General features: G+C 67.1%; 48 protein-coding genes (1 of these 48 only partly in view). 14 read left to right on the plus strand and 34 right to left on the minus strand.

Annotated features, from left to right (window positions below; all coding sequences use genetic code 11):
* The first annotated feature begins 102 nt into the window (after positions 1-102).
* The 3 genes from ACSQ3D_RS04220 to ACSQ3D_RS04230 all read left to right on the plus strand — a co-directional run bounded on the left by ACSQ3D_RS04220 (position 103) and on the right by ACSQ3D_RS04230 (position 3,078).
* Positions 103-669 (plus strand): TRAP transporter small permease, encoded by a 567-nt coding sequence (locus ACSQ3D_RS04220; protein ID WP_056416581.1) that lies wholly within the window; start codon positions 103-105, stop codon positions 667-669.
* The gene (locus ACSQ3D_RS04225) at positions 666-1,964 is read left to right on the plus strand and encodes a TRAP transporter large permease (protein WP_056163919.1); all 1,299 of its coding nucleotides are present in this window, start codon (positions 666-668) and stop codon (positions 1,962-1,964) included. Before ACSQ3D_RS04220 ends, ACSQ3D_RS04225 begins: the two co-directional genes overlap by 4 nt.
* A 79-nt stretch (positions 1,965-2,043) precedes the next feature.
* A complete protein-coding gene (locus tag ACSQ3D_RS04230; protein ID WP_436126016.1) occupies positions 2,044-3,078 on the plus strand; it encodes a DctP family TRAP transporter solute-binding subunit in 1,035 nt (344 codons plus the stop codon).
* A 68-nt stretch (positions 3,079-3,146) separates the two neighbouring features.
* On the opposite strand, the gene ACSQ3D_RS04235 is transcribed toward ACSQ3D_RS04230, so the two are convergent.
* From ACSQ3D_RS04235 to ACSQ3D_RS04255, 5 genes are all read right to left on the minus strand, one after another.
* Positions 3,147-3,476 carry a nucleotide pyrophosphohydrolase gene (locus ACSQ3D_RS04235; protein WP_396503387.1) on the minus strand — a complete coding sequence of 110 codons (330 nt, stop codon included), beginning with the start codon at positions 3,474-3,476 and terminating at the stop codon, positions 3,147-3,149.
* A 79-nt stretch (positions 3,477-3,555) separates the two neighbouring features.
* Positions 3,556-4,071: a GNAT family N-acetyltransferase gene (locus ACSQ3D_RS04240; RefSeq protein ID WP_056163925.1), complete on the minus strand. Its 516-nt coding sequence runs from the start codon at positions 4,069-4,071 to the stop codon at positions 3,556-3,558.
* The gene (locus tag ACSQ3D_RS04245; protein ID WP_056163928.1) at positions 4,068-4,346 is read right to left on the minus strand and encodes a DUF1778 domain-containing protein; all 279 of its coding nucleotides are present in this window, start codon (positions 4,344-4,346) and stop codon (positions 4,068-4,070) included. The genes ACSQ3D_RS04240 and ACSQ3D_RS04245 overlap by 4 nt, the downstream gene beginning before the upstream one ends.
* A gap of 147 nt (positions 4,347-4,493) precedes the next feature.
* The gene (locus ACSQ3D_RS04250) at positions 4,494-5,426 is read right to left on the minus strand and encodes a 2-hydroxyacid dehydrogenase (protein WP_056416589.1); all 933 of its coding nucleotides are present in this window, start codon (positions 5,424-5,426) and stop codon (positions 4,494-4,496) included.
* A 188-nt stretch (positions 5,427-5,614) separates the two neighbouring features.
* A complete protein-coding gene (locus ACSQ3D_RS04255) occupies positions 5,615-7,447 on the minus strand; it encodes an ABCB family ABC transporter ATP-binding protein/permease (RefSeq protein ID WP_436126017.1) in 1,833 nt (610 codons plus the stop codon).
* A 45-nt stretch (positions 7,448-7,492) separates the two neighbouring features.
* Here ACSQ3D_RS04255 and ACSQ3D_RS04260 point away from each other — a divergent pair, with 45 nt between their 5' ends.
* On the plus strand, positions 7,493-7,936 hold the full coding sequence (locus tag ACSQ3D_RS04260) for an acyl-CoA thioesterase (protein ID WP_436126018.1): 444 nt from the start codon (positions 7,493-7,495) through the stop codon (positions 7,934-7,936).
* A 234-nt stretch (positions 7,937-8,170) separates the two neighbouring features.
* Here the strand turns inward: ACSQ3D_RS04260 and ACSQ3D_RS04265 are convergent, their stop codons facing one another.
* Together ACSQ3D_RS04265 and ACSQ3D_RS04270 are read right to left on the minus strand one after the other, a co-directional pair.
* Positions 8,171-8,749 (minus strand): bactofilin family protein, encoded by a 579-nt coding sequence (locus ACSQ3D_RS04265; RefSeq protein ID WP_056416598.1) that lies wholly within the window; start codon positions 8,747-8,749, stop codon positions 8,171-8,173.
* 223 nt (positions 8,750-8,972) lie between these two features.
* Positions 8,973-9,473 carry a thioesterase family protein gene (locus ACSQ3D_RS04270; protein WP_436126019.1) on the minus strand — a complete coding sequence of 167 codons (501 nt, stop codon included), beginning with the start codon at positions 9,471-9,473 and terminating at the stop codon, positions 8,973-8,975.
* Between the two features lie 653 nt (positions 9,474-10,126).
* Between ACSQ3D_RS04270 and ACSQ3D_RS04275 the strand changes: the two genes are divergently transcribed.
* The 7 genes from ACSQ3D_RS04275 to ACSQ3D_RS04305 all read left to right on the plus strand — a co-directional run bounded on the left by ACSQ3D_RS04275 (position 10,127) and on the right by ACSQ3D_RS04305 (position 18,289).
* Complete coding sequence (locus ACSQ3D_RS04275; RefSeq protein WP_436126020.1) at positions 10,127-11,002, plus strand: branched-chain amino acid ABC transporter permease; 876 nt, start codon at positions 10,127-10,129, stop codon at positions 11,000-11,002.
* A gap of 4 nt (positions 11,003-11,006) precedes the next feature.
* Entirely contained in the window at positions 11,007-12,083 is a 1,077-nt protein-coding gene (locus ACSQ3D_RS04280; RefSeq protein ID WP_436126021.1) for a branched-chain amino acid ABC transporter permease, read from the plus strand.
* Positions 12,080-12,919: an ABC transporter ATP-binding protein gene (locus ACSQ3D_RS04285; RefSeq protein ID WP_436126022.1), complete on the plus strand. Its 840-nt coding sequence runs from the start codon at positions 12,080-12,082 to the stop codon at positions 12,917-12,919. The genes ACSQ3D_RS04280 and ACSQ3D_RS04285 overlap by 4 nt, the downstream gene beginning before the upstream one ends.
* Positions 12,916-13,737: an ABC transporter ATP-binding protein gene (locus tag ACSQ3D_RS04290; protein WP_056163951.1), complete on the plus strand. Its 822-nt coding sequence runs from the start codon at positions 12,916-12,918 to the stop codon at positions 13,735-13,737. The genes ACSQ3D_RS04285 and ACSQ3D_RS04290 overlap by 4 nt, the downstream gene beginning before the upstream one ends.
* Positions 13,738-13,743: 6 nt before the next feature.
* Positions 13,744-15,600, plus strand: a complete 1,857-nt coding sequence (locus tag ACSQ3D_RS04295; protein WP_436126023.1) for an AMP-dependent synthetase/ligase — start codon at positions 13,744-13,746, stop codon at positions 15,598-15,600.
* A gap of 237 nt (positions 15,601-15,837) precedes the next feature.
* Positions 15,838-17,001, plus strand: coding sequence for an ABC transporter substrate-binding protein (locus ACSQ3D_RS04300; RefSeq protein WP_056416613.1), 1,164 nt, complete (start codon positions 15,838-15,840; stop codon positions 16,999-17,001).
* A 124-nt stretch (positions 17,002-17,125) separates the two neighbouring features.
* On the plus strand, positions 17,126-18,289 hold the full coding sequence (locus ACSQ3D_RS04305; protein ID WP_436126024.1) for an acyl-CoA dehydrogenase family protein: 1,164 nt from the start codon (positions 17,126-17,128) through the stop codon (positions 18,287-18,289).
* Positions 18,290-18,471: 182 nt separating this feature from the next.
* Here ACSQ3D_RS04305 and ACSQ3D_RS04310 read toward each other — a convergent pair whose 3' ends face one another.
* Positions 18,472-18,774, minus strand: coding sequence for a hypothetical protein (locus ACSQ3D_RS04310; RefSeq protein ID WP_235504013.1), 303 nt, complete (start codon positions 18,772-18,774; stop codon positions 18,472-18,474).
* A gap of 188 nt (positions 18,775-18,962) precedes the next feature.
* Between ACSQ3D_RS04310 and ACSQ3D_RS04315 the strand changes: the two genes are divergently transcribed.
* Positions 18,963-20,168, plus strand: coding sequence for an acetyl-CoA C-acetyltransferase (locus ACSQ3D_RS04315; protein WP_436126025.1), 1,206 nt, complete (start codon positions 18,963-18,965; stop codon positions 20,166-20,168).
* 25 nt (positions 20,169-20,193) lie between these two features.
* Entirely contained in the window at positions 20,194-22,365 is a 2,172-nt protein-coding gene (locus ACSQ3D_RS04320) for a 3-hydroxyacyl-CoA dehydrogenase NAD-binding domain-containing protein (RefSeq protein ID WP_436126026.1), read from the plus strand.
* A gap of 191 nt (positions 22,366-22,556) precedes the next feature.
* On the opposite strand, the gene ACSQ3D_RS04325 is transcribed toward ACSQ3D_RS04320, so the two are convergent.
* From ACSQ3D_RS04325 to ACSQ3D_RS04450, 26 genes are all read right to left on the minus strand, one after another.
* The gene (locus ACSQ3D_RS04325; RefSeq protein WP_056416660.1) at positions 22,557-23,198 is read right to left on the minus strand and encodes a LysE family translocator; all 642 of its coding nucleotides are present in this window, start codon (positions 23,196-23,198) and stop codon (positions 22,557-22,559) included.
* A 349-nt stretch (positions 23,199-23,547) separates the two neighbouring features.
* Complete coding sequence (locus ACSQ3D_RS04330) at positions 23,548-26,403, minus strand: midcut-by-XrtH protein (RefSeq protein ID WP_436126178.1); 2,856 nt, start codon at positions 26,401-26,403, stop codon at positions 23,548-23,550.
* 250 nt (positions 26,404-26,653) lie between these two features.
* Positions 26,654-27,541 carry a 3-keto-5-aminohexanoate cleavage protein gene (locus ACSQ3D_RS04335; protein WP_436126027.1) on the minus strand — a complete coding sequence of 296 codons (888 nt, stop codon included), beginning with the start codon at positions 27,539-27,541 and terminating at the stop codon, positions 26,654-26,656.
* Positions 27,542-27,780: 239 nt separating this feature from the next.
* Complete coding sequence (locus ACSQ3D_RS04340; protein ID WP_436126028.1) at positions 27,781-29,040, minus strand: acyl-CoA dehydrogenase family protein; 1,260 nt, start codon at positions 29,038-29,040, stop codon at positions 27,781-27,783.
* Positions 29,037-31,163 carry an acetyl/propionyl/methylcrotonyl-CoA carboxylase subunit alpha gene (locus ACSQ3D_RS04345; RefSeq protein ID WP_436126029.1) on the minus strand — a complete coding sequence of 709 codons (2,127 nt, stop codon included), beginning with the start codon at positions 31,161-31,163 and terminating at the stop codon, positions 29,037-29,039. The genes ACSQ3D_RS04340 and ACSQ3D_RS04345 overlap by 4 nt, the downstream gene beginning before the upstream one ends.
* A complete protein-coding gene (locus ACSQ3D_RS04350; protein ID WP_436126030.1) occupies positions 31,160-31,969 on the minus strand; it encodes an enoyl-CoA hydratase/isomerase family protein in 810 nt (269 codons plus the stop codon). Before ACSQ3D_RS04350 ends, ACSQ3D_RS04345 begins: the two co-directional genes overlap by 4 nt.
* Position 31,970: 1 nt before the next feature.
* The gene (locus ACSQ3D_RS04355) at positions 31,971-33,167 is read right to left on the minus strand and encodes an acyl-CoA dehydrogenase family protein (RefSeq protein ID WP_056416643.1); all 1,197 of its coding nucleotides are present in this window, start codon (positions 33,165-33,167) and stop codon (positions 31,971-31,973) included.
* A gap of 53 nt (positions 33,168-33,220) precedes the next feature.
* Positions 33,221-34,351 carry a DNA alkylation repair protein gene (locus ACSQ3D_RS04360; RefSeq protein ID WP_436126031.1) on the minus strand — a complete coding sequence of 377 codons (1,131 nt, stop codon included), beginning with the start codon at positions 34,349-34,351 and terminating at the stop codon, positions 33,221-33,223.
* Between the two features lie 32 nt (positions 34,352-34,383).
* Positions 34,384-35,997, minus strand: a complete 1,614-nt coding sequence (locus tag ACSQ3D_RS04365) for an acyl-CoA carboxylase subunit beta (RefSeq protein ID WP_436126032.1) — start codon at positions 35,995-35,997, stop codon at positions 34,384-34,386.
* Complete coding sequence (locus ACSQ3D_RS04370; RefSeq protein ID WP_436126033.1) at positions 35,994-36,956, minus strand: SDR family oxidoreductase; 963 nt, start codon at positions 36,954-36,956, stop codon at positions 35,994-35,996. The genes ACSQ3D_RS04365 and ACSQ3D_RS04370 overlap by 4 nt, the downstream gene beginning before the upstream one ends.
* Positions 36,957-36,982: 26 nt before the next feature.
* Entirely contained in the window at positions 36,983-37,714 is a 732-nt protein-coding gene (locus ACSQ3D_RS04375) for a TetR/AcrR family transcriptional regulator (protein WP_436126034.1), read from the minus strand.
* A gap of 1,156 nt (positions 37,715-38,870) precedes the next feature.
* Entirely contained in the window at positions 38,871-39,647 is a 777-nt protein-coding gene (locus ACSQ3D_RS04380; protein WP_436126035.1) for an enoyl-CoA hydratase, read from the minus strand.
* A gap of 7 nt (positions 39,648-39,654) precedes the next feature.
* Positions 39,655-40,584 carry an acyl-CoA thioesterase gene (locus ACSQ3D_RS04385; RefSeq protein ID WP_436126036.1) on the minus strand — a complete coding sequence of 310 codons (930 nt, stop codon included), beginning with the start codon at positions 40,582-40,584 and terminating at the stop codon, positions 39,655-39,657.
* A 27-nt stretch (positions 40,585-40,611) separates the two neighbouring features.
* Complete coding sequence (locus ACSQ3D_RS04390; RefSeq protein ID WP_436126179.1) at positions 40,612-41,535, minus strand: alpha/beta hydrolase family protein; 924 nt, start codon at positions 41,533-41,535, stop codon at positions 40,612-40,614.
* A 414-nt stretch (positions 41,536-41,949) separates the two neighbouring features.
* A complete protein-coding gene (locus ACSQ3D_RS04395; RefSeq protein WP_056413886.1) occupies positions 41,950-43,149 on the minus strand; it encodes an acetyl-CoA C-acyltransferase in 1,200 nt (399 codons plus the stop codon).
* A gap of 15 nt (positions 43,150-43,164) precedes the next feature.
* Positions 43,165-43,674 carry a DUF4442 domain-containing protein gene (locus tag ACSQ3D_RS04400; RefSeq protein ID WP_436126037.1) on the minus strand — a complete coding sequence of 170 codons (510 nt, stop codon included), beginning with the start codon at positions 43,672-43,674 and terminating at the stop codon, positions 43,165-43,167.
* An 11-nt stretch (positions 43,675-43,685) separates the two neighbouring features.
* Positions 43,686-46,088: a 3-hydroxyacyl-CoA dehydrogenase NAD-binding domain-containing protein gene (locus tag ACSQ3D_RS04405; RefSeq protein WP_436126038.1), complete on the minus strand. Its 2,403-nt coding sequence runs from the start codon at positions 46,086-46,088 to the stop codon at positions 43,686-43,688.
* Positions 46,089-46,204: 116 nt separating this feature from the next.
* Entirely contained in the window at positions 46,205-46,642 is a 438-nt protein-coding gene (locus ACSQ3D_RS04410) for a DUF2147 domain-containing protein (protein WP_436126039.1), read from the minus strand.
* 59 nt (positions 46,643-46,701) lie between these two features.
* Positions 46,702-48,498, minus strand: coding sequence for an acyl-CoA dehydrogenase C-terminal domain-containing protein (locus tag ACSQ3D_RS04415; RefSeq protein ID WP_436126040.1), 1,797 nt, complete (start codon positions 48,496-48,498; stop codon positions 46,702-46,704).
* 5 nt (positions 48,499-48,503) lie between these two features.
* A complete protein-coding gene (locus ACSQ3D_RS04420) occupies positions 48,504-49,256 on the minus strand; it encodes a TetR/AcrR family transcriptional regulator (protein WP_436126041.1) in 753 nt (250 codons plus the stop codon).
* A gap of 284 nt (positions 49,257-49,540) precedes the next feature.
* Positions 49,541-50,203, minus strand: coding sequence for a nucleoid occlusion factor SlmA (gene slmA, locus ACSQ3D_RS04425; RefSeq protein ID WP_396506005.1), 663 nt, complete (start codon positions 50,201-50,203; stop codon positions 49,541-49,543).
* Positions 50,204-50,424: 221 nt separating this feature from the next.
* The gene (locus tag ACSQ3D_RS04430) at positions 50,425-51,876 is read right to left on the minus strand and encodes an ATP-binding protein (protein WP_436126180.1); all 1,452 of its coding nucleotides are present in this window, start codon (positions 51,874-51,876) and stop codon (positions 50,425-50,427) included.
* Between the two features lie 139 nt (positions 51,877-52,015).
* The gene (locus ACSQ3D_RS04435) at positions 52,016-52,708 is read right to left on the minus strand and encodes a response regulator transcription factor (RefSeq protein WP_056164036.1); all 693 of its coding nucleotides are present in this window, start codon (positions 52,706-52,708) and stop codon (positions 52,016-52,018) included.
* Between the two features lie 57 nt (positions 52,709-52,765).
* Positions 52,766-53,656, minus strand: a complete 891-nt coding sequence (argB, locus tag ACSQ3D_RS04440) for an acetylglutamate kinase (RefSeq protein ID WP_056164040.1) — start codon at positions 53,654-53,656, stop codon at positions 52,766-52,768.
* Positions 53,657-53,745: 89 nt separating this feature from the next.
* Entirely contained in the window at positions 53,746-54,849 is a 1,104-nt protein-coding gene (locus ACSQ3D_RS04445; protein ID WP_436126042.1) for an MraY family glycosyltransferase, read from the minus strand.
* The gene (locus ACSQ3D_RS04450) at positions 54,846-55,592 is read right to left on the minus strand and encodes a glycosyl transferase (protein WP_436126043.1); all 747 of its coding nucleotides are present in this window, start codon (positions 55,590-55,592) and stop codon (positions 54,846-54,848) included. Before ACSQ3D_RS04450 ends, ACSQ3D_RS04445 begins: the two co-directional genes overlap by 4 nt.
* 119 nt (positions 55,593-55,711) lie before the next feature.
* Between ACSQ3D_RS04450 and ACSQ3D_RS04455 the strand changes: the two genes are divergently transcribed.
* On the plus strand, positions 55,712-57,421 hold the beginning of the coding sequence (locus tag ACSQ3D_RS04455; protein WP_436126181.1) for a methyltransferase domain-containing protein. 2,085 nt of this gene lie beyond the right edge of the window; 1,710 of the gene's 3,795 nt are visible here — the first part of the coding sequence; the start codon lies at positions 55,712-55,714; its stop codon lies off the right edge, out of view.

Genomic DNA, 57,421 nt, shown 5'->3' on the forward strand with positions numbered 1-57,421 from the left:
CCCTCGGGGCATGCCGCCAGCCCCTGGTGCACAACACTGCCGGGCAGAGCCATCGACCAGCATTCGCCTGTTTGTTCTCCTCCACCCCTGCTCCCCGCTCCAATGTCCTCCTCTTTTCCTCCGGGGGCCAAGGCCCCCGACGCGGCACCCGTGGCTGCCGAGAGCCCCGAATCCGAGCCGCGCTCCCTGCGGCTGGAAGACTGGCTCACCGTCATCGTGATGGCGGCGCTGGCGCTCATCACCTTCGCCAACGTGCTGGTGCGCTACTTCACCAATTCGTCCTTTGCCTGGACGGAAGAGATCTCGGTCTTTCTGATGATCGTGCTGGCCCTGGTGGCCGGCTCGGCTGCCGTGGCGCGTGACCAGCACATCCGCATCGAGTACTTCGCAGAAGGCGGCTCGGCAATGCGCAGCAAGCGCCTGGCCCAGCTGGGCGCCATCTGCGTGGCCGTGCTGTTCGGGCTGATCGCGGTGCTGAGCGTGCGCGTGGTGTGGGACGACTACCGCTTTGGCGAGACCTCGCCCGGCATCGGCGTGCCGCAGTGGTGGTATTCCATCTGGCTGCCGGTGCTCTCCACGCTGATCGCGGCCCGCGCCGTGGGCCTGCTGGTGCGCCGCAACCGCGAAGCGCGCCGTTCCGACGCCGCCGCCCAGGACGCCCAGCCATGATCGCCACGCTCCTGTTCGTGGCCTTTCTGGGCCTGATGTTCGTGGGCGTGCCGATTGGCGCCGCCCTGGGCCTGGCCGGTGCCGCCGCCATCGCCCTGGCCAATGCCGACAGCCAGTGGTTCGGCCTGCTGGCCGTGCCGCAGAACTTCTACGCGGGCCTGGGCAAGTACCCGCTGCTGGCCATCCCGATGTTCGTGCTGGTGGGCTCCATCTTCGACCGCTCGGGCGTGGCGCTGCGCCTCGTGAACTTCGCCGTATCAATAGTCGGGCGCGGCCCGGGCATGCTGCCGCTGGTGGCCATTGCGGTGGCCATGTTCCTCGGGGGCATCTCGGGCTCGGGCCCGGCCAACGCCGCCGCCGTGGGCGGCGTGATGATCGCCGCCATGTCGCGCGCGGGCTACCCGCCCTCGTTCTCGGCCAGCGTGGTCGGCGCGGCAGCCGCCACCGACATCCTGATCCCGCCCTCGGTCGCGTTCATCATCTACTCGGTGCTGGTGCCGGGCGCCTCGGTGCCGGCGCTGTTCGCAGCCGGCATGATCCCCGGCATCCTGGCCGGTATCGCACTCATCGTGCCGGCCGTGTGGATGGCCCGCAAGCACAAGATGGGAGCGCTGGAGGCCACCATGCCCCGCCCCCCGTTCTGGAAGAGCCTGCGCGAGGCCACCTGGGGCCTGGCCGCACCGGTGCTGATCCTGGGCGGCATGCGCGCCGGCTGGTTCACGCCCACAGAAGCCGCCGTGGTGGCCGTGTTCTACGGCCTGTTCGTGGGCATGGTGATCCACCGCACGATCAAGGTGCGCGACCTGTTCCCCATCCTGCGCGAGTCGGGCGAGCTGTCGGCGGTGATCCTCATCGTGGTGTCGCTGGCGGGCATCTTTGCATATTCGCTGTCCACGCTGGGCGTGATCGACCCGGTGGCCAACGCCATCGTGAACTCGGGCCTGGGCGAGTACGGCGTGCTGGCGCTGCTCATCGTGCTGCTGATCACCGTGGGCATGTTCCTCGACGGCATTTCGATCTTCTTGATCTTCGTGCCGCTGCTCTTGCCCATCATGCAGTTCTACAAGTGGGACCCGGTCTGGTTCGGCGTGATCCTGACCCTGAAGGTGGCCCTGGGCCAGTTCACCCCGCCGCTGGCGGTGAACCTCATGGTCTCGTGCCGCATCGCGGGCGTGCGCATGGAGTCGACCGTGCGCTGGGTGGGCTGGATGCTGCTCGCCATGTTCCTCGTGATGGTGCTGGTGATCGCCTTCCCGCAGCTGGCGCTGTGGCTGCCCGCCAAGCTTGGCTACTGACCGACTGACCGCCGTACCGACGCATTGCATTGACTGACTGACGCATTGACCCATCGATTTCTACAAGGAGACTGACACCATGAAACTGCGCACCTTCCTGACCTCGGCCGTGGCCGCCGCAGCGGCCCTGGCCTTCACGGCCCCTGCCGCCATCGCACAGACCGCCTACAAGAGCGAGTACCGCATGTCGCTGGTGCTGGGCACCGCCTTCCCCTGGGGCAAGGGCGGCGAACTGTGGGCCAACAAGGTCCGCGAGCGCACCAGCGGCCGCATCAACATCAAGCTGTACCCCGGCGTCTCGCTGATCCAGGGCGACCAGACGCGCGAATTCTCCGCACTGCGCCAGGGCGTGATCGACATGGCCGTGGGCTCCACCATCAACTGGTCGCCCCAGGTCAAGCAACTGAACCTGTTCTCGCTGCCCTTCCTGTTCCCCGACTACGCGGCGGTGGACGCGGTGACGCAGGGCGACGTGGGCAAGCAGATCTTCGCGACGCTGGACAAGGCCGGCGTGGTGCCGCTCGCCTGGGGCGAGAACGGCTACCGCGAAATCTCCAACTCCAAGAAGGCCATCAAGACGCCCGAGGACCTCAAGGGCCTGAAGATCCGCGTGGTGGGCTCGCCCCTGTTCCTGGACACCTTCACCGCGCTGGGCGCCAACCCTACGCAAATGAGCTGGGCCGACGCACAGCCCGCCTTTGCCAGCGGCGCCGTGGACGGCCAGGAAAACCCCATCGCCGTCTACATGGCCGCCAAGCTGCACACCGTGGCGCAAAAGCACGTGACGATGTGGGGCTACGTGAACGACCCGCTGATCTTCGTGGTCAACAAGGACATCTGGGCCTCCTGGACCCCTGCCGACCGCGAAATCGTCAAGCAGGCCGCCATCGACGCCGGCAAGGAAGAGATCGCCATCGCACGCAAGGGCATGGTCGAGGCGGACAAGCCCCTGCTCAAGGACATCGCCGCCAACGGCGTGACCGTGACGCAACTGTCCCCCGCCGAGCGCGCCGCTTTCGTGAAGGCCACGCGCCCGGTGTACGACAAGTGGAAGGGCCAGATCGGTGCCGACCTGGTGACGGCTGCCGAGAAGGCGATTGCGGCGCGCAAGTAAGCTGACGCTATCAAAAAAGGAGCTGCTGGCTCTTGTCTATCAAGCGGTAGCAGCTCTTTTTTCTTGTGTCACAGGTTGGGGGCTTTGGGTGGAGGGTGTTTCACCGCGTTCTTCACCAGCTTGCGCTCCACCGCAGCGTGCAGGTCCACGCCCGCGTGGTCGGCGATCTGCAGCAGGTACAGCAGCACGTCGGCCACCTCGTCGGCGATGGGCTCCGTGAGCGCCGGGTCGTCGCGCGCGGCCAGGGACTGCTCTGGCGTCATCCACTGGAAGATCTCGGCCAGCTCGGCCGCCTCCACCATCAGCGCCATCGACAGGTTCTTGGGTGTGTGGAACGGCTGCCAGTTGCGCTCGGCAGCGAACTCTCGCAACCGGGTTTGCAGGGCTTTCAGGTCCATGGTGCTTCTCTCTTCCAGCTCATTGGCTGACTTTTCATCGCCATCAAGGCTGGCTGCATCTGCTGCTGATTGCTCGCCCTCATGCAGCACCATCCGCAGCCGCCACCGATGCCGCGATGTCCGCCATGGACCGAAACAGCACCAGCGGGTCGTCGCGTGAAGCGATGAAGCCCCGCCGCGTCCAGAATGCGGCGGCACCCTCATCCACAGCGTGAACGACCAGAGCACGGCCACCGATGAGCTGGGCCGCTGCCACGCTGCGCTGCAAGGCATGCTTGACCAAGCCTGTACCCACACCCTGCCCGGCCCAGCGGCTGTCGGTGGCCAGTTGCCCCAATAGCAGGCAGGGCACCGGATCGGGCGGCTGGCCGGTGCGGACGGAGCGCGGCAGTTGCACGGGCAGCACCGCCGTGGGCGACAGGCCGTAAAAACCCACCACGCGGCCCTGCACATGCACGACGACCACGGCCGTGAAGCCCTTTTGCTGGTTGGACAGCGCGCGGGTGTGCAGCCAGCGGTCGAGCGCGGGGTGGCCGCACGAGAACGACGACACCTCGTGCTGGGCCGTCAGGGCCTGCGGCCCTTCGATCTTCACGGGGTGCGTTCCCAGGGCGCGGTGCGCTGCAGCGTCTGCACCATCTCCGGCACGGGCGTACCGGGCTCGGCGAGCACGGACAGAAAGGCCTCGAAGCCCTCGGGACTCATGCGGATGGGCAGGGCTTCGAGCAACGCTTCTTCCGCAGCCCGCACGGCGGCATCGCGCATGAACTCGGTGCGCGACCGACCGCGCAGCGCGGCGGCGCGGTCGATGATGGCTAGGTCGCCGGTGGCCAGGCGCAACGACAGGGGATGAACGGTGAGGGCAGTCATGCGCACATTGTAGCCATGTAGCGCAAATAGCACTACAGAGCAACACCACGTCTACAACCCTGTTACCGCCACGCCAATTCACTAGCCGCTGGCACTTGTTGCCCAGGTGCGTAGTGAATCACGGCCAGATATCCATCTGGCCGTGATTCAGATCGGAGACACCGGCGCCTCGCCCGCTAGGTGCCGGCGCGCGTTCTCCAGGAAGCGGTCCACCGACGCCTGCACCGCCTCGGGCGACCAGCCGGCGACGTGGGGGGTGAGCACCACGGTGTCCAGGCCGGTCAGTTCGGCCGGCGGCGCAGGCTCGCTCTCGTACACGTCCAGGCCCGCGCCTGCGATGGTGCCATCGCGCAGCGCCTGAGCCAGCGCGGCGGTGTCGATGACGCTGCCGCGCGCGATGTTGACCACATGGCCGCCCGGGCCCAAAGCCCGCAGCACCTGCGCATCGACCAGATGCTGCGTGCCCGCGCCGCCGGGCGTGGCCACGATCAGAAAATCCGCCCACCCGGCGAGCGCCGCCACGTCGGCGAAGTAACGGTAGGCCACATCGCTGCGCGCACTGCGGTTGTGGTAGCCCACCTCCATCTCGAAGCCCAGCGCGCGCTGGGCGATCTTCTTGCCGATGGTGCCCAGGCCGATGATGCCCAGCCGCTTGTGCGACACGTTGGGCGGCAGCGGCAGCGCCGTGCGCCACACGCCCTGGCGCGTGAGGCCGTCCAGCCTGGGGATGCCACGCACGGTGGCGATCAGCAGCCCGAACGCATGGTCGGCCACGCAGTCGTCATTGGTGCCCGCGCCGTTGGCCACCACGATGCCACGCGCCTTGGCATGCGCCACCGCGATGTTCTCGTAGCCCGCGCCCAGCGCGCAGATCAGCGACACCTGCGGCAGCGCATCGATCTGCGCCGCGGACAGGCCCGTGGCGCCGATGGTCAGCACCACCGCGATGCGCGCGCCATGCCCGGCTATCGCCGCCGCAGCCTGCGCCGCGTCGGGCGCATAGATCACCTCGAACGACTGCGCCATCTGGGCGCGGTGTTCTTCGGACAGGAACATGAGGGCAAGCAGGACAGGTTTCATGGGAGCGGAAGGAACAGGATGAACGAGGAACCGAAAACAACGGAACAAAACAAGGGACGCCACAGAGGCAGGCAACGTCAGTCACCCCACCGACGCATGCAACAAGCACGGCCCCACCAGCGCCACCGTGGAACCGGCTCTGCCGGGCCACCGGTGGCGTCCCCCTCAGGGGGATAGCGCGAAGCGCTTCAGGGGGAGCTCTCATTCTGCAGCGCCCACATGCTCGAATACCGCCCCCGCTGCGCCAGCAGCTGCGCATGCGTGCCGCGCTCGATGATGCGGCCCGACTCCATGACCAGGATCTCGTGCGCGTCCACCACGGTGGACAGGCGGTGCGCGATCACCAGCGTGGTCTTGTTCTGCGCCACGCTCTGCAGCTCGGCCTGGATGGCGCGCTCGTTGGCCGAGTCCAGCGCCGAGGTGGCCTCGTCGAAGATGAGGATGGGCGGGTTCTTGAGCAGCGTGCGCGCGATGGCCACGCGCTGCTTTTCGCCACCCGACAGCTTGAGCCCGCGCTCGCCCACCATGGTGCCGTAGCCCTTGGGCGCGCTGGCGATGAAGTCGTGGATGCGCGCCGAGCGGGCCGCGGCCTCCACCTCGTCCTGCGTGGCGCCCGGGCGGCCGTAGGCGATGTTGTAGGCCACGGTGTCGTTGAAGAGCACGGTGTCCTGCGGCACGATGCCGATGGCCTGGCGCACGCTGGCCTGTGTCACGCCGCGGATCTCCTGTCCGGCGATGGTGATGCGGCCCTGCTGGATGTCATAGAAGCGGAACAGCAGCCGCGCCAGCGTGCTCTTGCCCGAGCCCGACGGCCCCACCACCGCCACCGTCTTGCCGGCCGGGATCTCGAAACTCACGCCGTGCAGGATGGTGCGGCCGCCCTGGGGGTCGTAGGCGAAGTGCACGTCCTCGAAGCGCACCGTGGGCTGGTCCAGCCCTGCCAGTGGCTGCGCGCCGGGGGCATCGGCCACCTCGCGCTCGCGGTCGAGCAAGGTGAACATCTTGTCCAGGTCGGTCAGGTTCTGCTTGATCTCGCGGTAGATCACGCCCAGGAAGTTGAGCGGGATGTACAGCTGGATCATGTAGGCGTTGACCATGACCAGGTCGCCCAGCGTCATGGTGCCCGCCGCCACGCCCTGCGTGGCACGCCACAGCATGGCCACCAGGCCCACCGCGATGATGAGCTGCTGGCCGGTGTTGAGCAGCGACAGCGTGAACTGCGCCTTGATGCGCGATCGGCGGTAGCGGTCCAGGCTCTCGTCGTAGCGCCGCGCCTCGAAGCCCTCGTTGTTGAAGTACTTGACCGTCTCGTAGTTCAGCAGCGAATCCACCGCCTTGGTGTGTGCGGCCGAATCGAGCTCGTTGGCCTCGCGCCGGTACTTGGTACGCCATTCGGTCACCGTCACGGTGAACAGGATGTACAGGCCCAGCGCGCACAGCGTGATCCACGCGAACCAGGCGTCGAACTTCACGGCCAGGATGGTGAGCACCAGCACCACCTCGATCAGCGTGGGCACGATGCTGTAGAGCGAGTACGAGATCAGCGACTCGATGCCCTTCACGCCGCGCTCGATGTCGCGCGTCATGCCACCGGTCTGCCGCTCCAGATGAAAGCGCAGGCTCAGCGCATGCAGGTGCTCGAACGTGGCCAGCGCAATGCTGCGCGTGGCGCCCTGCGTGGCGCGCGAGAACACCAGTTCGCGCAGCTCGGTGAACAGCGAGGTGGACAGGCGCAGCAGCCCGTAGGCCACCAGCAGGCCCACCGGCACCACCAGCACCGCCGTGGGGTCGCCGGGCTTGATGCTCATCGCATCGACCAGGTTCTTGAGCAACAGCGGCACGCTCACGTTGGCCACCTTGGCCCCCACCATGAACAGCAGGGCCGCGAGCACGCGCCACTTGTACTGCCACAGGTAGGGGAACAGGCGGGAGAGCGTGGACCAGTCGGACTGCGTGGAGGCCGCCGCGGCGGCGCCCGGGGGCGTGGGGAGGGGGGAGGTGGATTCGCCGGTGCGGCGCATGGGGGACAATTCCGGTTGTTTTTTTATCTACCCGGGATTTTGCCCATGTCTGCCATCTTCAGCCCACCACCCGCCGCATTGCCCACAGACAAGGAGCTGGTGCTCAAGGTCATCCCCATGCCCGCGGACTGCAACGCCAACGGCGACATCTTCGGCGGCTGGGTGATGGCGCAGGTGGATCTGGCGGGCTCCGTGCTGCCCGCGCGCTACGTGCAGGGCCGCATGGCCACGGTGGCGGTCAACGAATTCATCTTCAAGCAGCCCGTGCGGGTGGGCGACATCCTGTCGTTCTGCTCGGCCATCACGCGCGTGGGCAACACCTCGATCACGGTCGAGGTGGAGGTGTACGCCGAGCGTTTTGCCGAACAGGGCCGGTACGTGAAGGTGACCGAGGCCCGCCTGACCTACGTGGCCATCGACGAACAAGGCCGCCCGCGGTCTGTGCCCAAGCTCACGCAGCCTGCGCCCGCTGCCGCAGCAGACGAGTAAACGCTGGGGCCTGCACAAGCATTGGCCCGCGATTGGCCTGCGCTCAAGGCGCGAGTGCCACAACAGTCGCAGCAGGCGCAAACCTGGGCACGCAACGCGTCGGCCCCCAGAGCGCGGGAGCAGATGTGAACAGGCACCCGTTGCGACGGACATCAGCCAGGCGGCTGGGCCATCCCAGGTGCCCGGGTGGGTGGATGCCTTGCGGGGTGGAATGCCGCCAAGGCGGCGCGGCGATCAGGCCGCCATGGCAGTGGGCTCAGCCCGCAGGGGCGCGGATGCGGTGCGCTGCGCGCTCGACGACGATGATGCGCCGCTGGCAAAACCGGCTTCGATCTCGCCCGCCAGCTGGCCGCCCTCTTCCACCACGAGCTTGCCGTAGCGGATCTTGCCGTTGACCTTGCCCGTGCTGTAGATCACGAGCTTCTGGCGCACGGTGAGCGTGCCGTTGAACTCGCCATGGATCTCGGCGATGTCGATCTCGGCCGAGCCGCGAAAGGCGCCGTTCTCGGAGATCTGGATCACGCGCGAATCCATGGTGGCCTCGACCGTGCCTTCGACCACGAGCGTGTCGCAATCGGTGATCTCCACGCCCTTGAGCTTGATGTTGGGGCCCACCGTGAGCTTGCTGCCCGTGGTGTCGGTGGGCGACTTGGCCGCAGAGCCCGACAGCGCCTGCGCATTGAGCCCGCTGGTCGCCGCCGTGCCCGTCAGGCCGGCGGAGGTGGAGGGGGTCGGTGTGGAAGTGGTGGCGCTGTGGCGGGGTTGGAACGATTCGGGTTCACGCTTGCCAAAGAAGGGGTTTTGCACGGCCATCAGATCTCCTTGAAAAGAAGTCATCGTAGGGACCGTGTGTAGGGAAAGATGCCTTCGTTACGCAAGAACGGTAACCAAACGGTTCTCTCGTTGCATGCACTTGCAAGGCTTGCGGGATCACACATTCAGCGGTCAGCGCTGCGCCGAGTTGAACTGCAGACATTGCAGGGTGCTACCAGGCGCCTGAACGCGCTTTGCCCCCTGCTTACCAGCCCGCAACCCGCTACGACACGATGTACGCAGCCGCTCCCGCCGACATGATCTCGCCATCCGGCCCCAGGAATTCCATGCGGGTGCTGGCCACGCGCGAGCCCAGGCGCAGAACGTTGGCGCGCAGCTCGAAATGGCTGCCGATGCCCGGGCGCAGGTAGTCGATGCGCAGGTCGATGGTGCCCAGCTTGCCGAATCGGTGCAGGCGCTGCTCCGGCGGCTCATCCATGTGCTTGGCACCGATGGCAGCCATTACTGCCAGGCCGCCCATCGCGTCCAGGCCCGCACTGATCACGCCGCCGTGAATGCGGTTGTAAGCGTAGTGCCCCACCAGTTCGGGCTTCATGTCGATGCGGCCGGTCACGCCGTCGGGCCGCAGGCTCGTGACTTTCAGGCCCAGCACCTGGTTGAACACGATCTTCTCTTCGAAGATGGCCTTGAGCCCGGCGATGAACTCAGGCTCGAACGCCAACGGCTCGGCGGCAGAAGGCGTGGTGTGGGTGGTTTTGCTCATGCGGTTCCTGTTCGGTTCCTGTGCGGTGGCGCCAGCGCTTCGTGAAAAGGCCTGCACCGTAGATGCTACTATTTTTATAGCTTGCAGCGCTTGTTGATCAAGCGGTAGCGACTATTTTTCCTTAAAAAAACTCTCGGCGGTGCCCGCCCCTGCCGTGCAGCGATCGAGCACGACGGATCGCAAGGTTGCGCGCACCTGAGCGACGCCGCTTCATGTCACCCACGCGACACGGCGCTCCATGAGCGTGCGAGCGATCCAGAGGCCCACACCGGTGCGCCACCAAGCTACCCAAGCCTCTCCAGGGCGCCTGCAGCGCGCCCCGACGCGACCGACACCGCTGACACGCTTGATGCCTCCGTCGATGCCCACCCCGGCAACCCGAACCCGGCATAGGCCGCAACCCTTATTGCGCCGTGCCCCTGGCTGCGTCAATATGCGCCGCGGCCTCCTGCAATCCACGCCACTGGACGCGCCATCAGGGTTAGCCCCGAGTGCGGTGCGCCCACAGCACGTGCACCATTATTTATGCAAAGCAATCGCTTTGTATAAATATCTGCCAAGGCCCACGCAGACCAGGACGGACACACCGCATGTCCAAGGCCCTGCGCGTTGCCCCCGTCCGATCTGCGTCAGTCCTCTTCGGGAGAGCCCGTGTGCAATTCGTGCAACTGTTGATCAGTGGTGTCTCCCAGGGGTGCATCTACGGGCTGATCGCGCTGGGCTTCGTGCTGATCTACAAGGCCACCGAAACCGTGAGCTTCGCGCAGGGCGAACTCATGATGCTGGGCGCGTTCTGCGGACTGGCGCTCATGACGGTGCTGGGCTTTCCGTTCTGGGTGGCGGTGATCGCGAGCATCCTGGCCATGGGCCTTTTCGGCACCGTACTCGAGCGCGCCGTCATCCGCCCCATCCTCGGCCAGCCCGCGTTCTCCATCGTCATGCTCACCATCGGCATCGGCTATGTGCTGCGCGGCCTGGTGACGATGATCCCCAACATCGGCACCGAGACCCACACGCTGCCCGTGCCCTACAAGGACATGTCCCTGCGCTTGGGGGCGCTGGTGCTCAACGCCGAGCAACTGGTGGTGATCGGCGCCACCGCCGTGCTGTGCCTGCTGCTGTTCGCGATGTTCCGCTACAGCAAGCTGGGCATTGCGATGCAGGCCTCGTCGCAGAACCAGTTGGCGGCCTACTACATGGGCATCCCCGTGCAGCGGCTCAACGGGCTGGCCTGGGGCCTGGCCGCCGCCGTGGCCGCGGTGGCGGGGCTGCTGCTCGCGCCCATCACCTTCGTGCACGCCAACATGGGGATGATCGGCCTCAAGGCCTTTCCGGCGGCCGTGGTGGGCGGCTTCGGCAGCCTGCCGGGCGCCATCGTGGGCGGGCTGGTCATCGGTATCGTCGAATCGCTGTCGGGCTTCTACCTGCCCGACGGCTTCAAGGACACGGCCGCGTACATCGTGGTGCTGATCATGCTGATGGTCAAACCCAACGGTCTGTTCGGCGAAAAATTGAGAAAGAAAGTCTGACCCCATGCGCTTTCTTTTCAAGACCTCCTACGAACAAGACCTGCGCCTGGCAAAACATGGCGGGCATGTCTTCTGGTACAGCCTGCTGGCCATGGCGCTGGTCGCAGCTCCCTGGGTGGCCCCCGAGTACTGGCTGGCGCAGCTCACCTTCGTGCTGATCTACGCCATCGTGGGCCTGGGGCTCATGCTGCTGGCCGGCTTCACGGGGCTGTTCTCGCTGGGTCATGCGGCCTTCCTCGGCGTGGGGGCGTACACGCAGGCGGTGCTCACGGGCATGGGCTGGCCGTTCGCGCTGTCGCTGGCCTGCGCGGCGGGGCTGTCGGCCGCCGTGGGCGTGGTGGTGGGACTGCCCGCGCTGCGCGTCAAGGGCATCTACCTGGGCATGGCCACGCTGTCGTTCGGGTTCATCGTCGAAGAGGTGTTCGCGCGGTGGGAATCGGTGACCGGTGGCAACTCCGGCAAGCACCTGGTGCCACCCGAAATCTGGGGGTTCAAGTTCGAATCCACCGAATCGTTTTACTTCTTGTGCCTGGTGATTGCCGTGGTCAGCACGCTGGCCATCCTGAACCTGCTGCGGTCCTCCACGGGCCGGGCCTTCGTTGCGATCCGCGATTCGGAAATATCGGCGCAGAGCATGGGCATCCACCTCGCGCGCTACAAGACGCTGTCGTTCTCCATCTCGGCGGGCCTCGCCGGCATCGGCGGTGCGCTCTATGCGCACAAGCTGCAGTTCATCTCGCCCGACCAGTTCAACATCCTGCAGTCCATCGACCTGCTGCTGATGATCGTGATCGGTGGGCTCGGGTCGGTGCATGGCGCGTTCCTCGGGGCCATCTTCCTCATCACCATGCCCCAGATGATTTCGCTCACAAAGGACTGGCTGCCCGCCGCCATCGGCCAGGCGCCTGGGCTCCAGGCCGTGGTTTATGGCGCGGTGCTGATCGCGTTCGTGCTGTTCGAGCCCATGGGCCTGTACGGCCGCTGGCTCAAGGTGCGCACCTGGCTGCAGATGTTCCCGTTCTACCGCAGGGGGATGTTCAAGCGGCAGAAGTCCTTCCAAAAATCGGACAGGCTGAAATGAACGACGACATCCTGCTCACCGCCCAGAACCTCAGCGTGCGCTTTGGCGGCGTGCTGGCGGTCAACAACGTGAGCTTCGACGTGCGCCGGGGCGAGGTGTTCACCCTCATCGGCCCCAACGGTGCGGGCAAGACCACGGTGTTCAACCTCATCAGCCGCATCTATACGCCCACCACCGGCACCATCGCGTACGCGGGCCCGGGCGGTGCCATGCTGCCTTTGACTGACCAGCCGCCTCACAAGGTGGCGGGCCTGGGCATCGCCCGCACCTTCCAGAACATCGAGCTGTTCGAGCATGCGAGCGTGCTGCACAACCTGCTGATCGGCCGCCACACGCGCCGCGAGACCGGCCTGTGGGCAGAGATGTTCTTCACCCGCAAGGTGCGCGACGCCGAGGTGCGTGCCCGCGAGAAGGCGGAGCAGGTCATCGACTTTCTCGACCTGCAGCACTACCGCGACACGCTGGTGGCCGGCCTGCCGTACGGCGTGCGCAAGGTGGTGGAGCTGGCGCGCGCGCTGTGCACCGAGCCCCAGCTGCTGCTGCTCGACGAGCCCTCGTCGGGCCTGAACGTGGAGGAGACCGACGACATGGCTTTCTGGATCCAGGACATCCAGCACGAGCTCGGCATCACCGTGCTGATGGTGGAGCACGACATGTCGCTGGTCTCCAAGGTGTCCGACCGCGTGCTGGCCATGAACCAGGGCGAAGTGGTGGCCATGGGCACGCCGCGCGAGGTGCAGTCGCACCCCGGCGTCATCGAGGCCTACCTCGGCACCATCGACGACGTGAGCAACCTGCGCCGCCCGGCCGGTTCCAGCCAGGGGGTGCGGGCATGAGCGCCGTTCTCGCCGTCGACAACGCTGGCACCGCGGCCGTGGCCGACCCCCAACCCCTGCTGAAATTGCAGAACGTGGAGAGCGCCTACGGCCCCATCAAGGCCATCCGCGGCGTGAGCCTGCAGGTGCGGCGCGGGGAGATCGCGGCCGTGCTGGGCAGCAACGGCGCGGGCAAGACCACCATCTTGAAGACCATCAGCGGCATCATCGACCCGCGCAAGGGCACCATCGAGTTCCAGGGCCAGGACATCACCGCGCGCGACCCCGCGGCCATCGTGCGCCGGGGCCTCATGCATGTGCCCGAAGGGCGCGAGGTGTTTGCACTGCTGTCGGTGCGCGACAACCTGCTCATGGGCGCCTACACCCGCAGCGACACCGATGCCGTCGCGCGCGACATCGAAACGGTATACGGCTACTTCCCCATCCTCAAGGAGCGCGCTGCGCAGGACGCAGGCCTGCTGTCGGGCGGGCAGCAGCAGATGCTGGCCATCTCGCGCGCGCTGATGGCCAACCCCGAGCTCATCCTGCTCGACGAGCCCAGCCTGGGCCTGTCGCCCAAGCTCACCAAGGAAATCTTCGAGATCGTGGTGCGCATCAACCGCGAGCGCGGCACCACCATCTTGCTGGTGGAGCAGAACGCCAACATGGCGCTCAACGCCTCGGACTACGGCTACGTGCTGGAGAACGGCCGCATCGTGATGGAAGACAGCTGCGAGCGCCTGCGCGAGAAGGACGACATCAAGGAGTTCTACCTGGGCATGAAGGACGAAGGCGTGCGGGGCGAGCGGCGGTGGAAGAAGAAAAAAACCTGGAGATAAGTCCACATGTCGAATCTCTGGGACCTCGATCACATCCAGCCCGCCGGCACCGACGTGCTGGCCGGCAGCACCATCTCCGCCATGTTCTGGAACGCGGTGGCATTGCGCGGCCCGGCCGTGTGGATGCGGCAAAAAGAGCTGGGCATCTGGAAGAGCTGGACCTGGGACCAGACCGCCGAGGCCGTGCGCGAGATCGCGGGCGGGCTCATGGCGCTGGGCTTTGCGCGCGGCGACTGCGCGTCCATCCTGTCGAACACCAACATCGAATGGGTGCTGGCCGACCTGGCCGTGCTCAGCTGCGGCGGCGTCTCCAACGGCATCTACCCCACCGACGCCGCGGCGCAGGTGCACTATCTGAGCGAAGACTCCGCCACCACCGTGCTGTTTGTCGAAAACGACGAGCAGCTCGACAAGGCGCTGGAGGTGCGTGCGGGCCTGCCGCTGCTGCGCAGGATCATCGTGTTCGACATGGAAGGCCTGCGCGGGCTGCAGGACCCTGGCGTCATCAGCCTGCAGGCGCTGCGCGAACTGGGCCGCGCCTGGAACCAGCAGAACCCCGACGCGCTCATGCGCCGCGTGCAGGCCTGCCAGCCCGAGGACGTGGCCATCCTCGTCTACACCTCGGGCACCACCGGCAAGCCCAAGGGCGCCATGCACACGCACGCCGCGCTGGCCTACACCGTGCGCGGCTACAACACGCTGATCTCGCGCACCGACCAGGACGAGGCCATGTGCTTCCTGCCGCTGTGCCACATCGCCGAGCGCATGGGGGGCGAGTACTTCTCGCTGTACACCGGCTCGCGCCTGAACTTCGTCGAGAACCCCGACACCGTGCCCGAGAACGTGCGCGAGATCGCCCCCACCGTGTTCACCGCCGTGCCGCGGGTGTGGGAGAAGTTCTATTCGGGCGTGATGATCGCGCTCAAGGAGTCCACCGCGCTGCAGCAGGCGGCGTATGCGTGGTCCATCGGCGTGGGCACGCGGATCGCCGACCTGGTGCTGGCCGGCCAGCCCGTGGGCGGGCTGCTCAAGGCGCAGTTCCAGCTGGCGCGCTGGCTGGCGCTGAACAACGTGCGCAAGCTCATCGGCATCCACCGTGCGCGTTTTCTGGTCACGGGCGCGGCCCCCATCTCGCCCGAACTGGTGAAGTGGTACCTCGCCCTGGGCGTGCCCATGCTGGAGGTATGGGGCATGACGGAGACCTGCGGCGCGGCCACCGGCGTGCCGGCCAGCCGCATCAAGCCCGGCTCCATCGGCCCTGCGGCGGCCTACAACGAGGTGCGCATCGACCCCGCCACCGGCGAGATCCTGGTGCGCGGCCCCAACGTGTTCAAGGGTTATCTCAACCTGCCCGAGAAGACGGCCGAGACCATCGACGCCGACGGCTGGCTGCACACGGGCGACGTAGGCACCATCGATGCCGACGGCTACCTGCGCATCACCGACCGCATGAAGGACATCATCATCACGGCCGGCGGCAAGAACATCACGCCCAGCGAGCTGGAGAACGAGCTCAAGTTCAGCCCCTACGTGACGGACGCGGTGGTCATCGGCGACAAGCTGCCCTACCTCACGGTGATCATCATGATCGACCAGGAGAACGTGGAGAAGTTTGCGCAGGACAACGACGTGCCGTTCTCCAACTACGCCAGCCTGACCCGCGCGCGCGAGGTGCAGGACCTGATCCAGGCCGAGATCGACCGCGTGAACACGCAGTTCGCCCGCGTGGAGCAGATCAAGAAGTTCTTCCTGCTCGACACCCAGCTCACGGCCGAGGACGAAGAACTAACGCCCACCATGAAGCTCAAGCGCAAGCTGGTGCAGCAGAAATACGCGGCGCAGATCGAGGCGATGTACCGGTAGGGGCGGCCTTCGACAAGCTCAGGCTGAACGGGTGGGGGTTGGTGGGTTGGTGGATTGAGGGTTTGTGGATTGAACCCCAAAGCCGTGCAATCACCCCCTACCGTTCGGGCTGAGCCTGTCGAAGCCAGGGCGCACCGCCACCCAGGCCCGCCGCAGATAGGGAAAGTGCTGGTGCCCCACCCCGGGCATCGTTCTATAACGAGCGATCGTGTTCGATCCAACCGAAGGAGACGTGCCATGAAACTTCATCCCATCGCAGCCCTCGCTGCCATGGCCCTGGCTGCAGGCGCCGCGCATGCACAGGCCACCCAGGGCGTGAGCAAGGACACCATCACGCTGGGCTCCATCCAGGATCTGTCGGGGCCGCTGGCGGGCTTTGGCAAGCAGGTGCGGCTGGGCATGATGCTGCGCGTGGACGAGGCCAACGAGCAAGGCGGCGTGAACGGCCGCAAGCTCGACCTCAAGGTGGAGGACTCGGGCTACGACCCCAAGAAAGCCGTGCTGGCCGCGCAAAAGCTTGTCAACCAGGACAAGATCTTCATGATGATCGCGCACATCGGCACTGCGCAGAACCTGGCCGCCATGCCGGTGCAGTTCAGTAAGAACGTGATCAACTTCTTCCCGGTGACGGCCGCGCGCGAAATGTACGAGCCCTTCCACAAGCTCAAGTACTCGTTCGCCGCCACCTACTACGACCAGATCCGCCTGGCCGCGCCCAAGCTCATCAAGGAGAAAGACGCCAAGAAGGTCTGCACCATCTACCAGGACGATGAGTTCGGCCTAGAGGTGATGCGCGGCGGCGAGGCGGCGCTCAAGTCCATCGGCATGGAGTTCGCCGAGAAGACCTCGTACAAGCGCGGCGCCACCGACTTCTCGTCCCAGGTCGCCAAGATGAAGTCCTCGGGCTGCGACTTCGTGATCCTGGGCACCATCATCCGCGAGACCATCGGCACCATCGGCGAGTCGCGCAAGACGGGCTTCAACCCCACCTTCCTCGGATCGAGCGCCGCCTACACCGACCTCATCCACAAGCTGGGCGGCAAGCCCATGGACGGCCTGTACGCCACCATGACGGTGCAGCACCCCTACCTGGACGAAGCCAGCCAGCCCATCCGCTTCTGGGCCAACAAGTACAAGACCAAGTTCAACGAAGACCCCACCGTGTTCTCGGTGTATGGCTACGGCGCGGTGGACGCGTTCATCAAGGCCGCGCAAAAGGCAGGCACGGGCCTCACCACCGACAGCTTCATCAAGGCCATGGACACGATGGTCATCCCGCCCGACATGTTCGGCAGCGCCGAGGCCACCTACGGCCCGCAAAAGCGCCTGGGCAGCGACCTGTCGCGCCTGTCGCAGATCACCGACGGCAAGTGGAAAGTGGTGTCGGACTATGTGAAGTAGGCGCGCGCCGGCTCTGCCGCCCCAAAGCCGCCCCCCGGGCGGCTTTTTCATTCGGGGGTGCGCCAGGGCCTGGACAGTGGCAGAATTTAACCAAGCAGTAACTTTGCAAAAATAGGATCCCGCCATGATCGACCGCACCCTCTTCCAGAGCGACCACCTGGCGTTTGCCGACAGCTTCCGCCGCTTCATCGACAGGGAAGTGGCGCCCCACCACGCTGCCTGGGAAGACCAGGGCTACGTGGCGCGCGAGGTGTGGAGCCAGGCGGGCGCCAACGGCTTTCTGTGCATGAGCCTGCCCGAGGAATACGGCGGCGCCGGGGCCGACAAGCTCTATTCGGTGGCGCAAATGGAAGCGCTGGCGCGCGCCGGCACCACCGGCATCGGCTTCGGGCTGCACAGCGAGATCGTCGCGCCGTACATCCTGCACTACGGCACCGAAGCACAAAAGCGCCGCTACCTGCCGCCCATGGCCAGCGGCGCGGTGGTGGGCGCCATCGCCATGAGCGAGCCCGCCGCCGGCAGCGACCTGCAGGGCATCAAGACCACAGCCCTGAAGAGCGCCGATGGATCGCACTATGTGCTCAACGGCAGCAAGACCTTCATCACCAACGGCTGGCACGCCGACCTGGTGATCGTGGTCGCCAAGACCGACCCGGCGGCCGGGGCCAAGGGCACCAGCCTCTTCCTGGTGGAGCGCGGCATGCCCGGCTTTGAAAAAGGCCAGCGCCTCAAGAAGTTGGGCATGAAGGCGCAGGACACCTCCGAGCTGTTCTTCACCGACGTGAAGGTGCCTGCCGACAACCTGCTGGGCGGCCCCGCCATGGAAGGGCGTGGCTTCATCTGCCTGATGGAGCAGCTGCCGTGGGAGCGCCTGCAGATCGCCATCACCGCCGTGTCCGCCGCGCAGGCCGCCATCGACTGGACGGTGGACTATGTGAAGGACCGCAAGGTCTTCGGCCAGAGCGTGGCCTCATTCCAGAACACCCGCCACACCCTGGCCGAACTGCAGACTCAGGTGCAGGTGGCGCGCGTGTTCGTCGACAAATGCTGCGAGCTGATCACGCGCGACCAGCTCGACACCCAGACTGCCAGCATGGCCAAGTACTGGACCACCGACCTGCAGTGCAAAGTGATGGACGAATGCGTGCAGCTCTTCGGCGGCTACGGCTACATGTGGGAATACCCCATCACCCGCGCGTACGCCGATGCGCGCGTGCAGCGCATCTACGGCGGCACCAACGAGATCATGAAAGAGGTGATTGCGCGTGCCATGGGCCTGGGCAAGTGACACAACGCGCAAGACAACGTGAACCCGCCCCGCACCGCCCTTGGCGCCCTCGGCCTCGCGTTCAGCCATCCCATGCTGGTCAGGCTGAGCTTGTCGACGCCCCGCGCGGCGCTCCGACCAGCGCAGCGTGATCGGCTGCTTGGGCTGGAGGGCCAATGGGTATCCGCACGCGCCGAACGCTCCTACAGGTACCAGGCGGCGCGGGCTTCTTCAGGACTGAGCGGCGCACCGGGGCGGCGGTCGGTCACGTTCAGCCACGCACGGACGCCCTGGCTGCCGCTCAGCGCACGCATCAGCAGCAAGCCTGCGCCGATGCCCCGCACGGCGGCCGCAGTGCGCGACGGCGCCATGAAGGCCGACACCGCCAGCGCGCTGGATGCGGCCAGCGCCACGTGGTGCTCGAGCGCAAAGCCCTCGCGCGTGTCGTCGTACTCGATAGCGCCACGGACCATGCGCTGCAAGGCGGAGGATGGGTTTGATTTCATAGCCAGAAATTTAGATGACAACCCCACAAAGATAGTGCAAAAACCGCTGCACCCGCGTCAGAGAGCGTGCTGTCGTGGTGTGAGCGGCCCATGCGCCCCACGCCCCGGCGTGTGCAAGGTGCAGGCCACCAACACCCGCTGTCCCCCCGCAGCGATTCACCCATTGTGACGACCACCGGAGACCATTCATGACCGAAGCCTTTGTATTCGATGCGCTGCGCACCCCGCGCGGCAAGGGCAAGAAGGACGGCACCCTGCACGAGGTCAAGCCCATCGACCTGCTCACCGGCTTGCTGATCGAGCTGCAGGCACGCCACCGCTTCGACACGGCCGCGGTGGACGACGTGGTCATGGGCATCGTCTCGCCCATGGGCGAGCAGGGCTCGGTGCTGCCCAAGGTGGCCGCCCTCAAGGCTGGGTGGGACTTTCGCTGTGCGGGCGTGCAGGTCAACCGCTTTTGCGCATCGGGCCTCGAAGCCGTGAATATGGCCGCGCAAAAAGTGCGCAGCGGCTGGGAAGACCTGGTGGTGGCCGGCGGCGTGGAGAGCATGAGCCGCGTGCCCATCGGCTCCGACGGCGGCGCCTGGGCGCAAGACCCTGCCACCAATTCGGAAACGCTGTTCGTGCCCCAGGGCATCGGCGCCGACCTGATCGCCACGCTGGACGGCTACACCCGCGCCGACGTGGACGCCTTCGCGCTCGAATCGCAGCGCCGCGCCACCGCGGCGCGTGCCGCGGGTTACTTCAAGCATTCCGTCGTGCCCGTGCGCGACTTCATCGGCCAGACCATCCTGGCGGAAGACGAATTCATCAAGCCCAAGACAACCCTCGAAGGCCTGGGTGCGCTCAAGGCCTCGTTCGAGCAACTGGGCGGCATGGGCTTCGACGCCGTGGCGCTGCAGCGCTACCCGCAGGTGGAGCGCATCCACCATGTGCACCATGCGGGCAACTCGTCGGGCATCGTGGACGGCGCCGCCGCCGTGCTGATCGGCAACGAGGCCGCCGCCAAGGCCCACGGCCTCACGCCGCGCGCGCGCATCGTGGCCACGGCACTCAGCGGCGCCGACCCCACCATCATGCTCACCGGGCCGGTGCCCGCCGCCCGGAAGGCGCTGGCCCGTGCGGGCATGACCATCGACCAGATCGATTTGTTCGAAGTCAACGAGGCGTTTGCCGCCGTGCCCATGCGCTTCATGCGCGAGCTGGGCGTGCCGCACGACAAGGTCAACGTGAACGGCGGCGCCATCGCCATGGGCCACCCGCTGGGCGCCACGGGGGCGATGATCCTCGGCACCCTGATCGACGAGCTGCACCGCCGCGGCCAGCGCTACGGCCTGGCCACGCTGTGCGTGGGCGGCGGCATGGGCATTGCCACCATCGTTGAACGCATTTGATTGACGGGCAGGAGACAAGAACATCATGCAAACCATCCGCTACGAACTCATCGCCGGCCAGGGCACCGAAGGCCAGCTCGCCGTCATCACCTTTGACGAAGCCAACTCGCCCGTCAACACCATGTGCCGCCAGTGGCAGCAAGACCTGGGCGAGGTCACCGCCCAGGTGGTGGCAGACCGCGAGCGCCTGGGCGCCGCGCTCCAAGGCATCGTGCTCGCATCCGCCAAGACCAGCTTCTTTGCGGGCGCCGACCTGAAGGCCACGATGCGCCTGACACCCGCCGACGCGCCTGCCGCGTTCGGCGAGATCGAGCGCATGAAGGCGCACTTCCGCACGCTCGAAACCCTGGGCATCCCCGTGGTGGCCTGCCTCAACGGCGCGGCGCTGGGCGGTGGGTGGGAGGTGGCCCTGGTCGCCCACTACCGCATCGCCGTGGCCGACCCCAAGATCCAGTTCGGCCTGCCCGAGGTCACCCTGGGCCTGATGCCCGGCGCCACCGGCGTGACCAAGATGACGCGCCTGCTGGGCCTGATGGGCGCACAGCCCTACGTGCTGGAAGGCAAGCTCTTCAACCCCGCCGAGGCGCTGGACCTGCAACTGGTGCACGAACTGGTGGCCACGCGCGAGCAACTGCTGCCCGCCGCCCTGGCCCACATCGCCACCCACCCGCACGCAGTGCAGCCGTGGGACGACAAGAACTACAAGATGCCCGGCGGCACGCCCGCCAGCCCCAAGATCGCCAGCGCCCTGACGGTGGCGCCCGCCATGCTCAAGAAGACCACGCGCGGACGCTACCCTGCGCCCGAGGCAGCCCTCGCCGCCATGGTCGAAGGCGCGATGGTGGACTACGACACCGCCCTGCGCATCGAAAGCCGCTACCTCGCCCGCCTGATGACCGGCCCCGTGGCGCGCAACATGATCAACACGTTCTTCTTCGACATGAACGCGATCAAGAGCGGCAAGTCGCGCCCGGGCTCAGCCCTGCGCTACAAGCCGCAAAAGGTCGGCATCCTGGGTGCCGGCATGATGGGCGCCGGCATCGCCTGGGCCCAGGCCAGCCGGGGCATCGCCACCGTGCTCAAGGACGTGAGCGCGGAAAAGGCCGAGGCCGGCAAGGCCTACAGCGCCAAGCTCGCACAAGCCCGCGTGGACAAGGGCCGCATGACGGCCGAGGCGCAGCAGGCGCTGCTCTCGCGCATCACGCCCACCGCCAGCGCAGCCGACCTGGCGGGTTGCGACCTCATCATCGAAGCCGTGTTCGAAAGCCGCGACCTCAAGGCCCGGGTCACGCGCGAGGCCGAGCCGCAGCTGGCACCCGGCGGATTCTTTGCCAGCAATACCTCCACCCTGCCCATCAGCGGCCTGGCCACGGCCAGCAGTAACCCCGAGAAATTTGTCGGCATCCACTTCTTCAGCCCCGTGGACAAGATGAAGCTGGTGGAGATCATCCGCGGCAAACAGACGGACGACGAGACCGTGGCCCGCGCGTTCGACTACGTGCAGGCCCTGGGCAAGGTGCCCATCGTGGTCAACGACGCGCGCGGCTTCTACACCAGCCGCACCTTCGGCACCTACGTGATGGAAGGCGCCGCCATGCTGGGTGAAGGCATCCCCGCCGCCGCGATTGAAAACGCCGCCCTGCAGGCCGGCCTGCCCGTGGGCCCGCTGGCCGTGCTGGACGAAACCGCGCTCACCTTGAGCGTGCACGTGCTGGACCAGACGCGCGCCGACTACGCCGCTGAAGGCAAGACCTACACCGCCACGCCCGGCGAGCTGCTGGTGGAGCGCATGGTCAAAGAGTTGAAGCGCCCTGGCCGCGCGGGTGGCGGCGGTTTTTACGACTACCCCGCAGGCGGCAAGAAGCACCTGTGGCCGGAGCTGAAACCTCTGTTCGAAAAGCCCGGCGTGGCATGGAGCGTGCAGGAAATCCAGGACCGGCTGCTCTATCGCCAGGCCATCGAGACCGCGCGCTGCTTGGCCGAGGGGGTGCTGACCAGCGTGCATGACGCGAACATCGGGTCGATCTTTGGGATCGGGTTTCCGGCGTGGACGGGGGGTGCGATGCAGTTCGTTTACGGCACGGGAATGGAGGCGTTCCTGAAGCGGGCGGATGAACTGGCGGCGACGTACGGGGCGGGGTTCGCTGTGGAAGCAAAAGCCCGAGATGCCCTTCGAGACTTTCAGCCCACCTATTGATCGACTGTATTTCAGTCGAACCGGATAGATGAAGGAACTCGCTTCTGGCACACCAAGCGCATCACCAACCAACTGCCCTATCCGCTGGTTCGGTATTGTGGAGAACACCCACCACAGCTCTGCGCTGCGCTGCGCTGCGCAGTGCGGGAAGCACCAGGTCTTTCAGCGTGAAGCGTCCGCCGCCATGGCGCTTACCGCGCCACCATCCGCAACCCCAGCGCAATGAACACCGTGCCCGCCAGCCGGTCCAGCCATACACCCACCCGCGGCTTGCGGTGGATCCACCCACCGACCCTGCCTGAGAAGTAGCCCAGCAACCCGAACAGCACCGCCGCCTGGGCCGTGAACAGCAGCCCCAGCAAGCCCAGCTGCAGCTCCATGCCGCCGCGCGATGCATCCACGAACTGCGGCAGGAACGACAGGAAGAACAGCACGACCTTGGGGTTGATGGCGTTGGCTATCAGGCCCTTGGAGAAGGTGCGGCCGAGCGATTCAGCAGCGGTTTGGCTGCTGGAGCTGCCATGGGCGCCTTCGATGCGCACAGCGCCTGCGTGGCGCAGGGCCTGGGTGCCAAGCCAGATCAGGTAGGCACCACCCGCCCACTTGAGCGCCGTGAAGGCCACTGGCGATGCGGCCAGGATAGCGCCTACGCCAATGACGGCCAGCACGGTATGGCTGAGGCAACCCAATGCGCAACCCAGGCCAAACACGATGCCAGCGCGGCGGCCTTTGGACATGCCGACGCTGAGCACCATGAGGTTGTCAGGGCCGGGCGTGGCTGTGAGCATGACGGCGGTGAGAAGAAACGCGATGGCCTGGGCGGTGGTCAACATGGTGGTGGCTGCCTGGCTTTTTTTGGCTGGCCGCCCCTGGCTGGCCGGGGCAGACGGTGACAGTGATGGGGATGGTGGTGTGCTGAGGCTTGCCCTGAATATCCAAGGCATCGCAGCAAACCGAATACTATCCAATCAATAGCATTCATTCCTTTGCACAACAGCGGCAGAGGCCTGAAAAGATGGAAGCTGGGTCTGCCAACGCCCGCCGCTTGGGCTGCAGGTCCAGATGCCAGGCTGCGTCCAGGGTGCAGAAGGACCCGCAGCCCCGCCGACCACCACCCGTGGCTGTATCGGAGCCGGGCGGATGCCCCGTCCGGCAGATACGGGCCCGGCCAGCTCGCCGCCATCAATCCACGATGAGTTTGTTGTTGTTCAGCAGCTGGGTAATGATCTGCTGGTCGGTGGTGGCGCCGGAGTAGAGAGACTGCAGGTCGACCCCCGAAAGAACGATCTGCTGGGTTTCGGTGGCGCTGGTATAGGCGGCCCCCACGAAGTGGGAATCCGCAGCAAACCCACCCGTGTGGCTGATGTGGATGATGGTGTTGCCCCCCGAGATCTCGAAGTGCACATAGTCCGCCAAGTTGCCCGCGCCGTTGGATGGACCCACGTGCTCCCCCTGCAGCAGGTCGCGCAGGTCCAGCACGTCGCCCCCCGCGGTATTGCTGCCCGCTGCCGCCGTTTCGAAGTTCTGGATGGTGTCCACCGCAGGAGTCCCGGCAGCGCCCTGGTCGCCCAGGCTCCAGACAAACACGTCCACGAAGTTTTCACCGGCATCGCCGCCGATCAAGGTGTCGTTGCCGGGACCGCCCGAGATCACGTCGGCACCGCTGCCGGCGTTGATGGTGTCGTTGCCGCTGCCGCCGTAGAGCATGTCGGACCCGCTCCCGGCAGAGAGGTTGTCATCACCGTCACCACCGTGGACGATGTTGTTGCCATTGGCGGCATTGATGGTGTTGTCGCCATTTCCACCTTGGATGAATTCGTTGGCAGAGCTGCCGGTGTAGCTGCCACTCGCTGTCGTGGTGATGTCCACCGTTGTGTAGGCCGCCTTGAGCGTCACCACACTGCTCACGCTCGCAGTGACGCCACCGTTGGTTTCCGTGGATGTGACCTGTACGGTCAGGTGGGTTGCGTTGGTCGTGTAGCTGCCAGGAAGATTCAGCATCAGGTTGGGCAGGTCCGCCTCGGCAAGCTGCCACACGCCGCCACCCAGGTTGGCGCCCGCATTGAACGAGACACCCGTGGGCACGTTGCTCACCCTGATCGACAGGCTCTCGGAGCCATCCGTGTCCACCAGTATTGTGGTGATAGGGAACCTGGCGCTGGTTCCACCAGTGCCGTGCGCATTGACCACCAGGGACTTCAAAACCACCAACGAAGGCGTGGTGGCCGAGCCGACGGTCACATTGACCGTGGCCGTGCTGCTGGCGCGGGAGGGATCCTCTATGGTGTAGGTGAAGCTGGCGGCACCTTCGAAGCCGCTGGCTGGCGTAAAGATGACATTGTTGCCGATGCGGCTGACCGTGCCGTTCACTGCCGCCTGTACCGACACCAGGGTCAGCACGTCTCCATTGGCATCGGTGTCGTTGGCCAGCAACGTGGACACGGGAATGGAAATGGCCGTGTCCATGCGCGTGAGGGCCGTGTCGTTGGCAGCGACCGGCGCCTGATTCACGGTGGGATTCACAGTCACCGTGACGGTGCCGGTCGCCGTGTGGCCATGCCCATCGTCGACGGTGTAGGTGAAGGTGTCCGTACCGGTGAACCCGGCGTTGGGGGTGTAGATGGGGTTGCCTGTAACGGCATCGATCACCACCGAGCCATTGGCGCCCTGAGTCACGCCAACAACCGTGAGCGAATCGCCATCGGGGTCCGTGTCGTTGCCGCGCACGGCAATGACTACAGAGCTGTCTTCATCCACTGTCGCCACATCGTTGTTGGCGACGGGCGCGCCATTGGCCGGCGCATTGACCGTGACCGTGACGGTTGCGGTGGATGTGGCGCCCTTGCCGTCGCTGATGGTGTAGGTGAAGCTGTCACTGCCGGCAAACCCTGCGTTGGGTGTGTAGATGGGGTTGTTCGTGACGGCATCGATCACCACCGAGCCGTGAGCGCCCGGCGTCACACTGGCAACCGTGAGGGGGTCACCGTCGGCATCGGTGTCGTTGCCGCGCACAGAGACGGTCACAGGGGTGTTTGCATTGGTGGAGACTGCGTCGTTCACCGCCACGGGCGCACGGTTCACGGTGATGCTGAGCGTGCTCGATGCGCCTGTGTGCACGGTGTAGGTCACTACCAGCGGACTGGCGCCAGTGAACGGCGAGGCCGCCACAAAGGTGTAGTCGCCGTTGCTCTGCATGGTCAACGTGCCCAGCCCTGCCGCCGTGGCTGGCGTGCCGGCCGCGTACCGCGTGCCCTGGTAAGTGAAGCTGGCCAGCACCAGCGGGCCATCGGGGTCCAGGTCATTGAGCAGCACATTGCCCGTGGCCTGCGCTGCCGCCACCGCCGACACGGTATCGGCCAGCAAGGTGCTGGACTGATGGCCCTGCGCCGCGGTGGCCGCAGCAGCGCACAGTGCCGCCACATCGACCCAGCACGCGCCGCCCGCAGGCAATGCAGTGCCAACGGCACAGACGGTGCCCGGGCGGGCCGGGGTCACTGGCAGGGGCGACGGAATGCCCAGCGGAAAGCAGGTGCTCCAGGTCGGCTGCGTGATGCTGGTGATGCGCAAGCCGGACGCTGTCCGGTTGGTGTAGACCACCGGCAGGAATCCCGAAGGATCGCCACCGGGTGTGGTGCCCGTGGACTGCACGGGAATCGTGAGCGTTTCTCCACCCGCCTGGTGGAAGGCAGCCTGCAGCTCCTGCAACTGGGCCTGCACAGCGTCACCCCACACCACCAAGGCGCCCAGCACCATGGCCACGGCTCCCTGGGCCAGGCTGCGCAAGGTGGCGGAGGACACGAGGCCTTTCGTGCGCACCATCCAGCCCATGCAGGCCACCATGGCCACCGCCAGCAGCAGCAAGGCGCCAGGGTGGTCGACGGGTATCGCTGCGGCCGCGAGCGCGCCTGCCGTAATCGTCTGCGCCTGCGCCGCCGGCAATGCGGCCACCAGCAGCATTGCAGCCGCCAGGCGCCGCAATGCACTGCGTGCACCGAGAGGGTCAGCGAAAAATGGGGCGCAATACCAGGGGCGCAACATCGATAGTCCTTCGTTGTTGGAAGAATGAAAGCTCATGGGGGGTTGCCTGTCGGGCATGCCTGCACAAGGCCTGCGGCAGGCCGCCGGGAGGGATGGCGCCGGCACTCTACCCTGTAAAAGCAGGTAAGCCATCATAGAAAATTGCAACAGGCCCACGGAGCACAAGACTTACTCCAACGCCGTGGGGGAGGCGCAAGTACGCAAACTGCCTGCCAAAGCCGCGCAACAGGCGGGCAATGCGTGGCCTACGCTACGCGCCAGCCAACCCCAACATGCCCCGCGCCTCCTGCGGCGACGCCACCTCCCGCCCCGCATTGCGCGCGTACTGCGCCAGCCTCTCGATCAAAGGCCCATTCGAATCCGCCTTGGTGCCATCGGGCAGATAGAACGTGTCCTCCAGCCCCGTGCGCAAATGCCCGCCCAGCTCGGCCACGCGCTGGTGCACGGGCCATATCTCAGCGCGGCCGATGACGGTGGCCTGCCAGGGGGCGTGCTTGATTTTCAGCTTGAGCAAGATGGGCAGCAGGTCCGGGTCCGCGGGCATGCCGGACTCGACACCCATCACGAAGTTGTATTCGGGCAGCCGCGCGGTGTACATGCCGGTCTGCACATACATCTCCACGCAGCGCACGATGCCCACGTCGAAGCATTCGAACTCGGGCAGCGTGCCGGTTTCCAGCATCACGTCGATGAAGTCCTTGACCTTGGCGGGCTGGTTGTCGAACAGCATGGGCGGCCAGGCCCAGGTGCCGTTGCTGCGCACCTTCAGGTAGTTGAGCGAGCCGGCGTTGCACGCGGCCATCTCGGGGCGGGTGGCGCGCAGGCAGTCGAGCGGTCCCTGGTAGTGGGGGCCGACCACGCCGGTGGTCTGGTTGATGATCAAACCCGGGCAGGCCTCGCGCATGGCCTGCACGCAGTCGCGCGCGACCTGCGGGTCCCAGCTGGGCAGGTGGCCCTTGCCGGGCTCCTGGTTGCGAAAGTGCACGTGGACCACGGCGGCGCCTGCGTCGCAGGCGCGGCGGGCTTCCTTCGCCAGCTGCTCGGGCGTGACGGGCACATGGTGCTGGCCGGGGTCGGTCAGCACGCCGGTGATGGCGCAGGTGATGATGGCTTTGTGGCTGGTTGCATGACTGGTCATGTGCGTCTCCGAATGGCGTTACTGCTCTTGCTTCGCAACACCCCGACCGTTTGGCCTGAGCCTGTCGAAGGCGGGTGCCCTGGCTTCGGCAGGCTCAGCCCGAACGGTTGATGGTGGGCGTGCCATGGCTTCGACAGGCTCAGCCTGAACGGTCTGGGGCAGCGGAGACCTGGCTTCGACGGGCTCAGCCCGAACGGTGGGAACAAGGGTGGGCTTTTGGTCACGGGCAACGCTTCCATTCAAATACCCAACTGCTTCGCAGCCAGGTCTTTCATGATTTCTTCCGCACCGCCACCGATCATCATGACCTTGACCTCGCGGTAGATGCGTTCGCTGACGGTGCCGCGCATGAAGCCCATGCCGCCCAGGATCTGCACGGCCTGGTCGGCGCAGAACTGCAGCGTCTGGGTGGCGTGGTTCTTGAGCAGGCACACGTTCGCCACCCACTCGGTACCAGTGCGGCCCGCATCGGCCTGCGCAGCCACGGACTCGCACCATGCGGCCGTGGACTGGATGCGCATCTGCATGTCCACCAGCTTGTGGCGGATGACCTGGTGCTCCACCAGCGCGGCACCGAAGGTCTTGCGCTGGCGGGCCCAGGCCAGCGCTTCGTCGTAGCAGGCCTCGGCAAAGCCCAGGGCCGACACGGCCAGACCGAAGCGCTCGCCGTTGAAGTTGGACATGATGATCTGAAAACCCGCACCCTCTTCGCCCAGCAGGTAGCGCGCCGGCACGCGCACGTTGTCAAAGCGCAGGTGCGCGGTGTCGGAGCAGAGCCAGCCCATCTTGTCCAGGCGCGTGCGCGAAAGGCCCGCGCTGTGGCCGGGGATGAGCAGCATGGAGATGCCCGCGCTGCCCTTGCCGCCGCCGGGCCGCCCCAAGGCGGCAAGCGCCCCCTCGGGGGGCAGCGACCCCTGCAAAGCAGGGGAGCGTGGGGGCTCATGGTCTCTGCCGGCATCCCCGGTGCGCACGGCCACGGTGATCCAGTCTGCACGCATGCCCGACGTGATGAACACCTTCTCGCCATCGACGACGTAGTCATCCCCCTCGCGCCGCGCGGTGGTCCTGAGCTGTGCCACGTCCGACCCGCCACCGGGCTCGGTGATCGCCAGCGCGGCGATCTGCTCGCCCGCCAGCACGGGCGGGATGACCTCGGCGCGCACCGCGTCGCTGCCGTGGGCCAGCACGGGCGGCAGGCCGATGTTGTGCGACAGCAGGCTGGCCAGCACGCCGCCGCTGGCGCCGTGGCGGCTGAGCGCGCGCCACAGCGGCAGGCGCAAGGCGTAGCTGGCAGGCGTGCCGCCGTACTGCTCGGGGTAGCCCAGGCCCAGCAAGCCCAGGTCCGCTGCGCGGCGGTACAGCGTGCGCGGAAAATCACCGGCCGCGTCCCACGCGCCCACGTGCGGGGCGATCTCGGCGCGGGCAAAGCGGGTGACGGTGTCGGTGAGTGCGTTGCGGTCTTCGTCGCTCTCCGACGTCGTGTGCGTCGGGGCCGTCATGCGGGACCTCCTGGCAGGGCGGGAGCAAAGCGCACCAGCACCTGGCCGGGCGCCACCTGCTGGCCCGGCGCGACCAGCAACTCGGCCACGGTGGCGACCACGGGACAGGCCAGGCTGTGTTCGAGCTTCATGGACTCGATGACCACCACGGTATCGCCCGCCGCCAGCGCCTGGCCCGCGGCCACAGGCAGCGCGACCACCTTGCCGTTGAAGGGCGCGCGCAGCTCGGTGGCGCCACCGGCGGCGCCCGCGCGGGCTGCCGGCTCCCACGACGCGTCTTCGACCCAGCCGTCCACGACACCGGTCTGCCAGTGCCAGCGCAGCCGGCCCACGGGCACGGCGTGCACCGTGTGGTCGGCCACCGGCGCATCGCCGCCCTGGACGGTGGCACGCACCGCACCGCCGGGCTGCGGGGTCAGTTGGACCGTGGTGGTGGTCGTGATGGTTTCCATCGACCCTGGCGAGGTGCCGGTACGCTGGGCGCGCTCCACCTGCAGCCGCCCGGCCCCCAGCTCGCGCACCGACAGCGGCAGCACTGTGCCCTGGTGGCGCAGACGCAGCGGGCGCGCCAATGAGCACGGCAGGCTGGCGGAGGCTGGTGTGGGTGAATTTGAAGCAAAAATGGCCGCTACCGCGCAAGGGACCAGCGCCAACAGCTCCTCTTTTAATAGCAGATCCTGCAGACCCGCTGCATGCTCTGCCAGAAACGGCACCAGCGCCTGCCCGCCCCGGAACGCCGGGTGCTGCAGGCACGCCGCCAGGAATGCGCGGTTGGTGGGCAGGCCCAGCACGCGGGTGGCGTTGAGCGCGCGCACCAGCGCGTCGATGGCCTCGGCCCGCGTGGGCGCATGCATGATGAGCTTGCCCAGCATGGCGTCGTAGTGGGGCGAGACCTCGGCGCCCTCTTCCAGCGCATGGTCAAAACGCAACGCACCCTGCGCAGCGCGTTCAAAGGCCGCGGCCGCGGGCGCGCTGACGTGCAGCACGCTGCCGGTGTGCGGCCGAAAGTGCGCGTCTTCGGCACACAGGCGCACCTCGATGGCGTGGCCTTGCAGATCGACCTGCGACTGCGTGATGGGCAGCGGCTCGCCGCAGGCGATGCGGATTTGCCACTCCACCAGGTCCAGGCCGGTGAGGGCTTCGGTCACCGGGTGCTCCACCTGCAAGCGGGTGTTCATCTCCATCAAGAAGAATGGCGCCCCTGCGCTCCCCGGGGACGGGGCCCCGGCTGTTGCGGGGCGTGGGTCTTTCGCGGCTTGGGACGTTGCAGCGTCGTCCCCATCGTTGCCATCCAGCAAGAACTCCACCGTGCCCGCTCCCACATAGCCGGCACCCTGCGCCAGGGCCACGGCGCATGCGCCCATGCGCTCGCGCAGCGCGGCGCCTACCGCCGGGCTGGGAGACTCTTCGATGAGCTTCTGGTGGCGGCGCTGCACCGAGCAATCGCGCTCGCCCAGGTGGATGCACGCGCCGTGGGCATCGGCAAAAATTTGCACCTCCACATGGCGGGGCTGCAGCAACGCACGCTCGATCAGCAGGTCGCCACAGCCAAAGCCTGCGAGCGCTTCGGACCGGGCGCTGGCCAGTGCGGCGGGCAGTTGCGCTGCATCGATGACCAGCCGCATGCCGCGCCCTCCCCCACCCGCCACGGCCTTGACCATGGCGGGGTAGCCGATGCGCGCGGCCTCTTGCGCAAAACGTTCATCGCTCTGGTCGTCCCCCGCGTAGCCCGGCAGGCACGGCACCCCATGCACCGCCGCCAGCGCCTTGGCACCGGCCTTGCTGCCCAGCGCGCGGATGGCCGCGGCGGGCGGGCCGATCCAGATCAGGCCGGCATCGACCACGGCCTGGGCGACGTCGGCGTTCTCGCTGAGGAAGCCGTAGCCGGGGTGCACCGCATCGGCGCCGGTGGCACGCGCCGCGGCCAGCAGCTTGTCGGTGCGCAGGTAGGTGTCGGCACTGGATGCGCCGCCCAGCGCAATGGCCTGCGTGGCCTCGCGCACATGCAGGGCGTTGGCGTCGGGGTCGGAGTAGACGGCCACCGTTGCGATGCCCATGCGGTGGGCGGTGTGAATCACCCGGCGAGCGATCTCGCCGCGATTGGCGATGAGTATCTTTTTCATGGCTTCGCACTCCAAGGCGGCGTCTTGCGCGCGGCAAATGCAGCCAGCCCTTGCGGTGCCTCAGGCCCACGCAGCGCTTGCGCAAAAGCCAAGGCCGCGTCATCCAGCAGCGCGAGCAATGGCGTCTCGGGCTGGGCCAGCAACAAACGTTTGGTGGCGGCCACGGCCTGCGGCGCTGCGGCGGCGTGGCGTGCGATGGCAGCTTGCACAGCGGCCTCCATGTCACCAGCGACCACCTCATCCACCAGCCCCGCACGTCGAGCCGTCGCGGCATCCCAGCGCACGCCTGTCAACAAACACCCCCGCGCTCCCGCTGGGCCCAGGCGCCGCACCACAAACGGTGCGATCTGCGCAGGCACGATGCCCAGCGTGACCTCGGGCGTGGCGAACTGCGCGCCGCTGTGTGCCAGCACGCGGTCGGCACAGCACACAAGCCCAAAGCCGCCGCCCATCGCGGCGCCCTCCACCACCACGATGAACCACTGCGGCAACGCACACAGCGCCTGCAGCAGCGTGCCAAAGCGGCGGTTCAGCGGCACCAGCGGGTCAGCCTCGCCCGCAGCCAGGGGCTGTCCAATGGTCTTGGCAAAACCACCCAGGCTACCCCCCGCGCAGAAGTGCCCACCGGCACCCCGCAACACCACGCCGCGCAGGTCGGTATCGGCCGCAGCCCGCTCACAGGCGGCTATCAAACCATCAACCATCGCCTCCGACAGCGCATTGCGGCTGGCCGGGTCATTGAGCGTCCAGGTTTCCACACAGCCGCTAGCCAGCGGCGCGCGGTCGATCAACAGCGAATCGGCCATGTCAGTGCGCAGGCCGCTTGGCGATGCCCATGAGCTTGGCGAGGATGCCCAGCATCACCTCGTCCGCACCGCCGCCAATGGACGCCAGCCGCCCGTCGCGGTACATGCGCGAGACCTTGTTCTCCAGCGTGTAGCCCATGCCGCCCCAGAACTGCAGGCAGGTGTCGGGCACCTCGCGGTTCAGGCGGCCGGCCTTGAGCTTGGCCATGCTGGCCAGCTCCAGCACGTCCTGCCCGTTCACGTACAGGTCGCAGGCGCGGTAGGTCAGTGCGCGCAGCGCCTCGACCTCGGTCTTGAGTTCGGCCAGCTTGAATTGCACCCACTGCTGGTCGGCCAGCGTGCTGCCAAACAGCTTGCGCTCCTGTGCGTAGTCGATGGTCCACTGGATGCAGTGGTTCAGCGATTCGAGCGTGCTGGCGGCGCACCACAGGCGCTCTTCCTGGAACTGCTGCATCTGGTAGATGAAGCCCTGCCCTTCCGCGCCGATGCGGTAGCGCTGCGGTACGCGCACCTCGTCGAAGTAGATGAGCCCGGTGTCGCTGCTGTGCATGCCGATCTTGCGGATCTTCTGCGCCACCTCGACGCCCTGGGTCAACCGGCCGCCGGGGCCATCGCGCAGGGGCACCATGACCAGGCTCTTGTTCTTGTGAGGACTGCCGCCCGTCACGCTCTGGCCGTCGCCCGTGTTCACCAGCATGCACATCCAGTCGGCCTGCAGGCTGTTGGTGATCCACATCTTCTGCCCGGTGATCACGTAGTCGTCACCATCCTTGCGCGCCACGCTTTTGATGCCCGACACGTCGCTGCCCGCCGCCGGCTCGCTCACGCCGATGCAGCCCACCATGTCGCCCGCGATGGCCGGGGCCAGAAACTGGCGCTTGAGCTCTTCGCTGCCGTAGCGCGCGAGCGCCGGGGTGCACATGTCCGTCTGCACGCCAATGGCCATGGGCACGCCGCCGCAGTGGATATGGCCCAGCGTCTCGGCCATGGCCAGGCTGTACGAGTAGTCCAGGCCCGCACCGCCGTATTCCTCGGGCTTGCACAGGCCCAGCAGGCCCAGCCGTCCCATCTTCTTGAAGACCTCGTGCGCAGGGAAGATCTCGGCCGCCTCCCACTCGTCCACGTGGGGGTTGATCTCTTCGTCGATGAAGCGCTTCAAGGTCTTCTGGATCTCGCGGTGCTCGTGCGTGAACTGCATGGTGCCTGTCTCCTGCGGTTATGTGTTGTGCCTGCGAACCTCGACCCCGAACATCACGACAGATCGAACTGCCCCAGGGGCTGCGGCCGCCCGTTGAGCACCAGCTCCACCTGGTGCGCGCCGGGGTAGTGGGTGCGTGTGGTCATCTGCTGCAGCGACAGCGTCTTGCCCACGGCCACGGTCGCCCCTGCGGGGATGTCCAGCGTCTGCAGCTTGAACACCTTGGGCGCAGCGCCACCGTGGGCCTTGACGTAGTGCACCTTCAGGTCGGCCAGCACGCGCTGCGGCAGTGGCGTGGGGTTGTGCAGCTCGGCCTCGATGCGCACCTTGCCGCCGATGCGCGCACGGGCGGGCACCACGCGAGCGGCCCGCACATCCAGCGCCACGGCATGGCCCACGCCCAGGGCATCGAGCGCGCCAGCGTCGCCGCGCTTGATGAGAAAACGCAGGCCGTGGCGCACCAGGGCTTCGCGCGGGGCGGGTGCGCCCTGCAGCCAGGTACGGGCGGTGCCCACGGCCAGGTCGGGGTGGTCCTTGGCGATGTCGCCCAGGTGGTTGGCCACCGAGCGGCGCACATAAGACGATGGGTCGTCCTTGAGCGCATCGAGCAGCGGCAGGGCCAGCTGCGGGTCCTTCTGGAATGCGGGCAGGCGCGGCGCCCAGGGCAGGCGGGGCCGCGTGCCTTCGCTCACCAGGCGGCGCACGTGGGCGTTGCCGTCCTGCGCCCAGTCCCGCAGCCGCGCGAGCGTGGCCTGCTGGTGGTGCAGCAGATAGGGGCGGATGCAGAACTCGGCGGTAAAGCGCTGGGTCAGCGCATGCTGCGCGGCCATGGCCGCCTCGAAATGCGCCAAGCCCTGCGAGCCGATGTACAGGCTGTGCGGCAGGTACAGGAAGGCGCTGTAGGGGCGGTCGCCCGCATGGGGCTCGCCGGCGGCGTCCAGGCCCATGGGCGGGTCCATGGAATCGACCAGCACGGCCAGTGCGCGGGGTATGTCCTGGGGCAGGTGCGCCTGCAATGCCTGCGCAATGCGCTGGCCGCGCGCCATCAACTCCAGCGAGTCGTAGCCGGGCCCGACCTGCCGCAGAAAGGCGGCCGTGTCGAACTTGCGCCAGGCGCGCTGCACCATGGCGGCGATGCGCGGCGGCACGGTGTCGTTCAGCAAATATTTGAGAGGTTCGGCCACGGTGTGTGTCGGTGTGCTTGCACCCTCGTCGCCTACATCCGCGCCACGCCAAAGCTCAGGGGCCGCAGCGTGCGGCCCTGTGCCTCGGCGCAGGTATCCAGGCAAAAGGCCAGCACGGCGCGCGTGTCGCGCGGGTCGATCACGCCGTCGTCCAGCAGCAGGCCGCTGGTGTAGAACGCGTCGGCCTGGGCCTCGAACATGGCGACGATCTTGTCGAACTGGGCTTGCGATTCAGTGGGGTCGGGCGTGACGCCTTTGCGCGCCAGCGCCGCCTCGGTCACGATCTGCATCGTGCGCGCGGCCTGCTCGCCGCCCATCACGGCCGTCTTGGCCCCGGGCCAGCTGAACAGGAAGCGCGGCGCATAGCCCCGCCCGCACATGCCGTAGTTGCCCGCGCCGAAGCTGGCGCCGCACTGGATGGTGATCTGCGGCACGGTGGCGTTGGTCACGGCCTGGATCATCTTGCTGCCGTGCTTGATCATGCCGCCCTGCTCGCTGTCCTTGCCCACCATGAAGCCGGTGGTGTTCTGCAGGTAGATGATGGGGTGGCCCAGCTGGCACATCCACTGGATGAAGTGCGTGGCCTTGTTGGCGCCCGCCACATCGATGGGGCCGTTGTTGCTGATGAAGCCCACGGCATGGCCGCCGATGCGGCCTTGCGCGCAGAGCGTGGCCATGCCGTAGCGGGCCTTGAACTCCAGCAGCTCAGACCCATCCACCAGCCGCGCGATCACCTCGCGCATGTCCACGGGCTGGCGCAGGTCGCCGGGCATCAGGGCCAGCAGGTCGTCGGCGGGCAGCGTGGGGCCGGGAGCGCTGGGCCGCGCGGGGGTGGTCCACCCCAGCTGCGCGATCACGTCGCGTGCCATGCCGATGGCCTCGCGGTCGTCCTGCGCCAGGTATTCGCCCAGGCCCGAGACGGCGGTGTGCATCTCGGCGCCGCCCAGTTCCTCTTCGGTCGCGACCTCGCCCGTGGCGGCCATGAGCAGCGGTGGCCCGGCCAGGAAGGCGCGCGAGCGGCCCTGCACCATGATGACCACGTCCGACAGCCCCGGCATGTAGGCCCCGCCCGCGGTGCCCGAGCCGTGCTGCACGGTGATGACCGGAATGCCCGCCGCCGACAACCGCGCGAGGTTGCGGAACAGCGTGCCCCCGTGCACGAAACCTTCGACCCGGTAGCGCATGAGGTTGGCGCCTGCGCTCTCAACGAGGTGCACGAAGGGCAGGCGCTCGCGCAGGGCGATCTCCTGCACGCGCAGAATCTTTTCCAGGCCCATGGGCTGGATGGCCCCCGCCTCGATGCCGGAGTCGCTGGCCACCACCATGCAGCGCACACCGCTGACCCAGCCGATGCCGGCAATCATCCCGCCGCCGGGCACGGACTTTTCGGGGTCCTTCATATCCTGCAGGTAGCCCGCCAGGTTGCACAGCGGCAGCCACGGCGCGCCCGCATCCAGCAGCAGCGCCACGCGCTGGCGCGGCAGCAGCTGGCCGCGTTTGTCGAACTGCGGCAGCGAGCGGGCCGATGCCGCCGCGGCCCGCTCTTGCAGCGCGCGCAGGGCATCGAGGCGCGCCGCCAGGGCCGCGCGGCGTTTTTGCGCATCGGGTGCACCGGGGAGGAAGCGCGAAGCGAAGGCGGTGGTCATGCGTCGGAATCCTTGGGTGCACTGCCCGCCGGGTCTGCCGATGCTGCAGATTCCGCAAACACACGCGGCACCTGCGCACGGTGAAAGCCCGCGTAGGGCTTGACTGCAGCGCGCTGCTGCGTGGCAGCATCGGGCACGCGCAGCGGCCAGCCCAGGCGCACCTGCGGCCGCGCGCCGTCCACGCGCAGCGTGCTGCCGCTGATGAAGCTGGCGGCCGGGCTGAGCAAGAAGACGATGGCCGCCGACACCTCGGCCTCGTTGCCGAAGCGGCCCAGCGGCACGGTCTGCGGCATGGCGCGCAGCGTGTGCGCGGCGGCGGGCGGGTAGTTGTCCATGCCGCTCGATGCGATGTAGCCCGGCGCGACCGCGTTCACACGCACGCCGCTGCAGGCCCATTCGAGCGCAGCGGTTTCGGTGAAGCTGACCATGCCCGCGCGCGCCGCACCGCTGTGCCCCATGCCCGGCATGGAGCCCCACATGTCGGCCACGATGTTGACGATGGAGCCGCCGTTCGGCGCCATCCACTGCCGGTAGCACTCACGCGCCACCAGGAAGCCGCCGGTGAGGTTGGTGTGCAACACCGCCTCCCAGCCCTTGGCGCTGATGGATTCGAGCGGCGACATGAACTGCCCGCCCGCGTTGTTCACCAGACCATCGATGCGCCCGTGCGCGGCCAGCACCTGCTGCACCAGCACGACCACCGCGTCTTCGGAGCGGATGTCGCACGCATGCCAGGACGCTGCGCCACCATCCGCATCGATCTCGTCGACCACGGCCTGCAGCTTCTCGGGCTTGCGCCCGACCAGCACTGCGTGCGCGCCCAGGCGCGCCAGCTCGTGCGCCGTGCAGCGGCCAATGCCCGAGCCGCCGCCCGTGACGATGACCACCTGGCCGCTGAACAGGCCTGGCGCGAACACCGACTGGTAGCCGCTGGGTGCATTGAAGGCCGTGGAAGCCATGGTGGGTGCGCCTTTTTATTTTGCTGTTATGTGCGGATGAAGAGGGCCAGGGCCTCGTCGGTGAGTGCGTCGAGCGATTTGCCCTTCTTGGGCGAGAACCACTGCACCGCCCAGTTGAGCGCGCCAAAGATGAACAGCCGCGCCACGCCAGGCTCGGCCTGCAGCGCGCCCTGCTTGGCCAGCGCCTCGAGCGCAGGCATCCACGCGGCCTCGTAGCTGTCCTTGATGCGCGCAATGCCCTTGCGCTGCGCCGGCGTGAGCGAGCGCCATTCGTACAGCATCACCGGGATGAAGCTGCTGCGCGGGCCGAGCAGGATCTCGAAATGGTGGCGGATGAGTGTGTGCAGCTGCTCGCGTGGCGTGGCCTGGGCGAGCAGCGCATCGAGTGCCTGCTGCTGGCTTTGCGTGGCCATGGTCATGCCCTCGCTCATCACGGCGTAGAGCAGCGCGCTTTTGCTTTCGAAATGGTAGAAGGGCGAGCCGCTGTGCATGCCGGCGGCGGCGGCGATGTCGCGCGTGCTGGTGGCGGCGAAGCCCTGGGTGCGGAACAGCTTTGCGGCGCCGTCCATGAGCTTGCGGCGGCGGTTGCCGTCGTCGAGTTCTTCGGCGGTTTTGCGGGGACGGCCGCGGGGGCGGCGGGGTGGTTGTTTTTCTTCTTCGGCGGTGGATATCTGAGACGTGGCGGCCTTGCGTTGGCGGGCTGGTGGGAGGGGTGCAGCGGGCGCGGATGCGCGGGGGCGTCGGGCTGGGGATTCCATGTTTTGCACGATAGCAAAATGGATTATTTTTAGCAAGCAATTGCTTTGTAAAAATATGGATGCTTGTGCTGAAAGGATAGAGCGCTTCAGAGGCGGGGTGCCCTACGGGTTTGGAGTGCCCTCGCCCTCATGTCCGCCCGGGTTGAGTTGGTCTACGTGTATCGCCCCCACCGTTCGGGCTGAGCTTGTCGAAGCCTGGGCACATCGATCCACGTCCGTTCGGGTTGAGCCTGTCGAAACCTGGGCGCATCGACCCATGGCCGTTCGGGTTGAGCTTGTCGAAACCGGGGTGCGCTCGCAGGCTCGCTGATGGGCAGCATGCCTTTGTTGACGGCGGAGGCCGGGAGTCGCCCGGCGTGCGAGTAACTTTCTTTTGGTTCGCCAAAAGAAAGTCACCAAAGAAAAGGCGACCCTACAGCCTGCGTCCCTTCGCTTCGCTGCGGGCAACCTGCGGTGCTCGGTCGTGGGGTGCGCTGCGGAACTCGCTGCGCGCTGCCGCGCTACGCTCAAACATCCGCAGCGAGTCAGTTCACGATGCGTGTGTCCTTCGGCACACGCTCACCCCACGCCCTGCGCTCCTCGGCGCATCCTGAAGGGATGGGGGAGAGAACATCCACACGGGCCATCGCTGCGCTCGGCCTGGCGGTCGCGGCGCGAAGCGCCTGCGCGTTCGGGGCCGAGCAACGCGATGGCCCGTGTGGCTGTTCGGATGTTGGCTGTTTGGCTGCCCACCCCCTGTGGCTGCGCCTGCGTCGGGGCGGTTGCGGGGTGGCATGCGCGTCGCAGCGCGCATGCTTCGTGCTCTAGCTCGCCGCAGTTGTTTGAACGGAGCGCGGTAGCGCGCAGTGAGTTCTGCGGCGCACCCCGCAACCGCCCCGACGCAGGTTTGCCCCGTAGCGCAGCGAAGGGGTCGCAGACTTGGGGTCGCCTTCTCTTTGGTGACTTTCTCTTGGCGAACCAAGAGAAAGTTACCGCGCCGCCGGGCGCGCACCCCGGCCCCCGCCTTTAACTCAGGCATGCCGCCTCATCAGCGAGCTCGCGAGCAGCGCCCCGGTTTCGACAAGCTCAACCCGAACGGACAGTGATGACGGACAACGGCTTCGACAAGCTCAGCCCGAACGGCCTGGGCTGCGACAGACCCAGGTTTCCCCCCACATCAGACCGCGCTGAAATCAGGCTTGCGCTTCTCCATAAACGCAGAAAACGCCTCCCGCGCCGCCGGCTCACGCAGCATGCGCCCAAAGCTCTCACCTTCCTCCGCCATCACCTCCAGTACCTTCGCCGTCTGCCCCCCCTTCATCAACCGCTTCGTCTCGATCAACGAAGACAACGGCTTGGCCGCCAGCTTGCGCGCCTGCGCCTGCGCCACCCCATTGCACTCGGTAGGTGGCACCACGCGGTTCACCAGCCCCACCTCGAGCGCCGCCTCGGCCATGAACGGCTCGCCCAGCAGCAGCGCTTCAGCCGCACGGTGATACCCCAGCATCTGCGGCACCAGCAGGCTCGATGCGGCCTCGGGGCACAGGCCCAGGTTGACGAACGGCATCGAGAACGCCGCGTTGTCGCCCGCATAGACCAGGTCGCAATGGAACAGCATCGTCGTGCCGATGCCCACCGCCGGGCCGCAGACCGAGGCGATCACGGGCTTGGGAAAGGACGCGATGCCGCGCAGAAAACGGAACACGGGCGAGTCCTGCGTGGCCGGGGGCTGCTGCAGAAAGTCGCCGATGTCGTTGCCCGCGCTGAAGATCGCCACGTCGCCCTGGAACACCACCACGCGCACGCTGGCGTCGGCCTGGGCGGCGTCGAGCGCGTCCGCCATGGCGGCGTACATGTCGCGCGTGATGGAGTTCTTCTTGTCCACGCGGTTGAAAGTGATGGTGGTCACACCGGCTTCGGTGTGGGCCAGGATGTCGAGGGTCGCAGTGCTCATGGTGCTCTTATTCCTTGTAGTAAACGATCTGGTGGCTGGTGGCCAGCATGGTGCCGGCCTCGTTCCACAGCTGCACGGTCTGGTCGAAGAAGCCGTTGCGAAACTCCTGCCCGCGCGCCTGGCCGAGCAAAAAGCCGGTGCCCGTGGCCTGCAGCTGTTCGGCCGTGGCATGGAAGTACACGGTGATGGACACGGTGCCCGCAGGCACCTGGCGCGCACGGCGCAACCACACGCGGGGGAAGAACACATCGGCCAGCGCGGCCAGTGCGCAGAAGTCGAGGGCGCGCGGGGGCGCATCGCGCATCCACAGCTGTGTCAGGCTGTGGTCGCCGCTGCCGTCCCAGGTGCGCGGGATGAAGCCGGTGATGGGGCGCATCTCATAACGGTTGAGCCATTCCACAGCCCCCGGCGGCGCGACGATGGCCTGGTGGTCGGTGGGCCGGGGCACCTCGGGCATGGGCACGTCGCCCACGCTCCAGGTCTCGCGGCGCACGGCCGTGACGGCGGTGGCCGTGGTGGTGACCACCGGGGCGCCGTCGGCGTCGGGCTGCAGGATGGACAGCGTCCAGTGTTGCGTGGAGCGGTTGGTGCGCACCGGCACGGCCTGCACGGTGAACGCGCCGGCCGTCAAGGCCCCTGCGTAGTTGACGGTGAGCGACAGCGGGTCACCCAGGCGCTGGGGGTGCTGCATGATGGCCTGCAGCAGCGTGGCCGCGGTGATCCCGCCGAACGGGCCCACCATGTTCCAGTAGCCCGGGTGCGTCGTGCCTTCGTACTGGCCGGCAGCGATCGCCGCCGCGGCAGATTCGGATGCCGACGAAGACGATGACGAAGGCGAAGGGGAAGACGACACAGGCTGGGGCGGCGCATCGGCTGCGCGCCGCAGCTGCAGCGCTTCGTCCAGCGGGTGCGGTAGGGATGTGGATGCGGAAGTCATGCTGCGAGTGTGCCGCCAAATGAAGACTCAGATCGTCGTGCCGGCGACTGCCGCAGCAGCAGCTGCGGCCTCTCCGCCCAAAGGCCCGCCCGCCGCCCCACCCAGTGCCGAGAATGCAGCGGCAGCGCGCGGCCACAGGCTCTGGCGGAACTGGTCGCGGAAGAACCCGAAGTGCCCGATGCGCCGCACCTGCACATCGGAGGGCGTAATGCTCTCCACGCGGCGCTCGGTGTTGGCGTACAGGTTGACGAGGTTGTGCGTGCCGCGCAGCGTCATCAGCTCGTCGTCGGCCATCGACAGGGCCAGCACCGGAAAGCGCACCGCGCCATAGCTTTGCGCCACCGCGGGCCCTTCGGCGCCCACGCTGTAGGCCGGGTGCAGGCACCAGCGCCGCCACTGCAGGATCACGCCCGCTGGCAGGTCGCCCACCTTCTTGAGCGTGCGCCCCGGAAAGTACCCGCACAGCCGCGTGGCCAGGGGCACCAGCACCCACCAGAAATATGGAACGATGCGCTTGAGCTGCGGTGCGTTGTCGCGCCAGTAGCCGCTGCCCGCAGCCACGCTGAGCAGGCCCGCCACCTGCTCGGGCTTCTGGAGCAGCCCCGGCAGCTGCGCGCCCAGGCTGTGGCCCAGCAGGTACAGCGGCTGCGCGGGCAGCGCGGCCTTGGCGGCGGAGATCACTGCCTCGTAGTCCTGCGCCCAATCGAACAGGTCGGCCTTCACATCGCGCATGGCGCCCTGCAGCGAATCGCCATGCCCCCGGTAGTCGAACGTGGTGACCCGAAACCCCTGCTGCGACAACCACAGCGCAAAGCCTTCGTAGAACGACTGCCGCACCCCCATCGCCCCACCGATCACGACGCTGGCGCGCGGCGGTGCGCCCTCGGGTTCATAGACGCGCAGTGCCAGCGGCACGGCACCGTGGTGGACCTGCAAGGTTTGCTTGTTGATCATGTCTGTCTCCTTGTTTCGAAACCGATCTGCGCCGGCTTGAAGAAAAGAAACTATCGCTGAGCTGGGCCCTGGCTTCGACAGGCTCGGCCCGAACGGGTGGGGGTCCGGTGCCCAGGCTTCGACAAGCTCAGCCCGAACGGTTGGGACTCGTGGACTGGCTTCGACAGGCTCAGCCCGAACGGGCGGGGGCGGGGGCGGGTCGGGGTCTCGGGTCGGGTCGGGTCGGGTCGGGATGAGACATCAGAATCCTCTGCTGCCCGGTTCCCTTGCTTTCACACCCCGCCCTCCAGGGCGTAGCGAGCGGGATCAGCTGCTAGGCGGACGGAGCACAGGAACCGGAACGTACTTGAAGTACGTGAGGATTCCGAGCACCGCCCAACGACGCAGATGACCCGCGCAGTAGCCAACCCCCTACAACGCCTCGATGATGCCGGCGGCGCCTTGTCCTGTCCCTACGCACATGGTGACCATGCCGTACTTCAGCTTGTGCCTGCGCAGCGCATGCACCACCGTCGCCGCCCGGATCGCGCCCGTGGCGCCCAGAGGGTGGCCCAGCGCAATAGCGCCGCCCATCGGGTTCACGCGGCTCGGGTCCAGCCCCAGCGTGTTGATCACAGCGAGCGACTGCGCCGCAAAGGCTTCGTTCAGCTCGAACCAGCCGATGTCTTCATGCTTCAAGCCCGCATACCGCAGCGCCGCAGGAATCGCCTCGATGGGGCCGATGCCCATGATTTCGGGCGGCACGCCGCGGGCGGCGTAGCTCACGAAGCGGGCCAGGGGCGTGAGGCCGAATTGCTTGACCGCCTTTTCGCTGGCCACGATGAGCGCGCCGGCGCCGTCGCTCGTCTGCGAACTGTTGCCCGCCGTGACGCTGCCGCGTGCGGCGAACACGGGCCTGAGCTTGGCCAGTCCTTCGAGGGAGGTGTCGGGGCGCGGGCCTTCGTCCAGGCTCACGGTGCGGCGCTTTTCCACCACTTCGCCAGTGGCCAGGTTGGGCGAACGCTCCACGACCTCGAAGGGCGTGATTTCGTCGGTGAACTCACCGGCCTTTTGCGCCTTGATGGCGCGCAGGTGGGATTCGAGCGCGAAGGCATCCTGCGCCTCGCGGCTGATCTTCCACTGCTGCGCGACCTTCTCGGCCGTGAGGCCCATGCCGTAGGCGATGCCCACGTTCTCGTCGCGCGCAAAGATCTCGGCGTTGAACGATGGCTTGTTGCCGCCCATGGGCACGAGGCTCATGGACTCGGCGCCGCCGGCGATCAGCACGTCGGCCTCGCCCACGCGGATGCGGTCGGCGGCCATCTGCAGCGCGGTGATGCCCGATGCGCAAAAACGGTTCACGGTCACGCCGCCCACGGGGTGGTCGAACGCCAGGCCCACGGCGATGCGGGCCATGTTCATGCCCTGCTCGCCTTCGGGAAAGGAGCAGCCGATGATGGCGTCCTCGATCGCCTTGGGGTCCAGCGTGGGGACCTGGGTCATCGCGCTCTTGATGGCGGCGACCAGCAGGTCATCGGGCCGGGTGTTCTTGAAATAGCCGCGGCCCGAGCGCCCGATGGGGGTGCGCGTGGCGGCAACGATGTAGGCGTCCTGGACTTGTTTTTGAGCCATGGTGTTGAAACTCCTTCAATGCTTGGCGGGGCGGCTGGAAGGAATCCAGGCCCACGTAAATACACATTCGACCGGCTCCACGCCAGCGTCGTCGGTCACGGTGACCGCGACCTGCACCTCGCCTTTGTCGCTGGCCTGCATGGCGGCGCGCTGCTCGGCGGTCAGCGTGGCCACGGCTTTGAGGCCGCCCGTGGCGCGCTTCTTGAACGCCATGGACAGCTCCTTGGCCAGCGGGATGCAGTCGTCGCGCACGTTCATGCCGACCACCATGCCCGTGGCCGTCTCGGCCAGCAGGTTCATGGCCGAGGCGTGCACGCCGCCGATGTGGTTGTGCACGCGGTGCTCATTGGGCAGGCGCACTTCCACACGCTCGGGCGTGAGCGACACGAACTTCACCCCGGCCGTGCCGGTGAAGGGCACGGCCCGGCGCAGGATGATGTTCTGCACGAAGCCGCGCATGAAGGCGGGTGCCTCGTCCAGGCGCATCAGCGAGCGCTGGAGTTTGTTTGGGGCGTGGTCCGTCATGGTGATGGCGGTCAATTGCGAACAGGCTTGCCTGTCGAGAGCATGCCCAGGATGCGCTCGTGCGTCTTGGGCTGGGCGATCAGGTGGCAGAACGCCTTGCGCTCCAGCGTGAGCAAGTATTCCTCGCTCACCAGGGCACCGGCATCCACGTCGCCGCCACAGACCACCTCGGCGATCATGGTGCTGACCTTGAAGTCGTAGGCGCTGATGAAGCCGCCGTCGCGCATGTTCACGAGCTGCGCCTTGATGGTGGCCAGGCCGCTGCGGCCCGCCACGGGGAACAGGCGCTTGTGCGGGGCGCGCCAGCCGCTGGCGGCCATGGACTTGGCTTCGTTGACGGCCACGAACAGCAGTTCGTCCTTGTGCGGGACGATGATGTCGGACTCCAGCAGGTAGCCGAGCTTGCGCGATTCGAGCGCGCTGGTGCCCACCTTGGCCATCGCGGCGGCGGTGAAGCCTTCGGTCAGGAAGGGCAGGATGTCCTTGCCGGTAGAGGCCGCCATGTTCTCGGCGGCGCGGCGCGCGATGTAGGTCAGGCCGCCCGCGCCGGGCACCAGGCCCACGCCGACTTCCACCAGGCCGATATAGCTTTCCATGTGGGCCACGCGCTTGGCGGAGTACACGGCCAGCTCGCAGCCGCCACCCAGCGCCATGCCGTGGATGGCAGCGACGACGGGCACCTGCGCGTAGCGGATGCGCAGCATCAGGTTCTGCAGTTCCTGCTCGATGCTTTCGACCGCATCGGCACCGCCGACCATGAAGGCGGGCATGGTGGCTTCCAGGTCCGCGCCCACGCTGAACGGGGCGTCGCCGGACCAGATGACCATGCCCTGGTATTCGGCCTCGGCCAGCTCCACGGCTTCGGTCAGGGCTTCCATCACTTCGGGGCTGATGGCGTGCATCTTGTTCTTGATGCTGGCGATCAGTATCTGGCCGTCGAGCGTCCAGGTGCGCAGGGCTTTCGATTCGGCAATGGTCGTGCCGGCGGTGCGCCAGTCGGGCAGGTTGGTCTCGCCCAGCAGCGTCTCGGGGAAGATCTGGCGCTCGTACACGGGCAGCTGGCGGCGGGGCACGAACTTGCTTTGCGATGCGCTCCACGAGCCTTGCGCGGTGTGCACGCCGCCGGCTTCGGCCACGGGGCCCTTGAAGACCCACTCGGGCAGCGGCGCCTTGCTCAATGCCTTGCCGGCGTCGATGTCTTCCTGGATCATCTTCGCCACCTCGAGCCAGCCGGCCTCTTGCCAGAGCTCGAAGGGACCCTGCTTCATGCCGAAGCCCCAGCGCATGGCCTGGTCCACGTCGCGTGCGTTGTCGGCGATGGTGCCCAGGTGCACGGCGGCGTAGTGAAAGCCGTTGCGCAGGATGGCCCACAGGAACTGGCCGGGCGCGCCTTCGGCGTTGCGCAAGAGCTTGAGGCGCTCGGCCGCCGGCTTCTTGAGCATGCGGCTGTACACCTCGTCGGCCTTCTGGCCGCCGGGCACGTACTCTTCGGCTTCCAGATCGAAGCGCATCACGTCGCGGCCGACCTTCTTGTAGAAACCGGCCTTGGCCTTCTGGCCGAGGTGGCCCAGTTCCATCAGCTTCTTGAGCACGGCGGGCGTGCCAAAGCTTTCGTAGAACGGATCGGTCTCGATGCTCAGGTTGTCCTGCAGCGTCTTGATCACGTGGGCCATCGTATCGAGGCCCACCACGTCGGCGGTGCGGAAGGTGCCGCTCGATGCGCGGCCGAGCTTCTTGCCCGTGAGGTCGTCCACCACGTCGAAAGTCAGGCCGAAGTTCTCGACCTCTTTCATGGTGGCCAGCATGCCGGCGATGCCCACGCGGTTGGCGACGAAGTTGGGGGTGTCGTGCGCGCGCACCACGCCCTTGCCCAGGCCGCTGGTGACGAAGGCTTCGAGCTGGTCGAGGACTTCGGGCTGGGTGGTGGGGGTGTTGATCAGCTCCACCAGCGTCATGTAGCGCGGGGGGTTGAAGAAGTGGATGCCGCAAAAGCGCGGCTTGATGCTCTCGGGCAGCACTTCAGACAGCTTGGTGATCGACAGGCCCGAGGTGTTGGACGCCAGGATGGCGTGCTTGGCCACGTGGGGCGCGATCTTGGTGTACAGGTCGAGCTTCCAGTCCATGCGCTCGGCAATCGCCTCGATCACGAGGTCGCATTCCTTGAGCAGGTGCAGGTGCTCTTCGTAGTTGGCCTGCTGGATCAGCGCCGCGTCGTCGGCCACGCCCAGGGGCGATGGCTTGAGCTTCTTGAGGCCTTCGACGGCCTTGGTGACGATGCCGTTCTTCGGGCCTTCCTTGGCGGGCAGGTCGAACAGCACCACCGGCACCTTGACGTTGACCAGGTGCGCAGCGATCTGCGCGCCCATCACGCCTGCGCCGAGCACGGCGACTTTTTTCACTTGGAATCTGGACATGGTTTGTGTCATTTCAAAACCGTTCGGGCTGAGCCTGTCGACGCCTTGGCGGGGAGGTGGCCACCAGGCCCTGGGGCCAAGCTCAGGGCGAACGGAGTGTTGATAGGGGTTGGCGCTTACTGGACCCGGATCCAGGTCTGCGAGCGGCCGAAGGGGCCGATGGAGCCGCGCACTTCGAGCTTCTTGCCGCCCTCGATGGGCGTCATGCGCAGGGTGTAGTTGCGGCCGTTCTCGGGGTCGAGGATCTTGCCGCCCTCCCACACTTCCTTGCCGTCGGCCTTCTTGGCGCCGCGGATGATCTCGAGCCCCAGGATGGGCTTGCCCTTGCGGTCGTCCGAGCATTCGTCGCAGACGTCGTCAGGCTTGGCGTCCTTGGTGAGGCGCTTTTCCAGCGCCCCGTTCAGCACGCCGCCGCCGATGTCGCGGATGCGGATCTCGGCCTTGGCTTCACCGGTCTTGTCGTCGATGTTGCGCCACAGGCCTTCGGGCGTCATCTGCGCCCAGGCCGGCAAGGCATTTGCTACCAAAACAATAGCTGCTACCGCTTTATACATAAGCGCTCCGTGGCAAAAAGGCTGAAGATCCGCAGGGAACGGTGTGGTGACTGGGGAGATCAGGCCAGGGCCAGGTCCGTGTCCATCAGCACCTTGCTGCCAGCGCGGGCGGTGCGCATCAGCGTCGCGGTCTCGGGGAAGAGCTTGGCGAAGTAGAAGCGGGCCGTCTGCAGCTTGGCGCCGTAGAAGGGGTCGGTGTTGCCGGCGGCGATCTCGCGCAGGGCGACCTGGGCCATGCGGGCGAACAGGTAACCGAACACCAGGTGGCCGGCCACGCGCAGGTAGTCCACGGCCGCGGCGCCCACTTCGTCGGGGTTCTGCATGCCCTTGAAGCCGATCTCGGTGGTGAACTTGGTCATCTGGTCGCCCAGCATCGCCACGGGGTTGATGAACTCGGCCATCTTCTCGTTCACGCCTTCTTCTTCCACCAGCTTGCCGATCAGCTTGCCCAGCTTCTTGAGCGTGGCGCCGTTGTTGCCCAGGATCTTGCGGCCCAGCAGGTCCAGCGACTGGATGGTGTTGGTGCCTTCATAGATCATGTTGATGCGGTTGTCGCGCACGTACTGCTCCATGCCCCATTCCTTGATGAAGCCGTGGCCGCCGAAGACCTGCATGCACGCGTTGGTGCTGATGTGGCCGTTGTCGGTGATGAAGGCCTTCACGATGGGGGTGAGCAGCGCCACCATCTCTTCGGATTCGGCACGTACCTTTTCATCGGGGTGGCTGTGCACCTTGTCCAGCAGCAGCGTGCAGAAGATCTGCAGCGCGCGGCCGCCTTCGGCGTAGGCCTTGGCGGTGAGCAGCATCTTGCGCACGTCGGGGTGCACGATGATGGGGTCGGCGTCCTTGTCCTTGGCCTTCACGCCCGACAGGCTGCGCATCTGGATGCGGTCCTTGGCGTAGGCCAGCGCGTTCTGGTAGGCCACTTCGGTCAGGCCCAGCGACTGGTTGCCCACGCCCAGGCGGGCGGCGTTCATCATCACGAACATGGCGGCCAGGCCCTTGTTGGGCTGGCCCACCATGGTGCCGATGGCGCCGTCGATGGCGATCTGCGCGGTGGCGTTGCCGTGGATGCCCATCTTGTGCTCGAGGCCCGTGCAGTAGATGGGGTTGCGGTCGCCCAGGCTACCGTCGGCCTGGATGTTGAACTTGGGCACGACGAACAGGCTGATGCCCTTGCTGCCCTTGGGCGCATCGGGCAGGCGGGCCAGCACCAGGTGCACGATGTTGGCGGTCATGTCGTGTTCGCCGGCGCTGATGAAGATCTTGTTGCCGGTGATCTTGTAGGTGCCGTCGGCCTGGGGTTCGGCCTTGGTGCGCAACAGGCCCAGGTCGGTGCCGCAATGGGGTTCGGTCAGGCACATGGTGCCGGTCCACTCGCCGCTGGTCAGCTTGGGCAGGTACAGGGCCTTTTGCTCTTCGGTGCCGTGGGCGTGCAGGGCTTCGTACGCACCGTGCGACAGGCCGGGGTACATGGTCCAGGCCTGGTTGGCCGAGTTCATCATTTCGTACAGGCACTGGTTCAGCACGAAGGGCAGGCCCTGGCCGCCATAGGCGGGGTCGCACGACAGCGCCGCCCAGCCGCCTTCGACGTACTTGGCGTAGGCGTCCTTGAAGCCCGACGGGGGCTTGACCTCGTGCGTGGCCTTGTCGAGCACGCAGCCTTCGGTGTCGCCGCTGATGTTGAGCGGGAAGGTCACTTCGGCGGCGAACTTGCCGGCTTCTTCGATCACGGCGTTGATGGTGTCCACATCCACCTCGGCATGGGGTGGCATTGCCTTGAATTCATCACTGACCTTGAGCACTTCGTGCATGACGAATTGCATGTCGCGCAGCGGCGGCGTGTAGATAGGCATGGGGTTTACTCCTTGGATGTGGTGGTTTGGTTGGAAACTTTGCGGCGCTTGGCGGCGGCAGGGGTGGCTGCAGGCGCGGCGGCGGACGGCGAAGGGGCCGGGGCGCTGCTGTAGCGCGCCAGGATGTTGTGAAAGCCCTGCACCGCCCGGCCCATGGAGCCGGGGGTCTGCAGGAAGCGCGCTTCGTAGTGCAGCGCGAGGATGAGGCCGTGGATCTCGAACAGCATCTGCTCGGCATCGGTATCCACGCGCAATTCGCCCAGGCCCTTGCACTGCTCGATGGCGCGGCGCATGGCGGCGTGCCAGGTCAGCACCGAGCTGGCCAGCGCGTCGCGCACGGGGCCGGTGCGGTCGTCGAACTCGACCGCGCCGCTGATGTAGATGCAGCCCGAGTCGATTTCGATGGAGGTGCGCTTCATCCAGTTGTCGAACAGGGCCGACAGGCGCGCCACGCCGCGCTCGGCGGACATGGCGGGGTAGAACACTTCCTGCTCGAAGCGGGTGTGGTATTCGCGGATCACCGAGATCTGCAGCTCTTCGCGTGAGCCAAAATGGGCGAACACGCCGGACTTGCTCATGCCCGTGACGTCGGCCAGGGCCCCGATGGACAGGCCCTCCAGCCCGATGTGCGTGGCCAGGCCCAGCGCCGCCTCGACGATGGCCGCCTTGGTTTGCTGGCCCTTTTGCAGGGCACGGCCGGTGCTGCTGCGGGCACGCGGGCTGCGGGTGGCCTGGCTGGATTCGGAGGTGGCGGGCATGCTGGCAAATAAAAACGAACGTTCGTTCTATTCTGCAGCAATTTCAGGGCACCGCCAAAACCCCTGAAAAAAATAGGGAGGGGTACCCAAACGGGCGTTGCAGGGGCGCCACCCGCAAGGTGGGGACGCGCTGCCCTGCTCTTCTGCTCTGGACCATCGAGCCTTCTGACAGATCCTGTCGTTGGCTCAACCGCTTGGCTGCCCATGCCCTCGTGCTGGCATCGCAGCCGGCAGCGCCCGCCGCTTCGCCCTGACAGCCGGGTAGCCGGGTAGCCGGGCCCGCCTTACAGGATGAGCGCCAGGCTGGCTTCCAGGTGCTCCGACGGCAGGCGCTTGAAGCCCGAGCGCGCGTAGCGCTGCAGGCGCCCCACGGCAAAGGCGGTGAGCACGCTGGCGGCCACCTGCGCATCCACCGTGGGCGTGGACGACCCTGCAGTCGTGGGCCGCAGGCACTGGCGCAGGGTGGATTCGATGCGGTCGAAGAACTGGTTCATGCGCTGCTGCAGGCGCTCGTGCTCGAACACCAGGGCGTCGCCCACCATCACGCGCACCATGCCAGGGTTGCGCTCGCCGAACTGCAGCAGCAGGCCCACGATGCGCGCCGCCTGGCGTGCGCCGACTTCGGGCGACTGCTCGGGGTCGGGCACCTCGCGGCCGGTGATCTGCGTCACCAGGGTGAACACGGTCTGCTCGATGAAGTCGATGAGCCCCTCGAACATCTGCGCCTTGCTGGCGAAGTGGCGGTACAGCGCCGCCTCGCTCACCGACAGGCGGGCGGCCAGGGCGGCCGTGGTGATGCGCTCCGCGCCCGGCTGCTCCAGCATGGCGGCCAGCGCCTGCAGGATCTGCACGCGGCGCTCGCCCGGCTTGGGGCGCTTGCGCGCCGCGGGGGCAGCCTCCGCGTCGTCGGTGGAGACTGGCTCGGGCAGGGGCGAGAGTTCGGACATGCGGGGCAGGCGCTCAGGTAGGGCCCTGCGTCACCAGCCGCCATGCCGTGGGCATCGCGGGTGGGCAGCAGGACAGGGATCCACAGGGCTTGTGCAAGCGGTCGGGGCAGTGGTGCCGCCCCCCATGGCGCCAGCGAGGGCCGGCGCCATGTTTGCACAAGTCAATCTTGTATGTAAATGATTCTCGCACAGGGCTTTGCACCCCGGACTACCTGCCGTGGCTACAGCGGGAACACCACCGTGACGAGCAGTCCGTGGCCTTGCGCACCCGTGCCCAGCGTGAGGGAGGCGCGGTGTACGCGGGCGATCTCGTCCGCAATGGCCAGCCCCAGGCCCGTGCCCTCCCCCACCGTGCCGGGCACGCGGTAAAAGCGCTGCATGACGCGGGCACGCTCGGCCTCGGGCACGCCGGGGCCGTCGTCCTCGACCTCCAGGAACACGCGGGGCGGCCCGGTGCGCCCCTGGCGCATGCCGCAGCGGATGGTCACGATGCCGCCCGCGGGCGTGTACTTGATGGCGTTGTCCACCAGGTTGGACAAGAGCTCGCGCAGCAGCCAGCCGTGGCCGGTGACGTGCACCGGCTGCACCTCCAGGCCCAGGTCCAGGCCCTTGCCGGTGGCAGGGTCGAGAAAGGTCTCGAGCAGGGTTTCGCACAGGTCTTTCAGGTCCACCCGCTGCGTCTGCTGGGCGTCCAGGCTGCGCGCATCGGCGCGCGACAGGGCGAGCAGCTGGTGTGCCAGCTGCGAGGTGCGGCGCGTGGCGTTGCGCAGCTTCTCGATCTGGTCTACTCCTAAAACAATAGCGCCTTGCGCCCGCCCATCGTGCGGTAGCGCCGTTTTTTCATCCAAATCCGGCAGCGAGACGCGCGGCGGTGCCGCCGCCTTGGCCATCATGGCCCAGGCCTCCACCTGGGCCTGCAGGCCGGCCAGGGGCGTGCGCAGCTGGTGCGCCGCGTCGGCCACGAAGCGGCGCTGCCCTTCGGCCTGGGCATTGACCAGCGCGAACAGCCGGTTGAGCGAGTGCACGAGCGGGCGCACTTCGGCCGGGGACGCGGCTTCGTCGATGGGGCTCAGGTCGCGGGGGGAGCGGTCCTCCACCGCTTCGGCCAGGTCCACCAGCGGCTTGAAGGCGCGGCCCACGGCCCAGTGGATGGCCAGCGCCGCCGCGGCCACCAGCACCAGGTTGGGCAGCAGCACGCGCAGCAGCAGTTGCTGGGCCCACTGCTGGCGGGGGTCGGAGCCGTCCGCCAGGGCCACCACCAGCTCGCCCGCGCCGGTGCGCCCGCGCTGCACGGCCACGCGGTAGGTCACGCCGCCGAACTCCACACTGTGGAACTCGGGCGCCTGCGTGGTGGGCACGGCGCTGTGCACCCAGTCGTCGCCCAGCAAAAGCTTGCCCGACGGGTCGCGCACGCTGTAGCCCGAGAAGCCGGCGTTCTGGCGCAGGAAGTCCTCTACCGGCGGCGCGAGCAGCAGCAGGGGCGGTTCGTTGTCGCGGATGGCCGGGGCCAGCACCGAGTCGGACAGCGCGGGCAGCAGGCGCAGCAGGCGCTGGTCGTGCCGGTTGGCGGCATCGTCGGCCGACCGGTAGTCCAGCCACACGCCGACCATGGCCAGCAGGCACAGCGGCAGCACCAGCAGCAGCAGCAGCCGGTTGCGCAGGTCCGAGGTCATGGCGCGCAGGCCGGGCCGCTGCGAAGGGGTGGACCGGGGTGGCGTCGGCGTCATGGCGGGAGCAGACGGCAGATGGGCGAGTTGGCAGGCTGGCCGATGGACGGACTGGCCGTGGGTCTGGCGGGCCGACGGGGGCCGGTCAGGCCGCCTGCAGCTCCAGGCGGTAGCCGAACCCGCGGATCGAGCGCAGCGCCACGCCGTGCGGCTCCAGCTTGCCGCGCAGGCGGGAGACGTAGACCTCCACCGCGTTGGGTGTGATCTCCTTGTCCCAGCCGGTCAATGCCTGTAGCAGCTTGTCCTTGCTGGCGGGCTTGGGGGCGTTGATGAGCAGGTATTCGAGCACGGTCCACTCGCGGGGGCCGAGCTCGATGACCAGATCGCCATCGCCTGCGCGCACCGTGGCGCGGCGGCCCGCGGTGTCGAGCTCGAGCGGGCCGAAGCTGAGCACCGCCGTGGTGGCGGCCTGCGAGCGGCGCAGCAGGGCCCGCAGGCGGGCGAGCAGCTCGGGCAGCTCGAAGGGCTTGACCATGTAGTCGTCGGCCCCCAGGTCCAGGCCCTGGACGCGGTCGTGCAGGGCATCGCGTGCGGTGAGGATCAGCACCGGCATCGACGGGCTGGCCATGTCGGGGCGGCGCAGGCGGCGGGTGAGTTCCAGGCCGTCCATGGCGGGCAGGCCGATGTCGATGATGGCTGCGTCGAACGATTCGGTGCGCAGCACTTCTTCAGCGCGCTCGCCGCTGCCCACCCAATCGACCGCGTAGCCAGCGTCCGACAGGCCCAGCTTGATGCCGCTGGCGACCATGACGTCGTCCTCGACGAGCAGCAGCCTCACGCCTGCGCCCCCTGGTGGCCCACCGGAAGATGACCGCCGCCCGGCATCATCGTGGCCTCAGTGCGAGCGGATCATGGTGCCGTAGGCCTGATCCGTGAGTATCTCCAGCAGCATGGCATGAGGCACCCGGCCGTCGATGATGTGCACGGCGTGCACGCCGGCCTTGGCGGCATCGAGCGCGCCGGCGATCTTGGGCAGCATGCCGCCCGAGATGGTGCCGTCCGCGAACAGCGCGTCGATCTCGCGCGCCGTGAGGTCGGTCAGCAGGTTGCCCTGCTTGTCCAGCACGCCGGGCGTGTTGGTCAGGAGCATGAGCTTTTCAGCCTGCAGCACGGTGGCGAGCTTGCTGGCCACCACGTCGGCGTTGATGTTGTAGCTCTCGTTGTTCTCGCCGAAGCCGATGGGGCTGATGACGGGAATGAACGCGTCGTCCTGCAGCGCCTTGACCACGCTCGGGTCGATGGAGACGATGTCCCCCACCTGGCCCACGTCGTGCTCGATGGCGGGGTTCTTGTTGTCCACCATCTTGAGTTTTTGCGCGCGGATCATGCCGCCGTCGCGCCCGGTCAGGCCCACGGCCTTGCCGCCGGCCTGGTTGATCAGGCCCACGATGTCCTGCTGCACCTCGCCGGCCAGCACCCACTCGACCACTTCCATGGTCTCGGCATCGGTCACGCGCATGCCCTGGATGAACTCGCCCTTCTTGCCCAGGCGGTTCAGGGCCGTCTCGATCTGCGGGCCGCCGCCGTGCACGACCACGGGGTTCATGCCCACGAGCTTGAGCAGCACCACGTCTTCGGCGAAGTCCGCCTGCAGGGCCGGGTCGGTCATGGCGTTGCCGCCGTACTTGATGACCATGGTCTTGCCATGGAACTTGCGGATGTAAGGCAGCGCCTGGGCCAGGATTTCAGCCTTGTCGCGTGGAGCAATCGAAAGAAGGTCGGTCATGGAGGCGTGCCATCCGCAAGAAGAAAATGTGAAGCGCAAATTGTGCCGCATTCGCGGCGCGGCCCGCTACCGCAGTGCGTGCACCGGTCTCAGTGCCGCAGCCAGTGCGGCACCTTGAAGCGCACGATGGCCATGTAGGCCATCACATAGCTGATCACGAACAGGCCGCAAAACGCCATGAGCAGCGGTGTATTGCTCCAGAACAGCACGGCCGGCACCACGGTCAGCAGGGTGAAGCCCCACAGGTAGGGCGACGTGCGGTTGTTGCGCATGAGCATGCGGCGGGACTCGTCGTCATGGAACACGCCGCGCACGATGCGCCGGTAGATGAGCTGGTGAAAGTGCAGTGCGTCGGCCACCCCGGGCGACACGCCCCGCACCGCCTTGCGGTAGATGGAAAACACCGTCTCCCACACCGGATAGATCAGCAGCAGCATGGGGAACCAGGGCGACACATCGGTATTGCGCTGCACCAGCGAGATGCTGGCCAGCGCGATCACCACGCCCCACACGTACGCCCCGCCGTCCCCGGCGAACACCATGCCGCGCGGGTAGTTCCACACCAGGAACCCGCCCGTGGCTGCTGCGGTGGACACCAGCAGCGCCGCCAGGGCGCGGTCGCCCACCTGCAAGGCGACGTGCGCCAGCGCCAGGCACACGATGAGCGCCACCATGCCCGCGAGGCCGTTGTAGCCGTCGATGATGTTGAAGGCGTGGGGCAGGCCTGCGACGGCGAGCACCACGATGCACCAGCCGATCCAGGGAGCCATGGCCATCCAGCCATCGAGCCACGGCCAGCCCACGCTGGGCAGGGTCAAATCCAGCAGAAAGATGGCCAGAACGCCGGATGCGCCGGTCAGGGCCAGCCTGTAGCGCACCGACAGCCGCTGGGTCATGTCTTCGGCAATGCCGCCCAGCGCAGCCGGCAGCAGTGTCAACAGCCAGGCGCCGACCCAGCCGCCCAGCCGCAGCGAGCCAGGGTCGCCCCAGCCCAGCGACTGCCACACGCCCAGTCCCCAGCTGACGACCATTCCGATCAGCAGCGCAGCGCCGCCGATGCGGGGCACGTCACCCAGATGGAACCGCTGCGGCATGCCCTCGCCATAGACGAGCGCGTGTTCATTCCCCCATCGAACGATGAGCCCTGCAGCCAGCGCCGCCACCAGAAAACCGACTACAGACAACCAAATCATGGGGTGCCGATGGTACCTTTGATACCTGGGGCCCCAGTTAGCAACTGTTGCGCCTCCCGATACACGGGCGACATCCACAGCCGAAACAGGCTGCGAACATGCCAGGCCAGGTGGTCGAGCCGGCGACCGCTGGCCCGCTGGCCCGCATGCACGATCTCCACCGGCGCCTTGATCAGCGCCCCCCCGGCCAGCCGCAGCCTGAGGCAAAAATCCACGTCTTCGCAGTACATGAAGTAGCGCTCGTCAAAGCCGGCCAGCTCACGCCAGACAGACGCCGGCATCAGAAGACATGCCGCGTTGACCCAATCGACGCGCTGCTCCGTGCGGCCCAGCAAACGCCGGCGAAGCAGCGCCCAGGGGGACGGTAGTTCGCGCTCGCTATCCTGCACACGGCCGCTCTCATTGACCTGGATGGGGTACGCGCAGCCTGCCGCGTGCCCGGCCAGCGCATTGACCAGGGGCACAAACGGATCATCGCCCAGCACCACATCGGGATTGAGCACACACACGAAGGCTTCCTGCGCCGATGCCAGCGCCTGGTTGTGATTGGCACCGAACCCGATGGGCACGGCATTGCGGACGATGTCGAGCGCAAACGGGAACCCACCTGCCGGCCGCTGCGGCTCAGCCTCAGGAACATTGAGTGTGAGCACAACCCTCGATACCACCGGGGAATTCAGGCGGGCCAGGGCCTCCAGCAATGCCTGAATCTGCACCCCATGGGCATGGCTGACGATGGACACAACGACGGTGGGTGAAGGGCGGAGAGCAATCAGTGGCACCCCGGTATTGTCGTTCGGATACTGCCATAGTTGTAACAATCTCCTGGAGGCGCACTGGCAAGCCCCGTCATAATTCCGGGATGACGCAAACAATTGAGGACTTGCACGTCTATCTACGTAGCATTCGTCCCGAAGAAAGAACTTCTCTCTCCACCCTCGCCGAGATGATTCCCGCAGGCTCCAAGGTCCTCGACCTGGGCTGTGGCAGCGGCGCGTTGGGCCAGTACTTGGCGGAAACCCGCAGCTGTGTCAGCGACGGCGTCACCTGGAGCGAGGCGGAAGCGGCCCACGCCCGCCCCTACTATCGCCACGTGCATGTGGCGGACCTGGAAACCGCGGACCTGCCCACGCTGTTCGCCGGGGAACGCTACGACGCCATCGTGTGTGCGGACGTGCTGGAGCACTTGCGGCACCCCGAGTCGGTGTTGGCAGCCGCCCGGAACATGCTGTCCGCCGAAGGACGGCTGCTCATCTCCGTGCCCAACGCCAGCTACAGCGGCCTGATCGCCGAATTGCTCAAGGGCGAATTCAAATACCGCAAGGAAGGCTTGCTGGATGAGACGCACCTGCGCTTCTTCACGCGCCGGTCGCTGGTGCGGTTCATGACGGAACAGCGCTGGGCCATTGACACCCTGGAGGTCATCGAGCGCCCGATCCCCGAGTCAGAGTTCAAGGTGGAGTTCGACGATCTGCCGCCGTCGGTGGCCCGTTTCATCCTGTCGGGCCCGGATGCCCTGAGCTACCAGTTTGTCGGTGCGGCGCGTCCCGTCGAGTCCGCCGAAGAAGCGGTGGTGGTGCAGGAGTCCTTTCCTGCAGAAGGCAAGGCTCATTTTTCTGCCGAGCTGTACTTGGGGCGCGACGGCCAGTACCGCGAAGCCGACAAGCTCACCGCGTCGGGGATCATCGGCCAGGACCGGCAGACCGTTCGCTTTGACATCCCCGCAGCCGACGTGCCCTGCACGCACCTGCGGCTGGACCCGGCAGACCGGCCGGGCTACCTGCACCTGTACGGCATCGCACTGAAGGACGCCCAGGGCGCCGAGCTGTGGAAGTGGGATGCCCAGGCAAGCCAGCGCTCCCTGCTGGCCACCACGCCCCACCAAGAAATCGTCTGGCAGGCGCCCCTGCCTGCCGCCAGCGGAGCGACCCTGCTGCTGATGTCGGGCGAAGACCCGTGGTTCGAGGTGCCCGTCCCGGTAGAGATTCTGCGGTCCCGGTCGCCCGGCGGCCTGGCGCTGGAGGTCGAGCTGGGCTGGCCGATGTCCACGGACTACCTGGCGCTGGCTGCGACGGTGCACCCTCTGCACGACCGCATTGCGCAACTGGAAGGCGATCTCCGCGACACGCAAGGTCATCTGCACCAGGTGCAAAGCAGCCTGAGCGCAGACCTGGCCACGGCCCGCAGCCGCAACGCGCTGCTGGAAGAAAGCAACCGCGCCACAGGCCACCAGCGTGCCACCTGGCAACGGGAGGCTACGCGCGTGCAGCGGGACTACGACGACCTGGCCCGTCACTTGAAGAACATCGAGGCGTCCACCGTCTTTCGCGCAACCCGCCCCCTGGTACACGCAAAAATGCGCATTGACCGATTGCTGGGCCGCGCGCCCAAGAGCAGCGCCGCTGCGACCCCCACCGCCCAGCCCATGCCGGCACCGGCCCATCCGGTGGACATCATCGTTCCGGTCTACCGCGGGTTGGCCGACACGCAGCTTTGCATCGAGTCGGTGCTGGCCAGTTCTTGCACGAGCGCCTATCGCCTGATCGTGATCAACGATGCGAGTCCCGAGCCC

It is taken from the genome of Acidovorax sp. LjRoot117 (assembly GCF_964252695.1).
Classification (GTDB): Bacteria; Pseudomonadota; Gammaproteobacteria; order Burkholderiales; family Burkholderiaceae_C; genus Acidovorax.

Excerpts from the sequence above, each read along its gene's own strand:
- slmA (WP_396506005.1), bottom strand. The coding sequence starts at position 50,203 with ATGTCCGAACTCTCGCCCCTGCCCGAGCCAGTCTCCACCGACGACGCG.
- ACSQ3D_RS04225 (WP_056163919.1), top strand. The coding sequence starts at position 666 with ATGATCGCCACGCTCCTGTTCGTGGCCTTTCTGGGCCTGATGTTCGTG.
- ACSQ3D_RS04375 (WP_436126034.1), bottom strand. The coding sequence starts at position 37,714 with ATGGAATCCCCAGCCCGACGCCCCCGCGCATCCGCGCCCGCTGCACCC.
- ACSQ3D_RS04235 (WP_396503387.1), bottom strand. The coding sequence starts at position 3,476 with ATGGACCTGAAAGCCCTGCAAACCCGGTTGCGAGAGTTCGCTGCCGAG.
- ACSQ3D_RS04280 (WP_436126021.1), top strand. The coding sequence starts at position 11,007 with ATGCGCTTTCTTTTCAAGACCTCCTACGAACAAGACCTGCGCCTGGCA.
- ACSQ3D_RS04305 (WP_436126024.1), top strand. The coding sequence starts at position 17,126 with ATGATCGACCGCACCCTCTTCCAGAGCGACCACCTGGCGTTTGCCGAC.
- ACSQ3D_RS04340 (WP_436126028.1), bottom strand. The coding sequence starts at position 29,040 with ATGACGGCCCCGACGCACACGACGTCGGAGAGCGACGAAGACCGCAAC.
- ACSQ3D_RS04290 (WP_056163951.1), top strand. The coding sequence starts at position 12,916 with ATGAGCGCCGTTCTCGCCGTCGACAACGCTGGCACCGCGGCCGTGGCC.
- ACSQ3D_RS04260 (WP_436126018.1), top strand. The coding sequence starts at position 7,493 with ATGTCTGCCATCTTCAGCCCACCACCCGCCGCATTGCCCACAGACAAG.
- ACSQ3D_RS04335 (WP_436126027.1), bottom strand. The coding sequence starts at position 27,541 with ATGACCAGTCATGCAACCAGCCACAAAGCCATCATCACCTGCGCCATC.
- argB (WP_056164040.1), bottom strand. The coding sequence starts at position 53,656 with ATGACCGACCTTCTTTCGATTGCTCCACGCGACAAGGCTGAAATCCTG.
- ACSQ3D_RS04430 (WP_436126180.1), bottom strand. The coding sequence starts at position 51,876 with ATGACCTCGGACCTGCGCAACCGGCTGCTGCTGCTGCTGGTGCTGCCG.
- ACSQ3D_RS04325 (WP_056416660.1), bottom strand. The coding sequence starts at position 23,198 with ATGTTGACCACCGCCCAGGCCATCGCGTTTCTTCTCACCGCCGTCATG.
- ACSQ3D_RS04395 (WP_056413886.1), bottom strand. The coding sequence starts at position 43,149 with ATGGCTCAAAAACAAGTCCAGGACGCCTACATCGTTGCCGCCACGCGC.
- ACSQ3D_RS04420 (WP_436126041.1), bottom strand. The coding sequence starts at position 49,256 with ATGCCCGCCACCTCCGAATCCAGCCAGGCCACCCGCAGCCCGCGTGCC.
- ACSQ3D_RS04250 (WP_056416589.1), bottom strand. The coding sequence starts at position 5,426 with ATGAAACCTGTCCTGCTTGCCCTCATGTTCCTGTCCGAAGAACACCGC.
- ACSQ3D_RS04365 (WP_436126032.1), bottom strand. The coding sequence starts at position 35,997 with ATGACCACCGCCTTCGCTTCGCGCTTCCTCCCCGGTGCACCCGATGCG.
- ACSQ3D_RS04385 (WP_436126036.1), bottom strand. The coding sequence starts at position 40,584 with ATGACTTCCGCATCCACATCCCTACCGCACCCGCTGGACGAAGCGCTG.
- ACSQ3D_RS04410 (WP_436126039.1), bottom strand. The coding sequence starts at position 46,642 with ATGTATAAAGCGGTAGCAGCTATTGTTTTGGTAGCAAATGCCTTGCCG.
- ACSQ3D_RS04355 (WP_056416643.1), bottom strand. The coding sequence starts at position 33,167 with ATGCAGTTCACGCACGAGCACCGCGAGATCCAGAAGACCTTGAAGCGC.
- ACSQ3D_RS04270 (WP_436126019.1), bottom strand. The coding sequence starts at position 9,473 with ATGAGCAAAACCACCCACACCACGCCTTCTGCCGCCGAGCCGTTGGCG.
- ACSQ3D_RS04295 (WP_436126023.1), top strand. The coding sequence starts at position 13,744 with ATGTCGAATCTCTGGGACCTCGATCACATCCAGCCCGCCGGCACCGAC.
- ACSQ3D_RS04255 (WP_436126017.1), bottom strand. The coding sequence starts at position 7,447 with ATGCGCCGCACCGGCGAATCCACCTCCCCCCTCCCCACGCCCCCGGGC.
- ACSQ3D_RS04310 (WP_235504013.1), bottom strand. The coding sequence starts at position 18,774 with ATGAAATCAAACCCATCCTCCGCCTTGCAGCGCATGGTCCGTGGCGCT.
- ACSQ3D_RS04265 (WP_056416598.1), bottom strand. The coding sequence starts at position 8,749 with ATGGCCGTGCAAAACCCCTTCTTTGGCAAGCGTGAACCCGAATCGTTC.
- ACSQ3D_RS04405 (WP_436126038.1), bottom strand. The coding sequence starts at position 46,088 with ATGTCCAGATTCCAAGTGAAAAAAGTCGCCGTGCTCGGCGCAGGCGTG.
- ACSQ3D_RS04370 (WP_436126033.1), bottom strand. The coding sequence starts at position 36,956 with ATGGCTTCCACGGCCTTCAATGCACCCAGCGGCTACCAGTCGGTGTTC.
- ACSQ3D_RS04330 (WP_436126178.1), bottom strand. The coding sequence starts at position 26,403 with ATGTTGCGCCCCTGGTATTGCGCCCCATTTTTCGCTGACCCTCTCGGT.
- ACSQ3D_RS04350 (WP_436126030.1), bottom strand. The coding sequence starts at position 31,969 with ATGGCCGATTCGCTGTTGATCGACCGCGCGCCGCTGGCTAGCGGCTGT.
- ACSQ3D_RS04300 (WP_056416613.1), top strand. The coding sequence starts at position 15,838 with ATGAAACTTCATCCCATCGCAGCCCTCGCTGCCATGGCCCTGGCTGCA.
- ACSQ3D_RS04230 (WP_436126016.1), top strand. The coding sequence starts at position 2,044 with ATGAAACTGCGCACCTTCCTGACCTCGGCCGTGGCCGCCGCAGCGGCC.
- ACSQ3D_RS04380 (WP_436126035.1), bottom strand. The coding sequence starts at position 39,647 with ATGAGCACTGCGACCCTCGACATCCTGGCCCACACCGAAGCCGGTGTG.
- ACSQ3D_RS04400 (WP_436126037.1), bottom strand. The coding sequence starts at position 43,674 with ATGACGGACCACGCCCCAAACAAACTCCAGCGCTCGCTGATGCGCCTG.
- ACSQ3D_RS04415 (WP_436126040.1), bottom strand. The coding sequence starts at position 48,498 with ATGCCTATCTACACGCCGCCGCTGCGCGACATGCAATTCGTCATGCAC.
- ACSQ3D_RS04445 (WP_436126042.1), bottom strand. The coding sequence starts at position 54,849 with ATGATTTGGTTGTCTGTAGTCGGTTTTCTGGTGGCGGCGCTGGCTGCA.
- ACSQ3D_RS04285 (WP_436126022.1), top strand. The coding sequence starts at position 12,080 with ATGAACGACGACATCCTGCTCACCGCCCAGAACCTCAGCGTGCGCTTT.
- ACSQ3D_RS04245 (WP_056163928.1), bottom strand. The coding sequence starts at position 4,346 with ATGACTGCCCTCACCGTTCATCCCCTGTCGTTGCGCCTGGCCACCGGC.
- ACSQ3D_RS04315 (WP_436126025.1), top strand. The coding sequence starts at position 18,963 with ATGACCGAAGCCTTTGTATTCGATGCGCTGCGCACCCCGCGCGGCAAG.
- ACSQ3D_RS04320 (WP_436126026.1), top strand. The coding sequence starts at position 20,194 with ATGCAAACCATCCGCTACGAACTCATCGCCGGCCAGGGCACCGAAGGC.
- ACSQ3D_RS04345 (WP_436126029.1), bottom strand. The coding sequence starts at position 31,163 with ATGAAAAAGATACTCATCGCCAATCGCGGCGAGATCGCTCGCCGGGTG.
- ACSQ3D_RS04220 (WP_056416581.1), top strand. The coding sequence starts at position 103 with ATGTCCTCCTCTTTTCCTCCGGGGGCCAAGGCCCCCGACGCGGCACCC.